The organism is Serratia sp. NA_112.1 (genome assembly GCF_052691715.1).
Window position 1 is genome coordinate 230,149 of sequence record NZ_JBQZFO010000004.1, and the last position, 57,671, is coordinate 287,819.

Sequence of the window (57,671 nt, forward strand, 5' to 3'; positions counted from 1 at the left end):
TTACTTGAACGAGCCAGTAGCAGTGTAAGAATCCGTAATCTCTTCAGAGATTACGGATTTTTTTATGCTATTGAGTCAGGCCCTTGATGCCGTTCTTAAATTCACACTTAAAGAGTTCTCTGCTCTTTCTGGCCTGCTTTCACCTGAGCTTATTGATGGGTGCCTGGTTGATACCGGGGTCGTGACGTTCCGTAAGCGCCGTCTCCCCATGGAAATGATGGTCTGGGCCGTGGCCGGTATGTCTTTGTTCCGTTCATTTTCCATGAATCAGCTTGTCTCACATCTCGATATTATGCTGCCAGGCAAGCGTCCTTTTGTCGCTCCCAGCGCCGTGGTACAGGCTCGCCAACGTCTCGGCGGGGATGTGGTCAGACTGGTTTTTGAAAAAACACCCAACTCTGGTTCGAAAAAACACCGCTATCACACTGGAACGGTCTGACGTTGATGGCCGTCGATGGGACGCTATGGAGAACGCCGGATACGCCAGAAAATGATGCTGCTTTCGGGCGTACGGCCAATGAACATACCCAGTCTGAGTGGCCGCAGGCTCATACGCTAACGATACTGGACAACGGCTTCTATGCGCTCGGGCTGCTTCATGATCGGCAGTCTTCAGGAACCGAAAAACACGGGATGATCCCACTACGTCAAGGGCATTATCCAAGAGCGGTAAAAAAGAAGCCGCAACGTTACCCGTTGCGGCGTCCTCAAAAAAAGCTTAACTGACAAGCATTAGCCGCATGCGGCGCTTTCCGGGATTACTTGGCGATTCGCTTGTACTTGATACGGTGTGGCTCAAGTGCTTCGGCGCCCAGCGTCCGCTTCTTGTACTCTTCGTATTCGGTAAAGTTACCTTCGAAGAATTCCACATTACCTTCATCCTGATAATCCAGAATGTGGGTGGCGATGCGGTCAAGGAACCAACGGTCGTGCGAGATGACCATCGCACAGCCTGGGAATTCCAACAGGGCGTTTTCCAGCGCGCGCAGGGTTTCGATATCCAGGTCGTTGGTCGGTTCATCGAGCAGCAATACGTTGCCGCCAACCTGCAACAACTTGGCCAGATGCAGACGGCCACGCTCACCACCGGACAATTCGCCGACGCGTTTACCCTGATCGACACCCTTGAAGTTGAAGCGACCGACGTAGGCACGACTTGGCATTTCGGTGTTGCCGATACGCATGATGTCCTGGCCGCCGGAAACTTCTTCCCAAACGGTTTTGGCGTTATCCATGCTGTCGCGGAACTGATCGACCGAGGCCAGTTTGACGGTGTCACCCAACACGATGCTGCCGGAATCAGGTTGTTCCTGGCCGGACATCATGCGGAACAGCGTGGATTTACCGGCGCCGTTCGGGCCGATAATGCCAACAATGGCACCTTTCGGTACTGCAAAGGTCAGATTATCAATCAGCACACGGTCGCCGTAAGACTTGCGCAGGTTGCTGACTTCAACCACTTTATCACCCAGGCGTGCGCCAGGTGGGATAAACAGTTCGTTGGTTTCGTTACGCTTTTGGTATTCGGTGCTGTTGAGTTCTTCAAAGCGAGCCAGACGGGCCTTGCCTTTGGACTGACGGCCTTTGGCGCCCTGGCGAACCCACTCCAGCTCTTTCTCGATGGATTTGCGACGTGCGGCTTCGGAAGAGGCTTCCTGCGCCAGGCGGGCGTCTTTCTGCTCCAGCCAAGAAGAGTAGTTGCCTTCCCATGGGATACCTTCGCCACGGTCCAGCTCGAGGATCCAGCCGGCCACGTTGTCGAGGAAGTAACGGTCGTGGGTAATGGCCACTACGGTACCTTCGAAGTCATGCAGGAAGCGTTCCAGCCAGGCCACGGATTCGGCATCCAGGTGGTTGGTCGGTTCGTCCAGCAGCAGCATGTCCGGTTTTTCCAGCAGCAGGCGGCACAGGGCGACACGGCGACGTTCACCACCGGAAAGGTTGGCGATTTTCGCGTCCCACTCCGGCAGGCGCAGCGCATCGGCGGCACGTTCCAGCTGGGTGTTCAGGTTGTGGCCATCGTGGGCCTGAATGATCTCTTCCAGGCGGCCTTGCTCAGCGGCCAGCTTGTCGAAATCGGCACCTTCTTCGGCGTACAGTGCGTACACTTCATCAAGGCGTTTCAGCGCACCAACCACTTCTGCCAGTGCTTCTTCGACCGACTCACGGACGGTATGTTCGAGGTTCAGCTGCGGTTCCTGTGGCAGGTAACCGATCTTAATCCCCTGTTGTGGGCGAGCTTCACCTTCGATATCGGTATCGATGCCGGCCATGATGCGCAACAGGGTGGATTTACCCGAGCCGTTCAGACCCAGAACACCAATTTTGGCGCCGGGGAAGAAGCTCAGCGAGATGTTTTTCAGGATGTGACGCTTCGGCGGAACCACTTTGCCGACGCGATGCATGGTATAGACGTATTGAGCCACGGTGCCTCTGCCTCTCTATATCAGTTTTTATAGGATATCTGGTGGCCCGAGTGTAGCCCGTTTCGAAAGCGGATCCCAGACATCACACAGCGATCGCTAAGTATAACCTTTTGTGCGCCGGTGAAGGCGCATATTGGTTGCTTAAGGGGTGACGACTATCGCGACTCGGCGGTTTTCCGCCCGGCCGCTGGAGGTGCGGTTATCGGCCACCGGATCGCGTTTACCCATGCCGCGGGTTTCGATGTTGGCACGTGGAATGCCTACGCTGGCGAGCAGATCGGCCACGGCATTAGCGCGACGCAGAGAGAGCTGATCGTTATAACTGTCTTCGCCGTAATTATCCGTATGACCATCCAGACGGAACTGAGTGATGCCGACGCTCATCAACGCGCGACCCATTTTTTGCACCGTGTCGGTACTTTCCGGGTTCAACTTGCCTATGTTATTACCAAACAGCACCTTGTCGGACAGGCCAAATTCCCAGCCGTTATCGGTCAGCTTGAACCCTTGCGACTGCAACAGGGCAATTTGCTCAGGCGTCAGGCCCTGAGGTTTGTTCTGGCAGCCGGCGAGGGCCAGCAGGGCGATAAACATCATCGCCAGCAGTGAAAAACGGCTTTTTAGTGTTTGCTGTATCATAATCAAAATCCTTAGTTTTATTTTTTAGCCGGGGCTTTATTTTTGTATTGCCAGCCGCCAGCCTCCGTTATAACGATGCTTTGCTTGGTACATCGCATCGTCAGCTTCGTGCAAGAGCCCCTGAGGCGTAACCGCATGCTCGGGGTAAAGTGCAATACCAATACTCAGAGAGGAAATCACCGTCTCATCGTTCGGTAAAATCACCGGTTGGGTCATGCAGTCGATAATGTTATCGGCAATCTGCATGACATCTTCCGTAGTGTGGACCGGTGCCAACAATACGGCGAACTCATCACCTCCCAAACGCGCGACCAGATCGCTTTCACGCAGCTGCGCGCGAATGCGCCCGGCAATGGCAGTCAGCACCACATCACCTGCGGCGTGGCCGTAACTGTCGTTAACTTCCTTGAAGCGATCACCGTCGATAAATAGCACCGCCAGTTTTTCATTGGGTTTAATGTCCCCCAGCGCACGGCTCAGACGGCCCTCAAAGAAGGCGCGATTCGGCAAGCCGGTCAGGCTGTCGTGGGTAGCCCGGTGAGTCAGTGAGTCATTTTCCTGTTTCAGGTGTGCCTGCCAGGCTTCCAGCTCGTCGAGCAGGCCATTAAAGTCGATGCTCAGCTCATGCAGTTCTGCAATCGGTGCCGACGGCACCCGCAGACCAAAGGCGCGATCGCGACTTACCGCATGCGCCACATTGGCGATGTCATCCAGAGAACGGACAATGCCGACCAGCATGCGGCGGGAAAGCACCAGCGCGCACAGCGTACTCAGTACCAGACAGGCAATCATGCCGATCATACCGCGCAACAGAAAGCGCAGCAGGCTGCCGCCGTGGCCAAGCAACCAAACTTTGCCGACCTCTTTGCCTTCATGAGTAATCGGCAGGATCACCGGCTCCGGCAGCGCCCAGTGGGCCACGGTTTTTTCCATACCGTGCAGCGGGCTATCTTTGGGATGACGCCAGGTGGCGAGCACTTTGTCGCTGTTGTTGAGAATTCTGGCTTCCGACACTTCCTCTTTGGAGGCGATCAATACCAGTGCCTCACGTGCGGCGGTGTGGTCTTCAAACACCACGGCAGCTTCGACGGTATAACTGATGGAGCGTGCAATCAGGTGCAGGTTATGGTTGGCATAAGCGCGCAGCGCAAACAGCGCGACCAGCGTCAGGAAAATCCCGGCGGTGCCGACGGCAATCAGCGCCAGCCCAAGATGCACCCGTTGCAGCACCCGGCCCAGCGTTGGGCGTGACTGACCCGATCGGTTCTTGCGCAACCACTTCATAGCGGTGGCGCCGGTTTGCGTGCCAGTTGCAGCACGTTGGGGTGAACGCGTACGCCGCTGCGTGCCAGTGCATCAAGGTTCACTTTAAAGCTGGCCTCATCCCCTTCGAACTGCAGACAAAATGCGTTGCCGGCAGAACACTCCGCATCGTTCTCGTTGATGCTGAGAATTGAATGACCGCTAATGCGCTGGATAAAATTCTGTTTCTGGTCGGCATTGATATTGCCCAAATAAATTACGTCACAGCCGGTGCTCAGCAAGGGGCTGTTGAAATCGATGCGTTCGGTTTTTATTGACCTGGGCGCGCTAAGCAGGATGGGATCGAACAGTCCGTCGGCATATTGTGTCGGTGCCGTCACGCACAGCCGGATGGGGTTGGCCCCACTTGGCCAGCGGGCATAGCTGATGATGCCGACCACCACAGTGGTGACGGCATGGGTACGATTTTTATGGGAATCGCCAGTCTCGGGGTGGGCCAAACCGGGAAATGCCAACAGGGCGAGCAGAAACAGTGTTAACAGACGGCCACTGTCCAGACGTGCGCTAAGGAAACTCGTGAATGAGCTTTTTGCGCAGGTCACTAACAACGCTGCATTTTTTGCTATCTTCATCTGCTATTCCTGCCCATGTCCGCAATATTTTTGCGGCAACATAACGATGAGAAGCCTGACCCGGTCGAAGGGATAATTGTCTTGCTGAAAACTGTCAATCGCACTGCCTAATGAACACTATCTAACCCATAATTGGCGTGGATTGTATTATAAGATATCTCTGTTGCGCGCTTTACATGCCATTTTATCGGAATTATCTCAACATTTTTTAATAGTATAAAAACGACCACCGAGGTTTGCCAGGAGTTTTCTGCAAAGTTGGCGCGTCAGGCCTGAGTTCTGGCGGTTTGCGCAACGTTTCAGCCCATCGTTTTGATGGCAGAAATGCTGCGACGGCTAATAATTTAAATGGCTTAATTTTATATTGGTAACGGGATTAATAATCGGCGATCGGATCGCCTGTTAATGCTGAGCCCTGGTTGAAATGATTAATTCGGCAAAATTGTCGCCGGCTTTAATGGATTTGTCAGCAAGGGTAAACCTTTTTTACCTGAAGCCCATCGTGACGATAAACTTCTTCTACAGTAGTGAATGGATAAGCGATCCTGCTGTCTATGATAGACGGCTGAGCGGGTTGCTCAGCGCCCCCCTTTTGCTCTGGCGTGCCGGGTAGAGGTTATCCCACGACAGAGCGCTAAATACTCGGAGAGCCGGGTTCATCGTTCCATTGGCTGCTGACGTAGCGCGGCAACGGGGTGAAGCGGCTCTGGCAACACCATCAGCATTAGAGAGGAAAGAGTCAGTATGGTCAAGGTAGACAAGTGGCGGTTTTTGGCTGTGGGTCTGTGCCTGACGGCATTTTCAAGCGCCGCATTGGCAGATTCCCTGGACGCTCAGCGTCAGCGTTACCTGCAGATCAAGCAGGCGTGGGACAGCAATCAGATGGACGTGGTGGCGCAACTGATGCCGACGCTGCGTGATTACCCGCTTTATCCTTACCTGGAATACCGTGAGCTGACGCAAGATCTCAGTCAGGCCGGGTTCTCCGAAGTAAATGACTTTATCAAGCTGCATCCGACGCTGCCGCCAGCCAAGTCGCTGGCCCCGCGCTTTGTTAATGAGCTGGCGCGACGTGAAGACTGGCGTACCCTGCTGGCCTTCAGCCCGCAGGCGCCGAAACCCATTGCTGCGCGCTGCAATTACTACTATGCCAAATGGGCCACTGGCGATCAGCAGGCGGCCTGGAGCGGCGTCGACGATATCTGGATGAGCGGTAAATCGCTGCCAGCGGCCTGTGACAAACTGTTCAGCGTCTGGCGGGGGGCCGGTAAACAAACGCCGTCGGCTATTCTGCAGCGCATGAAGCTGGCCTTGAAAGAGGGCAACAGTGGCCTGGTAAACAGTCTCTATCGCCAATTGCCGTCAGATTATCAGACTATGGGTGACGCCCTGGTACGCCTGCAAAACGATCCTACGACGGTTGAGTCCTTTGCCCGCAGCGTGGGGCCGACCGACTTTACCCGCGCAGCGACCGGTATTGCCTTCGAACGTCTGGCGCGTCAGGATGCGGAAAACGCCCAGGCGATGATTCCTACCCTCGTCCGGCTGCAGAAAATGAGCGACAGCGAGCGGCTGGGGCTGGAGGAAGCGGTGGCATGGCGCCTGATGGGCAGCGATGCGACCTTTGAACAGACACAGTGGCGTGACAAGGTGATCCTGCGTAGTCAGTCACCGGCACTGCTAGAGCGCCGCGTGCGTATGGCGCTGGGTGCCGGCGATCGCCTGGGGGTCGCAACCTGGCTGGCCCGTTTACCAACGGAGTCGCGTAATAAGGATGAATGGCGTTACTGGCGTGCGAGCATGTTACTGGACGAAGGCAAACGCAGCGAAGGGGAAGAGATCCTGCGTCGGCTGATGACCGAACGTGGCTTCTACCCGATGGTGGCGGCACAGAAACTGAATACGCCTTACCCGGTGATGGTGGCGGTAGCGGCAAAACCCCGTGCTTCGTTGGTGGACGGGCCGGAAATTGCCCGGGTGCGCGAGTTGATGTACTGGAATATGGATAACCTGGCGCGCAGCGAGTGGACTTCCTTCGTGGCCAGTCGCAGCCGCCCGGAACAGGAAGCGCTGGCGCGTTATGCCTTCGAGCAGAAATGGGCCGATCTCAGCGTGCAGGCGACTATCGTAGGCAAGATGTGGGATCACCTTGAAGAACGTTTCCCGGTGGCCTGGCCGCAAGAGTTCCGTGCCGCGACCGATGACAAGGGGATAACGCCGAGTTATGCCATGGCGATTGCTCGTCAGGAGAGCGCCTGGAACCCGAAAGCTCAGTCACCTGTAGGGGCCAGCGGCCTGATGCAGGTGATGCCACGTACCGCGCAGCATACCGTGCAGATGTACAATATTCCCGGTTACTCAAGCCCCAGCCAACTGCTTGATCCGCGCGTTAATATTATTATCGGCACCAGCTACCTGGAGCATGTTTACCAGCAATTCGGCCGCAACCGGATCCTGTCATCGGCGGCTTACAATGCTGGTCCATCTCGGGTGAATACCTGGTTGGGCAATAGTGAAGGGCGAGTTGACGCCGTGGCGTTTGTCGAAAGCATCCCGTTCTCGGAAACCCGTTCTTACGTGAAGAACGTGTTGGCTTACGACGCATTTTATCGCTATCTCATGCATCGGCCGGCTAAAGTGCTGACCGACGCCGAGTGGCAGAGGCGTTATTGATTTTGACGTCGCTATGGTATGCTGCTGTACTAGTTAAATAGTATGGTGGCTTGCCATGACGCAATTATCGCTTAACGACCCGGCTCTTTCAGAACAAGGTAATGAGGATTGGCTGCGCTTTGTTGCGCTGCTGCAGAATTCGTTTGCACAGGATCTGCATCAACCACTGATGCAGCTGCTGTTGACGCCGGACGAACGTACGGCTTTAGGCACCAGGGTACGGATTATTCAGGAATTGATGCGCGGTGAGATGAGCCAACGTGAGCTGAAGAATGAACTGGGGGCGGGGATTGCCACCATCACTCGCGGTTCAAACAGCCTGAAGGCAGCGACCCCGGCATTAAAGCAGTGGCTGGAACAGCAGTTGCTGGGCGAAGCACCGTAGCGCCGCGCCGGCAGGACTTATTTTTGCTGCGCGTTGTTGTGGTCCTGGTAGATCGGGTTGTGGAAAGGGACCAGTGCCAGCAGCAGAGCCTGATGGTAAACGCTGGTGCGGCTCAATCGCCCGTTGGTAAAGATGCCAATAGCGCCACCCTGGCGTTTCACTTCGGCATTGCCGGTGATGATGGCCATTTCACTGCCCAATTCGCGGCCGGCGCGAATTCCCTGTAAAATCGTCTCCGGCAGCATCAGGCTGGCTGAGCGCGATTCGCCGCGGGTCTGCGGGTTTTCCACGGTCATCCAGGCGAAAGTCATATTCTCTTCGATTCCTGCTTCCACGCCGACCCAAAAGTCGGCCTCCGGGCGTACCTGCCGTGCTTCCATAACACGCTGGCGTGCACCGGTGCGGGTTTCGTGATTACCTATGGGTTGCAGTGAAACGCCACTGGCGACGTCGACCGATTCAATGCGGCATTGGTCCTGGCCAAAAGTGTCCTCAAAGGCCAGTTGAATAGCCTTGATCTTTGCCGGGTTGGTAGTTGCAGCGACAACATGATACATAACGGGTTTGGCATCCTTAAGCTAAGAGCCTATTCACTACGTCAGACGCTTGCGCAAGCGGCATCTGACGACGATAAACTCAGGTTTCACGCAGTATAACGGAAAAGCAAAATGTTACAGGTATACCTCGTTCGCCATGGCGAAACGGAATGGAATGCGGCTCGCCGCATCCAGGGGCAGTCGGACAGCCCGTTAACCGCTAACGGTGAACATCAGGCTCGCCTGGTTGCCCAGCGCGTCAGCAAACAAGGCATCACGCACGTGATTACCAGCGATCTGGGGCGTACCCGCCGCACTGCGCAAATCATCGCAGAGGCTTGCGGTTGCGAGGTGATAAACGATCCACGTTTGCGTGAGTTGCATATGGGGGTGCTGGAAGAACGCTTAATCGACAGCTTGACGCCACAGGAAGAACAGTGGCGTAAACAGATGGTCGATGGTACTGCCGATGGCCGTATCCCTCAAGGTGAGTCAATGAGCGAGTTGGGCGACCGGATGCGCGAGGCACTGGAAAGTTGCCTGATGTTACCCGAGGGCAGCAAACCGCTGATTGTCAGCCATGGTATTGCTCTGGGCTGTCTGATCAGTACCGTGCTCGGGCTACCGGCTTATGCCGAGCGCCGCCTGCGTTTACGCAACTGTTCACTGTCGCGAGTCGATCATCAGCAGAGCCCATGGCTGGCTTCTGGCTGGATCGTCGAAACGGCGGGCGATGTCACACATCTGGACACGCCCGCGCTGGATGAACTGCAGCGTTAACGGCGGATCGGGATCAAATAGTCGCAGTTGATCTCGGTCGACGGTTGGGGTGGCCGGCGGTCACCCTTGGGATAAAAGCGCTCAATATCGTGCCCTTTACGGCGCGTGAGTTTGAGTGCCGGCAGGCAGGTGCCATACACGGTCAGAATAAAGTCTTGCAGGCCAGAGGCCGGGCCTTCATAGCTGAACATCGCATACTCGCCACCTTGCAACACCAGCGGCTGTCCGGCCTGAATTTTCGCTGGTACGTGATGCGGTTCCAGCGCCGTGGTATACAGCACTTCCTGCTCGTCATCCTTTTCCTGACTCGGACGTGAATGGTGCAGCCCGTACAATACCGGTGGCAGCGATTCCACTTCGCCCAAATACTGGCTCCAGAACTGTGACCGCAATTCGGTACGGCAGTGGGAGATTTGCTCCAGCGTACAGGAATAGCTTTGCGTCAGGCCAATCAGATGCTGTTCCGGCATCGTGACAAACTCGGGTTGCGGCAGAGTAAAGGCACCCAGGCGGATTGGCGGACAAATGCCAAATGAGTTCCAGTCTTCCGCACGGCGATACAGTGCTGGTGTTTGCGCAAACTGTTTTTTAAATGCGCGGGTAAATGTTTGCTGCGAGTCGAAGCGATACTGTAAGGCTATATCCAGAATAGGTCGGCTGGTTAAACGCAGCGCCACCGCAGCCTTGGATAATCTCCTTGCCCGGATATAAGCGCCGATGGCGTTACCGGTAATATCTTTAAACATCCGTTGTAAATGCCATTTAGAGTAACCTGCTTTGGCCGCCACATTGTCCAGTGACAAAGGTTGGTCCAAATGGCTTTCCAGCCAGCTAAGTAGATCACGAATAATACCGGCTTGATCCATAGATCTTCCTCGTAGAGCTTTAGGGTAGGAACCCGAACTGTTTATTTATTACGCTGGTGCTTGCGCTATCAGACCAGTCCATGAGCCATTTTGTGTAGCACTCTTTGCCTCTTGCCGCTGTTGGGCAAGGGTTGGATAGGGGCACACCTTAAACGGGCGCAAAGATATAACGACGCCGCATAATAGCAATTTTTTTCCTCCGAGACTCTCAAAGATTTTTGTCACGCTCTGTGCTAAAAAGACGGGTGCGGACCAGAAAGATCCTTTTTCTGTGACCTAAAACATAAACAATATTGATTGCCGGTACCCATTTTTAGGATTTAGCCTATTGGAGTTAAGTAAATGAAAAAAGGATGGTTGTTTTTGTTTTTTTTAGTTTGCGCAACGGTAAATAGTGCGCAGGCAGAACAAGTTGGGTCGGTTGATACGGTATTTAAACTCTTTGGTCCGGACCATAAAATTGTGGTGGAAGCGTTCGACGATCCGGATGTTAAAAATGTAACTTGTTATATCAGCCGGGCAAAAACCGGTGGCATTAAAGGCGGGCTGGGATTAGCGGAAGATACTGCGGATGCTGCCATTTCCTGCCAGCAGGTTGGGCCGATTGAGCTGAACGATAAAATCAAAAATGGTAAGGCAGAAGGGACGGTAGTGTTCCAGAAGCGAACGTCGCTGGTGTTCAAGAAACTGCAGGTGGTGCGTTTCTACGATGCTACACGCAATGCATTGATTTATCTTAGCTATTCAGACCGTGTGGTGGATGGTTCACCGAAGAATGCGCTGAGCGCCGTGCCGATCATCCCCTGGGGTGAGGCAAAATAAGATTTGGGGTTCTGCGGAACCCCAAATATTTTAACACGGGAGGAGGCTTACTCTTCCAGATCGCCGCAGAAACGGTAACCTTCACCGTGAATAGTCGCGATGATTTCCGGCGTGTCCGGCGTTGATTCGAAGTGCTTGCGGATGCGACGAATGGTCACGTCCACGGTGCGGTCATGCGGCTTCAGCTCACGGCCGGTCATCTTCTTCAGCAGTTCGCCACGGGATTGGATCTTGCCCGGGTTTTCGCAGAAGTGCAGCATGGCGCGGAATTCACTTCGAGGCAGTTTGTATTGCTCGCCCGCAGGGCTGATCAGTGAGCGGCTGTTGATGTCCAGCTCCCAACCGTTGAACTTATAGCTTTCAACCAGGCGACGTTCTTCGCCGACGCTGCCCAGGTTCATGGTGCGTGACAGCAGATTACGTGCGCGAATGGTCAATTCACGCGGGTTGAATGGCTTGGTGATGTAATCATCGGCGCCGATTTCCAAGCCGAGGATCTTGTCAACTTCGTTATCACGGCCGGTCAGGAACATCAGCGCAACGCTGGCCTGTTCGCGCAATTCACGCGCCAGCAGCAGGCCATTTTTGCCTGGCAGATTGATGTCCATGATAACCAGATTGATATCATTTTCAGACAGGATGTTGTGCATCTCTGCACCATCATTGGCTTCATGAACAACGTAGCCTTCCGCCTCGAAAATGCTCTTCAGGGTGTTACGAGTGACTAACTCGTCTTCGACAATCAGAATGTGCGGGGTCTGCATATATGCTACCTAAAATTGCCAACAAAATAGAAAATAGGAAGTACAGAAGTCTTTGTTTTCATAGCGGAGGGCAGAGATTAGCGCTCACGTTCCCTTCTACCCAATGACTAAAGTACGTAAACTCGTTCTTGATGCACTTTCCATTCCATGTCAACAAGATCGCTAGCTTGGTTGGGGCGCTGTTCCTTACAACCCCAAAGGTGCCAAAACGGTGCATATCCTAACCGTATTAACAGCAATATAACAGTGCGCACCGAATTCATCACCCAACAAAACTAAGGTTTGTTGACATATATCAAATTCAATTGTAGCACGTTAACAGTTTTGTGAAAAACACTTACAGAAATGCCAGCTTAAGTCACAGAAGCCTAAATTCTGTGTTCGATTCAGCATTGAAGCGCCTAATGAGGTAGAATTATTGGCTTATTGAAAAAAGCCTTCTTTCAACGCTTTGATTAATAAGCACAGTAAAAAATAAGTAGCAATAATATGTATTACGAGCAATTTATCAGGGCAATAACCCATTTAGCCCTGTCTACCCTCTGTTTCGGGATTATTGTTGCGCAGATGTAAATATAATCAGACTATCCCAAACAGTCAAAAATACGCGATCTCTCATTTAGTGGAGTATTGATGCAGCTTCATATTGTTTTAGTGGCTCCGGCGCGGCCGGAAAACGTCGGCGCTGCGGCGCGGGCAATGAAAACCATGGGCTTCACTTCGTTGCGCATTGTCGACAGCGAAGCGCACCTGCAGCCGGCGGCTCGCTGGGTGGCTCATGGGGCGGGGGATATCCTCGATGGCGTGCAGACTTTCGCCACTCTCGAGCAGGCGCTGGCGGACGTGGATTTCACCGTTGCTACCACTGCCCGTAGCCGCGCGCGTTTCCATTATTACTGTACGCCGCAGCAACTGTTGGGTCAGTTGAGTGAGCGTAGTCAGTGGGTGGGGCAGGCAGCCTTGGTGTTTGGCCGTGAAGATTCCGGCCTGACCAATGAAGAGCTGGAGTTGGCCGATTTGCTGACCGGTGTGCCTATGCAGGCAGATTACCCTTCGTTGAATCTCGGTCAGGCGGTGATGGTGTATTGCTATCAATTGTCGGAATTGATGAAAGTTGGCGCACCGCAGGAGCCAGTGGCTAATGAGGGCCAGCTTAAAGCACTACGTCAGCGTGCTGAGGGTTTGCTGGGGGAGTTGGGGGTGGGTGACGATCAAAAATTGCGCGATTGGCTGCACCAACGGCTTGGTACTTTGCCGCAGCGCGATACGGCAATGTTGCATACTTTACTGCATGACATCGAAAAAAAACTGACAAAGTGATACCCGCAAATATGGCTAACCTGGCAGTTTGATCCACTGCAAAAATGCCGTATTTCTGTCTTTTTATCCTGTCATTTGGCTTTTCGACTGTCGCATTGCTCAGTTGCACTACTGGGCAATAAACAAGCAAAAACAAGAAATAATTTGACTTGGGATAGCGATTGCTTTAACCAATAGAGGGGACAGAGTATTTAATGAGACAGACAGAAAAAATGCGAAATATCAGCCTGAACACAACAATTATTACCACCACCGATACCACAGGTAACGGGGCGGGCTGACGCGCACAGGAAACAAAAGAAAAAAGCCCGCACCTAACCAGTGCGGGCTTTTTTTTCGGCTTAAATTCGGGAGAGACAAGAAATGCGAGTGCTGAAATTTGGCGGAACCTCGGTAGCGAATGCAGAACGTTTTCTGCGCGTCGCCGACATCATGGAAAGTAACGCACGTCAGGGACAGGTGGCCACGGTCTTGTCCGCTCCGGCTAAAATCACCAACCACCTGGTGGCGATGATTGATAAAACGGTAGCGGGGCAGGACATTCTGCCAAATATGAGCGATGCAGAACGCATCTTTGCCGACCTGCTGAGCGGCCTGGCACAGGCGTTGCCTGGCTTTGAATACGATCGTCTCAAGACGCTGGTGGACCAGGAGTTTTCTCAACTCAAACAGGTACTGCATGGTGTTGCACTGCTGGGGCAATGCCCGGACAGCGTGAATGCGGCTATCATCTGCCGCGGAGAGAAGCTCTCTATCGCCATTATGGAAGGGGTGTTTCGCGCCAAAGGCTTCCCGGTTACGGTGATAAACCCAGTGGAGAAACTGCTGGCGCAGGGGCATTACCTGGAGTCCACGGTAGACATTGCCGAATCCACATTGCGCATCGCCGCCGCAGCTATCCCGGCGGATCACATTGTGCTGATGGCTGGATTCACCGCTGGTAACGACAAAGGGGAACTGGTGGTGCTGGGCCGAAACGGCTCCGACTACTCTGCTGCGGTACTGGCTGCCTGCTTGCGCGCCGAATGTTGTGAGATCTGGACCGACGTCGACGGCGTTTATACCTGCGATCCTCGCACCGTGCCTGACGCCAGGTTGCTGAAATCGATGTCGTATCAGGAAGCTATGGAGCTTTCCTATTTCGGCGCCAGCGTGCTTCATCCCCGTACTATCGCGCCCATTGCCCAGTTCCAAATCCCTTGCCTGATCAAAAATACCGCCAACCCGCAGGCCCCTGGCACGCTGATTGGCGGTGAAAATCTGGATACCGATACGCCGGTAAAGGGCATCACCAATCTCAATAATATGGCGATGATCAACGTTTCTGGCCCAGGGATGAAGGGCATGATCGGCATGGCGGCGCGCGTGTTTGCCGTGATGTCCCGTGCCGGTATCTCGGTGGTGTTGATCACCCAGTCCTCTTCCGAATACAGCATCAGCTTCTGCGTACCGCAGAGTGAACTGCAGCGGGCTCGTCGCGCGTTGGAAGACGAATTCTATCTTGAATTGAAAGATGGCCTGCTGGAGCCGCTGGACGTAATGGAGCAGTTGGCGATTATCTCGGTCGTCGGCGATGGTATGCGCACACTGCGCGGTATTTCGGCCAGCTTCTTCTCCGCCCTGGCGCGCGCCAACATCAACATTGTCGCTATTGCCCAGGGGTCCTCCGAACGTTCCATCTCGGTGGTGGTCAGCAACGATTCCGCCACCACCGGGGTTCGCGTCTGTCACCAGATGTTGTTTAACACCGATCAGGTGATTGAAGTGTTTGTTATCGGCGTCGGCGGCGTCGGCGGTGCGTTGATCGAACAGATCTACCGTCAGCAGCCATGGCTGAAGCAAAAGCATATCGACCTGCGGGTGTGCGGCATTGCCAATTCACGCGCTATGCTGACCAACATACACGGCATCGCGCTGGATAGCTGGCGCGATGAATTGGCCGGTGCGCAGGAGCCATTCAACCTTGGCCGTCTGATCCGCCTGGTGAAGGAGTACCACCTGCTCAATCCGGTGATTGTCGATTGCACCTCCAGTCAGGCGGTGGCCGATCAATACGCCGATTTCCTGGCCGATGGTTTCCACGTGGTGACGCCGAACAAAAAGGCCAACACTTCGTCGATGAACTACTACCAACAACTGCGCACCGCCGCGGCTGGTTCGCGTCGCAAGTTCCTGTACGACACCAACGTCGGTGCGGGGTTGCCGGTGATCGAAAACCTGCAAAACCTGCTGAACGCCGGTGACGAGTTGACGCGCTTCTCTGGCATTTTGTCCGGTTCGCTGTCGTTTATTTTCGGCAAGCTCGATGAGGGCATGTCGCTGTCGGCAGCGACCCTGGAGGCCAAAGCCAAGGGCTATACCGAGCCGGATCCACGTGATGACCTTTCCGGTATGGACGTGGCGCGCAAGCTGTTGATCCTGGCGCGTGAGGCGGGTTACAAACTGGAATTGGCCGATATCGAGGTTGAGTCGGTGCTGCCACCTTCCTTTGACGCTTCCGGTGACGTGGAAACCTTTATGGCGCGCCTGCCGGAGCTGGATAAAGAGTACGCCCGCAACGTGGCCAATGCCAGCGAGCAGGGTAAGGTGTTGCGCTATGTAGGTGTGATCGAAAATGGCCGCTGTCAGGTGCGTATAGATGCGGTAGACGGCAACGATCCGTTGTATAAAGTGAAGAACGGCGAGAACGCCTTGGCTTTCTACAGCCGCTACTATCAGCCATTGCCGCTGGTTCTGCGCGGCTACGGTGCCGGTAACGATGTGACCGCCGCAGGGGTATTTGCCGACCTGTTGCGCACACTGTCATGGAAGTTGGGAGTTTAATATGGTTAAGGTGTATGCGCCGGCCTCAATTGGTAACGTCAGCGTCGGTTTTGACGTTCTGGGAGCAGCGGTGTCGCCGATCGACGGGACCTTGCTGGGCGACTGCGTCAGTGTAGAGGCCGCCGAAACGTTCAGTTTGCAAAATGCCGGTCGCTTCGTTAGCAAGCTGCCGGACGATCCGAAAGAGAACATCGTTTATCAATGTTGGGTGCGCTTCTGCCAGGAAATCGGTCAGCAGATCCCGGTGGCGATGCGACTCGAGAAAAATATGCCGATCGGTTCTGGTCTGGGATCCAGCGCCTGTTCGGTAGTCGCCGGGTTGATGGCGATGAATGAGTTCTGCAACCGGCCGTTGGATAAAATGACGCTGCTGGGCCTGATGGGCGAATTGGAAGGTCGTATCTCCGGCAGCGTGCATTACGATAACGTGGCGCCTTGCTACCTCGGCGGCCTGCAGTTGATGCTGGAAGAAGAAGGCTTCATTAGCCAGGAAGTGCCATGCTTTAAAGACTGGCTGTGGGTGATGGCCTATCCGGGCATCAAGGTATCCACCGCCGAAGCGCGTGCGATCCTGCCCGCGCAGTATCGTCGTCAGGACTGTATCAGCCACGGTCGCTATCTGGCGGGCTTTATCCATGCCTGCCATACCCAACAACCGCGCCTGGCCGCCAAGCTGATGCAGGACGTGATTGCCGAGCCGTACCGCACCCGCCTGTTGCCGGGTTTTGCCGACGCACGCAAAGCCGCTCAGGATATCGGTGCCCTGGCTTGCGGTATTTCCGGTTCCGGCCCGACGCTGTTCGCCGTTTGTGATGACGGCGCAACGGCGCAACGTATGGCCGACTGGCTGACTAATCACTATCTGCAAAACGACGAAGGTTTTGTTCATATTTGCCGCCTGGATACCGCAGGCGCACGACTACTGGGATAACGCATGAAACTGTACAACCTTAAGGATCATAACGAGCAGGTCAGCTTCACACAGGCGATCAAACAGGGCCTGGGCAAACAGCAAGGACTGTTTTTCCCGCTGGATCTGCCGGAGTTTGAACTGACCGAAATCGACCATCTGCTGGAACAGGATTTTGCCACGCGCAGCAGCCGTATCCTGTCGGCATTTATTGGCGATGAAGTTTCTGAAGAGGCATTGCATAAGCGTGTGGCGGCGGCCTTTGAGTTTCCGGCACCGGTAGCGCAAGTGGAAGATGACATCGCCTGCCTGGAGCTGTTCCACGGCCCAACGCTGGCGTTTAAAGACTTCGGTGGCCGCTTTATGGCGCAGATGCTGGCGGAAGTGGCGGGCGATCAGCCGGTCACTATCCTGACCGCGACCTCTGGTGATACCGGTGCGGCGGTGGCCCATGCATTCTACGGTCTGAAGAATGTGCGCGTGGTGATCCTGTACCCACAGGGCAAAATCAGCCCGCTTCAGGAAAAACTGTTCTGCACCCTGGGTGGCAACATCCATACCGTGGCGATCGACGGCGATTTTGACGCCTGCCAGGCGTTAGTGAAGCAGGCATTTGACGATCAGGAATTGAAAGAAGCCCTGCACCTGAACTCGGCCAATTCGATTAACATCAGCCGCCTGCTAGCGCAGATTTGTTATTACTTCGAAGCAGTAGCGCAATTGCCGCAGGAAGCTCGTAACCAGTTGGTGATTTCAGTGCCCAGCGGCAACTTCGGCGATCTGACTGCCGGGCTGCTGGCCAAGTCACTGGGCCTGCCGGTGAAGCGTTTTATCGCCGCGACCAATGCCAACGACACCGTACCGCGCTTCCTGACTAACGGTCAGTGGCAGCCTCATGCCACGGTGGCTACGCTGTCCAATGCGATGGATGTCAGCCAGCCGAACAACTGGCCACGGGTCGAAGAGCTGTTCCGTCGCAAGATCTGGCAGTTGAAAGAGCTGGGCCATGCCACGGTCAGCGACGAAACCACCAAAGACACCATGCGTGAGCTGGCGAAGTTGGGTTATCTCTCAGAGCCGCACGCGGCGATTGCGTATCGTGCGTTGCGTGACCAGTTGCAGGAAGGGGAGTTTGGTCTGTTCCTCGGTACCGCGCATCCGGCCAAATTCAAAGAGAGCGTCGAGGAAATTCTCGGTCAGGAATTGCCACTGCCGAAGGCGCTGGCGCAGCGTGCTGATTTGCCGCTGTTGTCGCACAACCTGCCGGCCGGCTTTGGTGAACTGCGCAAGTTCCTGATGGCCTTGCCAGCCTGATCCTCATGGCCATATAAAGCGAAAAGCCGTCCTTGAGACGGCTTTAGGTTGCTGACAAAGCAGGAAAAAGCGTGGTTTTTCCTGCTTTGTGGTGATCGGCCGAAAATCAATAAATTGATTTTCCTGATTTTTATTTATCGACCTCTACTCGCTCTGGGCAGGAATGAGGTTTGTCATCAGTCTGAAGCCGTCCTTGAGACGGCTTTTTTATGGGCGAGCGATTACTGCTCGGGGCGCTTGAACACCAGCTCGTTGCCTTGGGAGTTGGCTTCGTCAAATGCGTAGCCCTCCAGCTTGAAATCAAGCAGTTGTTCGCGCTGCGTCAGGCGATTCTTGATGATAAAGCGGCTCATCAGTCCGCGCGCTTTCTTGGCGTAGAAGCTGATCACTTTGTATTTGCCGTTTTTCTCGTCGAGGAACACCGGTTTAATCAGCTCGCCGTGCAGTTTGGCTGGTTTCACCGATTTGAAGTATTCGTCGGAAGCCAGGTTGACCACCACATCGTCACCTTGTTGCTCCAGCGCTTCATTGAGTTTTTTGGTGATTTGCTCGCCCCAGAAACTGTACAAATCCTTGCCCTTGGCATTGTTCAGTTTGATGCCCATTTCCAGACGGTAAGGCATCATCAGATCAAGCGGGCGCAGCACGCCGTACAGCCCGGACAGCATACGCAGATGCTGTTGGGCGAAATCAAAGTCATCTTCGCTGAAATCCTGCGCATGCAGGCCGGTATAAACGTCGCCTTTAAACGCCAGCAGGGCCTGGCGGGCATTGTCCGGGGTGAATTTCGGTTGCCAGTCGCCAAAGCGAGCGGCGTTCAGGCCGGCCAGTTTATCGCTGATGCTCATCAGCTTGGAGATTTGTACCGGCGTCAGATCGCGGCAGATTTTGATCAGCTGCTTCGATTTATCCAGCAGTTCCGGCTGGGTGAAGCGTTCGGTTGCCAGTGGGCTTTCGTAATCAAGAGTTTTTGCAGGTGAAATAATAACGAGCATGGCCAGATCCTGTTTTTCCAAGAACCGCTACTGTAGCAAAAAGCGCGGGAAAAAGGGTCAATGGGTCTGATAGGCAGGGCGCGTGTCTGACGCGCCCGCAAAAATTAATTTTTGTCCCACACGCCCGGTTCTAGCTGGGATTTCAACTCGGGGAAGCGGTTGGCGTCAAAAGTGGGCAATTTTCCCAACGTTCGCTGACGGTGGTAATCGTTAGCCAATTTGAGTGCCACGCGTGACAGCAGCAGGATCGCCGTCAGGTTGGTGACGGCCATCAAAGCCATAGAGGTATCGGCCATTTTCCATACCACCGGCAATTCGGCCAGCGCCCCAAACATCACCATACCCAGAGCGGCGCAACGGAAAATCAGCAGACTGGCCGGGTGGTTGCGCTCCAGGAACACCAGATTGCTTTCGGCATAGGCGTAGTTGGCTATAATCGAGGTAAAGGCGAAGAAGAAAATGGCGATGGCGACAAAGGGCGAGCCCCAACTGCCGACGGAGGAGGACAGCGCACGCTGGGTCATGTCGATACCGCTGATGTTGTCTATCGGTTGCTCCAATACACCCGAAGATAGAATGATGGCAGCGGTTGCGCTGCAAATCACGATAGTGTCGACAAACACCCCGAGCATCTGTACGTAGCCCTGCGAGGCCGGATGCGGTGGGTAAGGTGAGGCGGAGGCCGCCGCATTGGGCGCAGAACCCATACCGGCTTCGTTGGAGAACAGGCCGCGCTGCACTCCCTGAGTCATCGCCTGCGAAATACCGTAGCCGACGGCACCGGCCGCCGCTTCCTGCAACCCGAAGGCGCTTTTAACCACCAGCGAGAGGATCGCCGGCATATGCTCAATATTATGGCCAATCACCCACAGGGCCAGCAGTAAATAAGCGGCTGCCATCACTGGTACCACCAGTTCGGCAACGCGAGCCACAGAACGAATGCCGCCGAAAATCACGATGCCGCTCAGGACCACCAGGCCGATACCGACATACAGCGGTTTCACGTGGAAGGCGACGGCGGAAGCCTGGGCGATGGAGTTGGCCTGTACGGCGTTGAACACCAGGCCGAAGGCGATGATCAGGAAGATTGAGAACAGTACGCCCATCCAGCGCATGCCCAGCCCTTTCTCCATATAATAGGCCGGGCCGCCGCGGTAGTTACCCTGGCCATCCTTGGTTTTGTAGAGCTGTGCCAGGCTGCTTTCGACAAAGGAGGTGGCCATGCCGATAAAGGCCACTACCCACATCCAGAAGATGGCACCGGGGCCACCGGCGGTGAGGGCAATCGCCACGCCGGTCAGGTTGCCGGTACCGACGCGAGCGGCGAGGGTGGTGCACAAGGCTTGAAAGGAGGAGATACCGGCACTGTCGCTCTTGTTGCTGTTTTTCAGCAGCGAGAACATGTGGCCGAAATGGCGAACCTGGATAAAACGCGTGCGTAGGGTGAAATAAATGCCGGTACCGAGCAGCAAATAAATCAGTACCGAACCCCACAAAATATTATTTATAAAGTTTATCAGGTCCGTCACGGATCCCTCCTTGTTGAAATTTGTTGCGCACCGCGACATATCCACCGCGGGTGAAAATATATTGGCTTAATTTTTACAAGAGCTTAGCTGAAATCAGCCCGGTTCCGAGCAATTGAGATTTTTCTCAGATTTCGAAACCTATTGCATTGATTTTTGCGAATTTAACATGATTTATTCAAGCGATAGCACGTTATTGCCTTTTCATCAGCTCGGGAATGACGAAAGATAGCAGCGTAAACGGTTGCTCGCACAAGGATAAAACCAGCACCGCCGGGGCCTGATTTTCCAGCCTTGCACCGGGCCTTGCGCATGTTATTATCAGGGCAAGGCATGGTTGAACGATGCCAAAAGTTCATGCACACACGATGAGATAATGCCAACATGACCGATAAATTAACTTCCCTGCGCCAACTGACTACCGTGGTTGCAGATACGGGCGATATCGCGGCTATGAAGCTGTATCAACCGCAAGATGCTACGACCAACCCTTCGCTGATCCTCAATGCAGCCCAAATTCCTGAATACCGCAAACTGATTGACGAAGCCATTGCCTGGGCACGCGAGCAGAGCAGCGATCGCGAACAGCAGATCGCCGATGCTGCCGACAAGCTGGCCGTTAACATTGGTCTGGAAATCCTGAAGTTGGTTCCAGGCCGCATCTCCACTGAAGTGGACGCTCGCCTGTCCTACGACACCGTCGCCAGCGTTGCCAAGGCCAAGCGTCTGATCAAACTGTACAACGATGCCGGCATCAGTAACGATCGCATCCTGATCAAACTGGCTTCTACCTGGCAGGGTATCCGCGCTGCGGAACAGCTGGAAAAAGAAGGCATCAACTGTAACCTGACGCTGCTGTTCTCCTTTGCCCAGGCTCGTGCCTGCGCCGAAGCCGGCGTTTTCCTGATTTCTCCGTTTGTTGGCCGTATCCTCGACTGGTACAAAGCCAATGGCGACAAGAAAGAGTTCGCGCCAAACGAAGATCCGGGTGTGATTTCCGTTACCGAGATCTACCAGTATTACAAACAGCACGGTTACAAAACCGTGGTGATGGGCGCCAGCTTCCGTAACGTCGGCGAAATCATCGAGCTGGCCGGTTGTGACCGCCTGACCATCGCCCCTGCACTGCTGAAAGAGCTGGCAGAGAGCGAAGGCACGCTTGAGCGTAAACTGGCTTACACCGGCGAAGTGCAAGCACGTCCTGCCGCTTTGACCGAGCCTGAGTTCTACTGGCAGCACAACCAGGATCCAATGGCAGTTGAGAAACTGACCGACGGTATCCGCAAGTTTGCCGTAGACCAGGGCAAGCTGGAAAAAATGATCGCCGATCTGCTGTAATTCCGGCAATCAGCGCAGAAAAAGGTGGCTTAGGCCGCCTTTTTTTATGCTTGCAGATCCCGCAGGCAGGCAGACACTTTATACTCCTAAAATTGAAAACAGGGCGGGAAGATAACCCGTCCGAACCCCATCAGGCTGTAGAGGTTACGCATGGACATATTACGTATTGGTTTGGTTTCTGTTTCTGACCGCGCTTCCGGCGGCGTTTATCAGGACAAGGGGATCCCGGCGCTGGAGGAATGGCTGACTGGTGCGCTGACCACTCCGTTTAAGCTGGAAACCCGCCTGATCCCTGATGAGCAGACGTTGATAGAACAAACCCTGTGTGAGCTGGTGGATGAAATGGGCTGCCATCTGGTGCTGACCACCGGGGGGACCGGCCCCGCGCGCCGCGACGTGACACCTGACGCTACGCTGGCCATTGCCGATCGCGTGATGCCCGGTTTCGGCGAGCAAATGCGTCAAATCAGCCTACACTATGTGCCAACGGCCATTCTTTCACGTCAGGTGGGGGCGATCCGCAAGCAGGCATTGATCATCAACCTGCCGGGGCAACCCAAGTCGATCAAGGAAACGCTGGAAGGGGTTAAGGACGAGCAGGGCAAGGTGGCGGTGCATGGCATCTTCGCCAGCGTGCCGTACTGCATTCAGTTGCTTGAGGGACCCTATGTGGAAACCGAGGCAGCAGTGGTAGCAGCATTTCGCCCGAAGAATGCGCGTCGCGAGATAAACCTCTAAATTTCAGCCTTTTGTGAGATAAGCGCTAGCCGATCTGGTGGGAAAATAATTTGCCGTTATAGTAAGGATTCGTTTACAAAAAGCCGATGGCTTTTATTTTTACAGTCTCCTCCGACGGTACCCTATGCCTCACGATAATAATCGCCGGTTAAACCGGCAAGACTACAAAACTCTGACGTTAGCTGCCCTGGGCGGTGCGCTGGAGTTCTATGATTTCATCATTTTTGTCTTCTTTGCGGCGGTGATGGGCGAGCTGTTCTTCCCGGCGGATATGCCGGAATGGTTACGCCAGGTGCAAACCTTCGGCATTTTTGCCGCCGGTTATCTGGCCCGCCCGCTGGGCGGCATCGTGATGGCGCACTTCGGCGATCTGGTCGGCCGAAAAAAAATGTTCAGCCTGAGTATCTTGCTGATGGCGTTGCCGACGCTGGCGATGGGCCTGTTACCGACCTATGCCAGCATAGGCATTGCCGCACCGCTGTTGCTGTTGCTGATGCGTGTGCTGCAAGGGGCGGCGATCGGCGGCGAGGTGCCGGGAGCCTGGGTGTTTGTGGCTGAACACGTGCCGCGCCGGCGCATCGGTTTTGCCTGCGGCACGCTGACTGCCGGCCTGACCGTCGGTATCCTGTTGGGCTCGCTGGTGGCGACGGTGATCAATACCACGCTCAGTCAACAGACAATTATTGAAGGTGGCTGGCGCATCCCGTTCCTGCTAGGCGGTATTTTCGGCCTGGTGGCGATGTACCTGCGCCGCTGGCTGCAGGAAACACCCATCTTCATCGAGATGCAGGCGCGTAAGGCCCTGGCAGAAGAGCTGCCGTTGAAATCGGTAGTGCTCAATCATCGCAAGGAAGTGGTGGTGTCGATGCTGCTGACCTGGCTTTTGTCCGCTGGCATTGTGGTGGTGATCCTGATGACCCCAACCTATCTGCAAAAACAGTTTGGCATCGCCCCGGCGTTATCGTTGCAGGCCAATAGCATCGCCACCATCATGCTGATTGCCGGTTGCATCATTGCCGGCTTGTCGGCGGATCGCTTTGGCGCCAGCAAAACCTTTATCGTCGGCAGCCTGCTGCTGGCAGGCTGCAGTTGGTTATTTTATCGGACTGTGGGTGAGCACCCGGAAATGTTGTTCGCCTGCTATGCGCTGGTAGGCTTCAGCGTAGGCGTAGTGGGCGCGGTACCTTACGTGATGGTGCGGGCTTTTCCGGCGGAAGTGCGATTTACCGGGATTTCGTTCTCATATAATGTCGCATACGCCATTTTTGGTGGTTTAACCCCAATATTTGTGACGTTGATCATGAAGTTAACCCCGTTAGCGCCCGCTTACTATGTGTTGGCGCTGTCGGGCATCGGGCTGCTGCTGGGAATTTACCTGCATCGCGATCTGAACAGCGAAACCAAAACACAGCGCGCCGGTTCCTACAGCTAAAAAAAAGCCCTGCAATCAACCGCAGGGCTTTTTGTTTCAGGCCAATGGCGCTTATGCCACTGCCCGAATAGATTCCACATTGTTGATATTTGGCTCGCCAATCGGCAGCACAGTGCGGCCATACTGCTCGTTGAGCACTTCTGCCATGGCCAGATAGATGGCGCTGGCACCGCAGATAATGCCTTCGTAGCCGGCAAAATTCAGCAGCGCATGGTTGCCGGTGATGTTACCGATGGCCAGCAGGGCGAACAGCAGCGTCAGGCTTCCGAACACGAACTGCAGCACGCGGTTGGCGCGCAGAGTGCCGAAGAACATGAACAGCGTGAAGACGCCCCACAGTGCCAGGTAGATCCCCAGCACGCCGGCGTCGGTCGGTTCGGCCAGACCCAGACGCGGCAGCAACAGCAACCCGACCAGGCTCAGCCAGAAGCTGCCGTAAGAGATAAAGGCCGTCATGCCGAAGGTGTTGCCTTTCTTGTATTCCAGCAGGCCGGCCATAATTTGGGCCAGTCCACCGAAGAAAATCCCCATGCTTATAATGGCGGAGTTCAATGGGAAAAAGCCCGCGTTGTGCAGGTTCAGCAAGACGGTGGTCATCCCGAAGCCCATCAGGCCGAGAGGGCCGGGATTCGCCAACTTGTTGGTGTGCATAAGTCCTCTGCAATAACAGAAAATTAACGAAAATAGTGAAGTAAATTCATATATGGTCTGAATGGACGAAAAGTTGATAACTTCCATCAGAGCGCGCGGCATAATAATGATCCCCAGAACAGGAAACAATGATCTGAGTGACGATAAAAAAGAAATTTTTTTTGTCCTGCCCCTTGATGCTCGCTTGTATGACCCCATCTTATTTGCAACCGCAGTTGCTGACCGCGGCTAAGACTAAAATGTTGGGCAGTTGAAAAACAAAATATTGCCCACATATAGGTTAGCAACCTGACCGAATATGAATTTATTAGTGGAGACGTTTAGATGGGCAAAATTATTGGTATCGACCTGGGTACTACCAACTCTTGTGTAGCAATTATGGATGGTGGTAAAGCGCGCGTGCTGGAGAACAGCGAAGGCGACCGTACTACACCTTCGATCATCGCATATACCCAGGATGGTGAAATTCTGGTTGGCCAGCCTGCTAAGCGTCAGGCTGTTACTAACCCACAAAACACCCTGTTTGCGATTAAGCGCCTGATTGGCCGTCGCTTCCAGGATGAAGAAGCGCAGCGTGATAAAGACATCATGCCGTACAAAATTGTGGCTGCTGATAACGGCGACGCATGGGTTGAAGTGAAAGACCAGCGTGTAGCACCTCCGCAGATCTCTGCTGAAGTGTTGAAGAAAATGAAGAAAACGGCTGAAGATTATCTGGGCGAACCAGTAACTGAAGCGGTTATCACCGTACCTGCATACTTCAACGATGCTCAGCGTCAGGCGACCAAAGACGCTGGCCGTATCGCAGGCCTGGAAGTTAAACGTATCATCAACGAACCGACCGCTGCGGCCCTGGCTTACGGCCTGGACAAAGAAGTCGGCAACCGTACCATCGCGGTTTATGACCTGGGTGGCGGTACTTTTGATATCTCAATCATCGAAATCGACGAAGTTGACGGCGAAAAAACCTTCGAAGTTCTGGCAACCAACGGTGATACCCACCTGGGTGGTGAAGACTTCGACAGCCGCCTGATCAACTACCTGGTGGAAGAGTTCAAGAAAGAACAAGGTTTCGATCTGCGCAACGATCCGTTGGCGATGCAGCGTCTGAAAGAAGCCGCTGAGAAAGCGAAGATTGAACTGTCTTCAGCTCAGCAGACCGACGTTAACCTGCCGTACATCACTGCAGATGCGAGCGGTCCAAAACACATGAACATCAAAGTGACCCGTGCAAAACTCGAGTCGCTGGTTGAAGATCTGGTTGCGCGTTCTATCGAGCCGCTGAAAGTGGCACTGAAAGACGCAGGCCTGTCGGTTTCCGACATTCAGGACGTGATCCTGGTTGGTGGCCAGACCCGTATGCCAATGGTTCAGAAGAAAGTTGCTGACTTCTTCGGTAAAGAACCACGTAAAGACGTTAACCCGGACGAAGCCGTTGCGGTGGGTGCTGCGGTACAGGGCGGCGTGTTGGCCGGTGATGTGAAGGACGTTCTGCTGCTGGACGTTACCCCGCTGTCGCTGGGTATCGAAACCATGGGCAGCGTGATGACTCCGCTGATCACCAAAAACACCACCATCCCGACCAAGCATAGCCAGGTGTTCTCCACCGCTGAAGACAACCAGTCTGCGGTAACCATCCACGTGCTGCAGGGTGAGCGTAAACGCGCTAACGATAACAAGTCACTGGGCCAGTTCAATCTGGACGGTATCCAGGCGGCTCCACGCGGCATGGCGCAAATCGAAGTGACCTTCGACATCGACGCCGACGGTATTTTGCACGTGTCTGCCAAAGACAAGAATACAGGCCGTGAGCAGAAAATCACCATCAAGGCTTCTTCCGGTCTGAACGAAGAAGAAATCCAGAAAATGGTGCGCGATGCTGAAGTGAACGCCGAAGCTGACCGTAAGTTCGAAGAGCTGGTGCAGACCCGTAACCAGGCCGACCACCTGATCCACGGTACCCGTAAGCAGTTGGAAGAAGCGGGCGACAAACTGCCTGCGGAAGACAAAACGGCTATCGAAGCGGCGCTGAAAGATCTGGAAGTGGCGGTCAAAGGCGAAGATAAAGCCGAGATCGAAGCGAAGACCCAGGCTCTGGTGCAGGTTTCCGGCAAGCTGCTGGAAATGGCTCAGGCGCAGCAGGCTCAGCAAGGTGCTGATGCCGGTGCTGACAACGCGGCGCAGAAAGACGACGACGTGGTTGACGCTGAGTTCGAAGAAGTTAAAGACAAAAAATAATCGCCCTTAAGCGGGCACGGAACGGCCGAGAGGCCGTTACCGGAAACCAGCACGGGCGTCGAGGCAACTCTACGCCCGTGCACGCATGTTAAGGGTTACAGAAATAATGGCCAAGAAAGACTATTACGAGATTCTCGGCGTCTCCAAGACGGCGGAAGAACGTGAGATCAAAAAGGCGTATAAACGCCTGGCGATGAAGTACCATCCTGATCGCAACCAGGATCAGGACGCCGAAGCCAGATTTAAAGAGGTCAAGGAAGCGTACGAAGTTCTGACCGACGATCAAAAGCGTGCGGCCTACGATCAATACGGCCATGCGGCGTTTGAACAAGGCGGCATGGGCGGCGGCGGTGGGTTTGGCGGCGGCGGTGCCGACTTCAGCGATATCTTTGGCGACGTATTTGGCGACATCTTCGGTGGTGGCCGTCGTCAACGCGCCAGCCGCGGTTCCGATCTGCGCTACAACATGGAGCTGTCCCTCGAGGAAGCGGTTCGTGGCGTGACCAAAGAGATCCGCATCCCGACGCTGGAAGAGTGTGGTGTTTGCCACGGCAGTGGCGCCAAGCCAGGCAGCTCGCCGGTGACCTGTCCAACCTGTCACGGTCAGGGCCAGGTGCAGATGCGCCAGGGCTTCTTTACCGTGCAGCAGGCCTGTCCGCACTGTCATGGCCGCGGTCAGATCATCAAAGACCCTTGCAACAGCTGCCACGGCCACGGCCGGGTAGAGAAAGCCAAAACGCTGTCGGTGAAAATCCCGGCTGGCGTTGATACCGGTGACCGCATCCGCCTGGCGGGTGAGGGGGAAGCGGGTGAACACGGTGCGCCGGCAGGCGATCTGTACGTTCAGGTTCAGGTGAAAGCGCATCCTATCTTCGAGCGCGAAGGTAATAACCTGTACTGTGAAGTGCCGATTAACTTTGCGATGGCGGCATTGGGCGGCGAGATTGAAGTCCCGACGCTGGATGGCCGTGTGAAGCTGAAAGTACCGGCAGAGACTCAGACCGGAAAGCTGTTCCGCATGCGCAGCAAGGGTGTTAAATCGGTTCGTGGTGGCAGCCAGGGCGACCTGCTGTGCCGTGTGGTAGTAGAAACCCCGGTTAACCTGAACGACAAACAGAAGCAATTGCTGAAGGAACTGGAGGAGAGCCTGGGTGGCCCTTCCGGTGACAAAAACAGCCCACGTTCGAAGAGCTTCTTCGACGGGGTGAAAAAGTTTTTTGACGACCTGACGCGCTAAGCTGCTGTTTCCGTTAGCTTACTGCATAACCCCGGCGTCAAAGTCGGGGTTTTTTTATGGCTGAATGTCCGCCAATACCCTTGGTTAAAGTGTGACATAAAGCCCTTATAGATCGCCTTTTTCGATGATTTAAGCATTTATAAACGTATTTTATCGAAGTGATTCGCCATCTATACTCATTCCATTACTTTGTCAGTGGGGCCGTCTGTGCCTTGCTTTGCTATGGAGAGACGTATTGTGACTAACATCATTCGTCAATTTTTACGTCAGGAAGCCGCGGGCGGTATTATCCTGATCGTAGCCGCGATTATCGCGTTGGTCATGGCCAATACCCCAGCCCAGGGGATTTATCACTCCTTCCTCAATTTGCCTGTGATGGTGAAAGTGTCCTCACTGGAGATTGCCAAGCCATTGCTGTTGTGGATTAACGACGGCCTGATGGCGATCTTTTTCCTGGTGGTCGGGTTGGAGGTCAAGCGTGAGCTGATGCAGGGTTCTTTGGCCGGGCGCGACAAGGCGGTGTTCCCGGCGATTGCTGCATTGGGCGGCATGCTGGCACCGGCATTGATTTACCTGATGTTCAACGGCGCGGACGAGGTGACTCGTCAGGGATGGGCGATCCCGGCGGCAACCGATATTGCCTTTGCCCTCGGGGTGATGGCGCTGTTGGGTAACCGTGTGCCTACCAGCCTGAAGGTGTTTCTGTTGGCGTTGGCGATCATCGATGACCTGGGTGTCATCGTCATTATCGCGCTGTTCTATACCCACGAAGTCTCGATGGCAGCATTGGGCGTGGCGGCAGCCTCTATTGCCGTGCTGGCGTTTATGAACTGGCGCGGCGTGGGCAAAACCTCACTTTATATGATTGTCGGCCTGGTATTGTGGGTGGCTATCCTCAAGTCCGGGGTACATGCGACGCTGGCCGGGGTAATTATCGGCTTTATGATCCCGCTTAATGTGAAGAAAGGGCCGTCGCCGTCCGAGACGCTGGAGCATGAGCTGCATCCGTGGGTGGCGTTCCTGATACTGCCGCTGTTTGCCTTTGCCAACGCAGGGGTTTCATTACAAGGCGTGTCGCTGAGCGGGCTGACCTCTCTGTTGCCAGTGGGCATTGCAGCAGGCCTGTTTATCGGTAAGCCGTTGGGCATCTTCACCTTTAGCCTGTTGGCAGTAAAGCTGGGCATCGCCAGGCTGCCTGAAGGAATTGGTTTCAAACAGGTGTTTGCTGTTTCCGTGCTCTGTGGTATTGGTTTCACCATGTCGATATTTATCGCTTCGCTGGCCTTTGGCGATGCGGATGTTGTTCTGAGCACCTATTCGCGTCTGGGGATCCTGATTGGATCAACCACGGCGGCGGTGGTCGGGTATGGTCTGTTGCGCATGTCGTTACCGCGAGTCAGATAACCCTTTTAGGGGATCCCCTGTTCGTGGGGACTCACTACAATAGCTGGTCGGAGTTGTGCAGGGTAAAATATGCACAACTTCGGCCGTTCTGTTTGGGACGAATGCAGCAACAGGTTGTCTGAAACAGGGAAAGGACATTAGTCGCTCGTCACGGCCGCGGGTTTGCCATGACGAAATGTTAAGGAGAGCACCTCGTGAGGATGTCGCATATCAACTTTAATCACCTTTATTACTTCTGGCAGGTCTGCAAGGAAGGTTCGGTGGTCGGTGCTGCCGAAGCCTTGTTTCTGACACCGCAGACCATCACAGGCCAGATCAAAGCGCTGGAGGAACGTTTGGACGGCAAGCTGTTCAAGCGTCAGGGGCGTGGGCTGGTGCCATCCGAATTGGGGCAACTGGTTTTTCGTTATGCCGACAAGATGTTTATGCTCAGCCAGGAAATGCTGGATATCGTTAACTATCGCAAGGAATCCAACCTGTTGTTCGACGTCGGGGTAGCGGATGCGCTGTCCAAACGTTTGGTGAGCCAGGTGTTGGAGACGGCGGTAGTGGTGGATAATGAGCAAATTCACCTGCGCTGCTTTGAGTCGACGCACGAGATGCTGTTGGAGCAGCTCAGCCAGCATAAGCTCGATATGATCCTGTCAGACTGCCCGGTAGATTCCAGCCAGCAGGAAGGGCTGTTTTCGCTCAAACTGGGTGAATGCGGCATCAGCTTCTTCTGTCGCCAACCGGCACCGGACCTGCCGTTCCCCGCCTGCCTGGAACAGCGCAAACTGCTGATCCCGGGTCGACGTTCGATGTTGGGCCGTAAGCTGTTGAACTGGTTTAATACTCAGGGCATTCAGGTGGAGATCTTGGGCGAGTTTGATGATGCGGCCCTGATGAAAACTTTTGGCATGTACCACAATGCGATCTTCGTTGCGCCGACGCTGTATGCGCAGGATACCTATAATGATGATGACGTGGTGGAGATTGGACGTATTGATAGCGTGCAGGAAGAGTACTACATCATCTTTGCCGAGCGCATGATCCAGCATCCGGCGGTACAGCGGGTATGCAACAAGGACTTCTCTGCATTGTTCGCTTACTAGACCGGGTATTGCAGACGTAAAAAAACCGGCCTGAGCCGGTTTTTTTATCAAGCTGACAACGTAATGCTTATTGCATTGCGTTGATACGCGCAGTCAGGTTTGACTTATGGCGTGCAGCTTTGTTTTTGTGGATCAGGCCTTTAGCTGCCTTGCGGTCCACGATTGGTTGCATTACGAGGAATGCATTTTTTGCAGCTTCTTTGTCGCCAGTTGCGATAGCAACTTCTACTTTCTTGATGTAGGTACGCATCATTGAGCGGCCGCTAGCGTTATGCTTACGACGCTTCTCAGACTGTACGGCGCGCTTCTTAGCTGATTTGATATTAGCCAAGGTCCAACTCCCAAATATATTCTATTGAGGACAATTCGAAGGCCGAGGAATATCCCCTTTTAGACTTCGTTTGTCAACGGATTTGTGCAAATAAGCGCCGTTTGTACTGGCGGCACTTGCTACGTTGTGATGGGGCAGGATTTTACCAGCTTCGGTCATGGGAATACAGTGTTTCGCGAGAAAATTCAGCAATGAGTTGGTGCATTGGTCGCAAGCTATTGGTCGTGGTCGATAATCAGCTTTGAGTCGCCGGATAAACTGCGGCCAGAGCGTTTCACCTGCATATTATCTCCGGTATGGTATGTCTATTACATAAAGGCACCAATCGCGGGTTAACCTTAACCGCTGTACAAGGTATAATCCGGCGATTTCCACTGTTTTGAGCCAGCTATGGAGCTAATTCGCGGCATTCACAATATCCGGGCACGTCACCATGGTTGCGTGCTCACCATCGGCAACTTTGACGGCGTACACCGCGGTCACCAGGCGTTGCTGGAGCAGCTGAAACAAGAGGGGCAACGCCTCGGGCTGCCAGTGATGGTCATGATCTTTGAGCCGCAACCGCTGGAAATGTTTGCAGCGGACAAGGCACCGGCCCGTCTTACGCGTTTGCGTGACAAGGCCAAATACTTGGCGCAGGCGGGCGTTGACTACCTGTTGTGCGTCAAGTTCGACCCGCGTTTCGCTGCCAATACGGCACAGGCATTCGTTGCCGAACTGCTGGTGGAGAAACTGGGTGTGAAATTCCTGATGGTCGGGGATGATTTTCGCTTTGGCGCGACCCGCCAGGGCGATTTTCCGCTATTGCAAAAAGCCGGGAAAGAATACGGTTTTGAAGTGATTAGCACGCCGACCTTCCGCGAGGGCGATCAACGCATCAGCAGCACGGCGATCCGCAATGCGCTGCGCGATGACGACCTGGCATTGGCTGAAACGCTGCTGGGCCATCCGTACAGTATTTCTGGTCGGGTGGTACACGGCGATGAACTGGGCCGTACCATTGGCTTCCCTACCGCCAACCTGCCGCTGAAACGCCTGGTTGCCCCGGTGAAGGGAGTCTATGCGGTAGAAGTTTATGGCCTGGGAGCCCAGCCGCTCCCCGGCGTGGCCAATATTGGTACACGCCCAACCGTTGCCGGCGTGCGACAGCAGCTGGAAGTCCATCTACTGGATGTCACAATGGATCTTTACGGGCACCATATAGACGTGGTGCTCCGCGCGAAATTGCGCAATGAACAGCGTTTTGCTTCGCTCGATGCGCTGAAGCAGCAAATCGCCAATGATGTGGTGACGGCCCGAAAATTCTTCGGGTTAAAAACACTGGTTTAATCGTTTACCCTAAACAATTCGAGTTGTATCGCGGCGGCAACCGCGCGAACCCCGATGAGCTTGCATAGGCAAGTGATTCGGGTAAGAAAGGGCGGCCAACGAAGATGCAGCTTGAAGTGTGACGGGTAAATAGCCGAAAACGGAAACGAGAATCTCATGAGTGACTACAAGAATACCCTGAACTTGCCGGAAACAGGGTTCCCGATGCGCGGCGATCTGGCCAAGCGTGAACCTGGCATGCTGCAACGTTGGTATGAACAGGATCTGTACGGGATGATTCGTACTGCCAAAAAGGGCAAGAAATCCTTCATTCTGCATGACGGCCCTCCGTATGCGAACGGCAGCATTCACATTGGTCACTCGGTTAACAAGATTCTCAAAGACATTATTATCAAGTCGAAAGGGATGTCCGGTTTCGACTCGCCTTACATTCCGGGTTGGGACTGCCACGGCCTGCCGATCGAACTGAAGGTTGAGCAACTGTACGGTAAGCCGGGTGAAAAACTCACCGCGGCAGAATTCCGTATCAAGTGCCGTGAGTATGCCGCTGAGCAGGTTGAAGGCCAAAAGAAAGACTTCATCCGCCTGGGCGTGCTGGGTGACTGGGATCGCCCGTACCTGACCATGGACTTCAAAACCGAAGCCAACATCATCCGTGCGCTGGGCAAAATCATCAGCAACGGCCACCTGCTGAAAGGCGCCAAGCCGGTGCATTGGTGTACCGATTGCCGTTCTTCCCTGGCGGAAGCGGAAGTGGAGTATTACGACAAAACTTCGCCGTCTATCGATGTGGCTTTCCACGCGGTAGACGCGGCTGCCGTGGCGGCCAAGTTTGATATCAACAGCTTCGACGGCCCGGTTTCTCTGGTTATCTGGACTACCACTCCGTGGACGCTGCCGGCTAACCGCGCCATCTCACTGCACCCGGAATTTGCCTACCAGCTGGTACAGGTAGAAGGCCAGTGCCTGATCCTAGCGGCTGAACTGGTGGAAAGCGTAATGAAACGCGCCGGTATTACCCATTGGGAAGTGCTGGGCAGTTGCAAAGGTGTCGATCTGGAGCTGATGCGTTTCGAACACCCGTTCATGGGCTTTGACGTGCCAGCGATCATGGGTGAACACGTAACGCTGGATGCCGGTACCGGTGCGGTACACACCGCCGGTGGCCATGGCCCGGATGACTTTGTCATCAGCCAGAAATACGGTCTGGAAATCGCCAATCCGGTAGGGCCGAACGGCTGCTATCTGACCGGCACCTATCCACTGCTGGATGGCAAGTTTGTGTTCAAGGCCAACGATTTGATCGTTGATCTGCTGCGTGAGAAAGGCGCATTGCTGCATGTGGAAAAACTGGTTCACAGTTACCCGTGCTGCTGGCGCCACAAAACGCCGATCATCTTCCGTGCGACCCCTCAATGGTTCATCAGCATGGATCAGAAAGGCCTGCGCAAGCAGTCGCTGGAAGAGATCAAAGGCGTGCAATGGATCCCGGAATGGGGCCAGGCGCGTATCGAAACCATGGTTGCCAACCGCCCGGACTGGTGTATTTCGCGTCAGCGTACCTGGGGCGTGCCGATGTCACTGTTTGTGCATAAGGACACCGAGCAACTGCACCCACGCAGTGTTGAGCTGATGGAAGAAGTGGCCAAGCGCGTTGAGCAGGATGGTATTCAGGCTTGGTGGGATCTGGACGCGGCCGACATTCTCGGTGCGGATGCTGCCGATTACGTTAAAGTGCCAGACACGCTGGACGTCTGGTTCGACTCTGGTTCGACCCACTCTTCCGTGGTCGATGTTCGTCCCGAGTTCAATGGCCACGGCGCCGATATGTATCTGGAAGGCTCCGACCAACACCGCGGCTGGTTTATGTCATCATTGATGATCTCCACTGCGATGAAGGGTAAAGCGCCGTATAAAGAAGTTCTGACCCACGGCTTCACCGTGGACGGTCAGGGTCGCAAAATGTCCAAGTCGATCGGCAATACCATCAGTCCACAAGACGTGATGAACAAGCTGGGGGGCGACATTCTGCGCCTGTGGGTCGCTTCTACTGACTACACCGGTGAAATTGCTGTGTCGGACGAGATCCTGAAACGCTCTGCCGATTCTTATCGCCGCATCCGTAACACCGCGCGTTTCCTGCTGGCCAACCTGAACGGGTTTGAGCCGAGCACCGATTGCGTGGCACCGGAAGAGATGGTCGTCCTGGATCGCTGGGCAGTGGGTCGTGCACTGGCGGCGCAGCAGGATATCGAACAGGCTTACGCCAATTACGATTTCCATGAAGTGGTACAGCGTCTGATGCAGTTCTGTTCGGTGGAGATGGGCTCCTTCTATCTGGATATCATCAAAGACCGTCAGTACACCGCGAAGAGCGACAGCGTTGCCCGTCGTAGCTGCCAAACTGCCTTGTTCCATATCGCAGAAGCGCTGGTTCGCTGGATGGCACCGATTATGTCATTCACTGCCGATGAAATCTGGGCCTTCCTGCCGGGCAAACGCGCGCAGTACGTATTCACTGAAGAGTGGTACGACGGCCTGTTCGGTCTGGCCGAAGGCGAAGGCATGAACGATAGCTTCTGGGCCGAGCTGCTTAAAGTTCGCGGCGAAGTGAACAAAGTGCTGGAACAGGCTCGTGCTGACAAACGCCTCGGCGGTTCTCTGGAAGCCGCGGTGACGCTGTATGCTGATAGCGAACTGGCTGAACGCCTCAACAGCTTGCAGGATGAGCTGCGCTTTGTGCTGCTGACCTCCGGCGCGCGCGTTGCGCCTCTGGCCGATGCGCCGGCAGATGCACAAGCTGCAGAGCTGGTGAAAGGCCTGAAAATTACCTTCAGCACTGCTGAAGGTGAGAAGTGCCCGCGTTGCTGGCATTACACTACCGATATCGGCCTGGTGGCGGAACACGCAGATCTCTGCGGCCGCTGTGTTGTCAACGTAGCCGGCGACGGCGAAAAGCGTAAGTTTGCCTAATGAGTAAACCTATTTGTTCGACCGGCTTGCGCTGGCTGTGGCTGGTAGTGGTAGTGCTGGTGCTGGATTTTGCCAGCAAGCAGTGGATCCTCGGTAACTTCGCGCTGGGTCAGTCCCAGCCGCTGATCCCGTCGTTCAATCTGTTTTATGCGCGCAACTACGGCGCCGCGTTCAGCTTCCTCGCCGATCACGGCGGCTGGCAGCGCTGGTTCTTCGCCGGTATTGCCGTCGCCATCGTAGCGGTGCTGCTGGTGATGATGTACCGCAGTTCGGCGCAGCAAAAGCTGAACAATATTGCTTATGCATTTATCATCGGTGGAGCGCTCGGCAATCTGTTCGACCGCTTGTGGCACGGCTTCGTGGTCGATTTTATCGACTTCTATGTGGGCGACTGGCATTACCCGACCTTCAACCTGGCGGATAGCTTTATCTGCGTGGGTGCGGCGATGATCGTGCTGGAAGGCTTCTTGTCGCCGGCGAACAAAAGTGCAAAGAGCAAAGGTGAGTAATATGACGGCTCAGGTTAAGGGCGACAGCGAAGTATTGGTTCACTTCACGCTGAAACTGGAAGACGGAACGACGGCAGAATCCACTCGTGGCAACGGTAAACCGGCGCTGTTTCGTCTGGGCGACGGCAGCCTGTCCGAGCCGCTGGAAGCGCAGTTACTCGGTCTGAAGGCGGGCGACAAGTGTGCCTTTACCCTGCAACCGGAAGCGGCGTTCGGCGAAGAGAATCCGGACCTGGTCCAGTTCTTCTCACGCCGTGATTTCACGGAAACCGGCGTACCGGATGCGGGCACCATCATGTTGTTTACCGCTGTCGACGGCAGCGAAATGCCGGGCGTGGTGTGTGAGGTGGCGGAAGATTCGATTACCGTTGATTTCAACCATCCGCTAGCGGGCCATCCGGTCACCTTCGATATTGAAGTGCTGGAGATCGACCCGCAGCAGGAGGAGACGCATGCAAATATTGCTGGCTAACCCACGCGGCTTTTGCGCCGGGGTTGATCGTGCGATCAGTATCGTTGAACGCGCGTTGGAAATTTACGGTGCGCCTATCTATGTGCGTCACGAAGTGGTGCATAACCGCTACGTGGTGGACAGCCTGCGTGAGCGTGGGGCGGTGTTTATTGAAGAAATCACTGAAGTGCCGGACGGGTCGATTCTGATCTTCTCGGCGCACGGGGTTTCCCAGGCGGTAAGGGCAGAGGCCAAGGCGCGTGATTTAACCATGCTGTTTGACGCCACCTGCCCGTTGGTGACCAAGGTGCATATGGAAGTGGCGCGAGCCAGCCGCCGTGGCACCGAGGCTATCCTGATCGGTCACGCCGGTCACCCGGAAGTAGAAGGTACCATGGGCCAGTACAGCAACCCGAAGGGCGGCATGTACCTGGTGGAGTCACCGGACGACGTGTGGAAGCTGCAGGTGAAGGATGAAAGCAACCTGTGCTTTATGACGCAAACCACGCTGTCGGTGGACGACACTTCTGATGTGATTGATGCCCTGCGCCAGCGTTTCCCCAGCATTATCGGGCCGCGCAAGGACGACATCTGCTACGCCACCACCAACCGTCAGGAAGCGGTACGCAACCTGGCCGGGGATGCGGACGTGGTACTGGTGGTGGGGTCGAAAAACTCCTCCAACTCCAACCGTCTGGCAGAATTGGCGCAGCGTGTTGGCAAGCCGGCATACCTGATCGATTCCGCCGCTGACATTCAGGAAGTCTGGCTGAAGGACGCTCATAATATTGGTGTTACCGCAGGGGCTTCGGCACCTGATGTTCTGGTTCAGGATGTGATCAACCGCCTGAAAGCGCTGGGGGGGGGCAACGTGCAGGAGGTCAGTGGTCGTGAAGAGAACATCGTGTTTGAAGTGCCGAAAGAGCTGCGGGTTGATATCAAACAGGTCGATTAATCAGCATCGGGCATAAATAAGATAACGGGGAGCTTCGGCTCTCCGTTTTGCTTTTAGGTAACGGTTCCCGGCAATGAAATTATTAAAATGAGTTTTATGCGTGACAGGTTCAAATTTACTGTTTATTAAATCCAGATTTGTTCTGATAATTTGAATTGATGGTAGAGGGAATGATTATATGGGCAGTGATAAAGTTATTAAGGTTAATATCATTAGGCTGCAATCTAAATAAACTCTGGTGCTGGTCAGCAACGGGCTGAAAGGTTAAATAACTAAATTAATTTGTGTTGCAGATATTTCTTATTTTATTAAGTTCTTAATTGGTCTTCGGCGTTTTTCTCTTTTCTCTGTAAATGGGTTTTCATATGTTCAAGTAAACGACGAACCTTTAATGGTTGGCTGTCCCTGCGCGGCATAATTGCATAGCAACTAATATCCGGTAGCCGCCACTCTGGCAGTACCTCAATCAGCTCACCTCGGTTCAATTCCTTTTCAACATTGACGAAGAAATTACGGATGATGCCTTTACCTGCCAGTGCCAATTCTTTCATCGCCATGCCGTTATTGGTAAATAAACGTCCGGTCATACGCAACCGATGCTCGTCGCCATCAGGGTGGAGCAGACGAACAAATTGTGGGTTCCCCAAAGGGGTAAAAGTGACCCATTGATGGTGGGTCAACGCCTGTGGAGTTTCTGGCACGCCGTGGTTGGCAAGATAGGCTGGCGAGGCGCATAGTACTTCGCGAAAGCGCGCCAGGCGAGTAGAGACATAGCTAGAGTCAGCCATCACGCCGCCGCGGATCGCCAGATCAATACGCTGGTTTATCAGGTCGATCTTCTCATCATGAATTTCCAGCCTCAGCGTGATGCGCGGGTGCTCGTCGAGGAAACTTTGCAATGCCGGCACCAGATAATGAGTGGCAAACTCCGTAGAGGTGGCGACGCGCAGTTCCCCGGCCAGTTCACCGCGTAGCGCGGCAATACGTTGTTGCCCGCGTTCTGCCGCATGGATCATCAACACACAATCCTCATAAAAACACAGCCCGGCCTCGGTCAGGCTCAGTGAACGAGTCGAACGCAGAAGTAATTGAATGCCCAACTCGTTTTCCAGCAGACGGATATGTTGGCTAACGGCAGAGGTCGTAATGCCCAATTCTTTGGCTGCCGTGCTGAATGCACCGCAATCGACAACTTTAGAAAAAATAGCCATGCGTTTTAGAATATTACTCATAGTTTGTTAAGTTCAACTTAACCAAGATTGTTAATTATAAGGGCTAATAATATAGCATTATCTCTTCTATATTGCCTGAAGCAGATAAATCGTAAGGTAAGTCCGACTTCCCGTTCGGCCTCTCTTTTTTGATAAGTCTTATTGCGTTTGCAAATAAGTTGCTTGCGCCACATCTGAACAGGAGTTAATTGTGGATAGTGCTCGTATTGAACAAATATCGTTAAAAATCCTTCATGAACTATTGCAATATCGGCGTCGATTTCCGGGGGCGGAGAGTTCAAACGCAGAAGAGGAACAGGAGGTTTCTCTGGTGCAATTACCGCGTATTCGGGCATTTATTGAAAATGAGCGGCGTATTGAATTTGTCCTGCCTGCTTTTCCGACAAAATCACCCAATACTAATAAGGTGATTGGTTCACTGCCCGATATGGCTGAAAGACTGTCATTGATATTTCTTAATTCTCTCTGTCAGCGTATTCAGCTTTATTACCCGCCGGGTGCTCATATCATCATCTGCTCCGATGGCCACGTTTTCGGTGATTTGATCCGTGTCAGCGACGATGCGATCAACCGTTATCAACATGAAATTGAAAACCTGCTGCACGAAGTGGGGGCGACTCATCTGAGCGTTTTCAATCTGGGTGACGTGGAAGGGCTGGCCGGATATACCAGCAACTATGATCTGCTGCGCCAGTTGCTGGTTGACGGCTATGCTGAGCCGGAGGAAACGATCAAACACCGGTTGATGCAGGACGAGCAGGGGTTGCAGCTGTATCGCGCGATCACCCGATTCCTGTATGAAGACAGCCAACTGCCGGGCTACAGCGGCTCTAATACCGCGCTGCAAAAAGACGCCAAACAGCGCGCCTGTGGTGTGATCCAGCGCAGCTGGGCCTGGGGCAATTTGCTGGCCCAGCATTTCCCGTTGGCAATACGTTTGTCGATTCACCCGCAGCCCACCGACAGCCTGAAAATGGGGATTCACATGATGCCGACCAAAGACGACTGGCTGACCCCCTGGCATGGCGTGGCCGCCAATGTAAACGGACAGTTTGTGCTGATGAAGCGCAAAGACGCGCAGCAGCTGGCGGGCGAACTGGTGGCGATCCGCGGAACACCCAGCCATTACCTGGTCGAACAGCCACAGATGGCGTAATGCATCACCTTGCGCCCAGCACTTTAACGGGCGTCTTTTAACGGCGCGGTAGCCGTGTGAGCAGCAAATTCGATTCAAGGAGAGTGACCTATGGAAAATCAAACGCTGAACTGTCGCATTGAACTCAATACCCCTTTTGGTGCAGTGCTGACCCCGCAGTATCCTGGCCAATCTATCAGCGAACTGCCGGTGGCCGCGCTTCGTTCACTGGCCCAGCAGCATCACCTGCTGGTGCTGCGCGGCTTCAACTCTGGTTTTACCGATCCGCAACTGCTGACCCGCTATGCCGACGGCTGGGGTGAGATCATGATGTGGCCGTTCGGCGCAGTGCTGGACGTGAAAGAACATCCGGATGCCAAAGATCATATTTTCGACAGCAGCTATGTGCCGTTGCACTGGGACGGCATGTACAAGCCGACCATCCCGGAATTCCAGTTGTTCCATTGTGTGGCAGCACCGTCACAGGATGAGGGGGGCCGCACCACCTTTGTCGACACCACGCGCCTGCTGGCGAATGCCAGTGAACCGCTGTTGGCGCAGTGGCGGGAAGTGTCGATCTCTTATCGCATTAAGCAAGTGGTGCATTACGGTGGTGAAGTTTGTTCGCCTCTGGTAGTGGATCATCCGAACGGCAACGGGCAGATCATGCGCTACAACGAGCCGCCGACCGAAGGCAAAAAATTTCTTAACCAGCACGCGCTGGAATATCACGGGGTACCACAGGAGCAGCAAGAGGCATTCCATCAGACCCTGCAACAGCATCTCTACGATCCTCGTCATTATTACGCCCATCAGTGGCAGCAGGGTGACGTGGTGATAGCGGATAACTTCTCGTTGTTGCACGGGCGCGAAGGCTTTACCGCACGTTCTGCTCGCCATTTACAGCGGGTGCATATTCAGAGCAACCCGGAGTGCGCCAATAAGGCGCTGAAGCCGGCTAACGCAGAGGTTTAAACCCTATGGCAAGTATTCTGATGACCGCCGTGGCCACGCCCGGCCACGTTTATCCGATGCTGAGCATTGCCCGACACCTGATTGCACAAGGGCACCAGGTACGGGTGATGACCGGTGCGCTGTTTCGTCAACGCGCAGAGGCAGTCGGCGCGCAGTTTATCGCCTTTGATGAGCGAGTAGATTTCGACTACCGCTATCTTGAGCAGCACTTTCCCGAACGGGCAGCACTGCCGCCGGGCAATGCCCAGATGGCACTGGCGCTGAAAGACTTCTTTGCTGCCCCGATCCCGTTGTTAGACCAGCAGTTGCGAAGCATGATGGCTGACGATCGCCCTGACCTGTTGATGGTGGAAAACTGCTTTTATGGGGTGCTGCCGTTGTTGCAGAGGACGGAGCGTCCGCCGGTGATCGGCATCGGGGTGACGCCATTGTCGTATTCCTCTAGGGATTCGATCTTCTATGGGCCGCGTATCCCTCCGGCGTTGTTGCCACGAGAGCTGCGGCGCGAACAGTTGGTGGACGAAGACACCCGTGCATTAATTGATGAGGTGCAAGAGAGCTTTGATATTGCCATGGCGCACTCTGGTGGCCAGCCGCTGCAGCAGCCTTTTACCGATGCATTGATTGGCGGCTGCGATCGCTTTTTGCAACTGGCCACCCCGGCGCTGGAGTATCAGCGCGAAGATCTGCCGGGCAGCGTGCGCTTTATCGGGCCGCTGTGTAGCGCGGCGGTGGCGGTTGAAACCAGCGATGAGTGGGATGAGGCCGACCGGCGGCCGTTGGTGGTTGTTTCGCAGGGGACGCTGGCGAATGTCGATCTGCACCAGCTGATTGTTCCGACCCTGAAGGCACTGGCTGAATTGCCGGTTCGGGTTTTAGCGACCACGGGGGGGCGCCCGATTGACAGATTGTTGGCGCTGTTGCCCGCTAATGCCAAAGTGCGGGAGTCCATCTCTTTCGAACACTGGCTGCCGAAGGCGGCGTTGTTGATCACCAATGGCGGCTATGGCTCAATCAACTATGCCCTGGATCAGGGGGTACCCTTGATTGTCGCTGGAACCGGCGAGGATAAGCTCGAAGCTGCTGCAAGAGTGGTGGCAGCGGGTTGCGGCATTAGCCTGCATACCAGTACCCCGGATGAGGGGCAGTTGCGTCAGGCGGTGCAGCAAATTCTGGCGCAGCCGTCTTATCGGCAGCGTGCTGCGGTGGTGCAGGCCGATTACGCCCGTTATGATGCACTGACGGCAATTGCCGACGAGGTCGCTGCATTAACCCATTGAAGATATGTGAAATGGCCGCCGTGGGGCGGCCGCTTTCGCTATAAAGAGAATTGAATAAAAAACCGGTCAATCATGGCACGATCGTCAGCGGTCAGCGGCAGCCGGGGTGACGGCAATAGTCGGTGGCAATGATATTACGCCGTTGCAGAATCGTCTTCTCAACCTGAATAATGTATTCGCAGTGGCTTGCTCCGCCGACGGGGTTTCCGTAGTCAACTTCATGATCGATTCCTCAGACTGATTGACCGGGTGTTAGGTCCCCCAGCCGATAGCAATCCAGTTGTCATTCATTCAGGTAATACAAATTTAAAGATCTTGTATGCAAGGTTGATGAGGGCAAAAGAACCCAAGATCTGTGAGGACGATTGGAGTTACGACAAGGCGAGATTTTTAAATAATATGAGCGAACATTTCCGGCTGTTTATGCCAATGATTCTTTTTGGCCGCGTTGAGCAAAATGACACGCATGCATTGGCGCGCATTTTCCACCTGCCTGAAACGAATAGCCTCCAGCAGCTGTTGGTGTTCTTCAACGGCCTTTTGGGCCAGGTGTACGTCTTCTTCCTGCGTTTCCTGAAAAGAGAGGGCCATTGCGGCGGACAGCGCACTGCCTAATGAATGTAAAAAGGGGTTATGGCTGGCGCCCAGTAAAGCGAGATGAAACGCCATATCGCCCTGTTCGAACAGCTCACGGCTGGCTTGTTGCTGCCCTTGTGCCATCAGCTTGCAGGCATCTTCGAGCGCGGCTAAATCATGACCGGTGGCATTAACCGCCGCCAGCGCGGCGATATTGGGTTCAAAGATCAAACGAGTGACCATTAGCTGTTCAGTCAACAACGGATCGAGGCTGTCTTCTGCCAGCCAGGCCAGAACATCGGTATCCAAAAAGCTCCACAGCTGGCGTGAGTTGACCGTACTGCGCTTCTTGGCATGGATGGAAATCAGCCCTTTTGCGGCCAGCACCTGCAAGGCATTGCGTACCGAGGTGCGTGAAACTTCGTACTGCTGTGCCAGCTCATTTTCCCCCGGCAACGACAGCCCGGGCGGCAAATCCCCCCTGATGATGCGGCGTGCCAAATCTTGCGTCAGGGTTTCCGATAGAGTCGTGGGTGCGATTTTCATCCGTGGCTCTCAGGCAATAAAGCGGCAGTTACAGCATATATTAAGCTAAGCGGCTGATTGGCGGGACCCATGTCGGTTTTAGTGAATGAAATGAGGGTTTTTCCTGCGGTTTTTAGCCATTGAAATTGCATGATTATGTACAATCGGCAACAGATATTTTTTAGATCAATTGTTAACCCATTGACAGCATTGCTGATGAAATGCGGGAGATATCATAATTTTCTAATTATGAAATGAATCCTCTGGCGGTGATAAGGTGGGGCAGTTACCCTGAACCGATAGCCTAATGGGATAGGCGTCAAATCAACAAGAGAGCAAGTATGACTGATTCATTAATCCGCATAGCGGTTGCGGGTTCCGGTGGCCGTATGGGCCGTCAATTGATCCAGGCGGTACAGCAGGCACCGGGTGTGGCGCTGGGGGCGGCGATTTCGCGACCGGGTTCAAGCCTGATCGGTACAGACGCCGGTGAACTGGCGGGTGTTGGCGCACTGGGCGTTGCCGTTAGCGACAGTCTGGAAAAGGTGGTCGACGATTTCGATATTCTGATCGATTTCACCCGCCCGGAAAGCACTCAGGCGTATCTGGCTTTTTGCGTCGAGCATAAAAAAGCCATGGTGATTGGCACTACCGGCTTTGATGACGCCGGTAAAGACGCCATTAAAGCCGCCGGGCAGCAGATAGGTATCGTCTTTGCCGCCAACTTCAGCGTCGGTGTCAATCTGGTGCTGAAGCTGTTGGAAAAAGCCGCTCAGGTGATGGGCGACTACACCGATATCGAGATCATTGAAGCACATCACCGCCATAAGGTGGATGCCCCTTCGGGCACGGCGTTGGCCATGGGCGAGGCGATTGCCGGCGCACTGGGGCGCGATCTTAAAGAATGTGCGGTGTATGCGCGTGAAGGCTATACCGGCGAACGCGATCCGAAGAGCATTGGCTTTGCCACTGTTCGTGCCGGCGATATCGTGGGTGAGCATACCGCCATGTTTGCCGATATTGGCGAGCGGGTTGAGATCACCCATAAAGCCTCCAGCCGGATGACTTTTGCCAGTGGGGCGGTGCGAGCGGCATCATGGTTGCATAATCGTGATAAAGGGCTGTTTGATATGCGAGATGTGCTCAATCTTGACCAGCTATAATTGATTTTTACACCATCGTGATGTGGTTTTTTTATCATAATGCTATGATTAATGGACAATAATTTTATTGTCCTTTTTTTTAACATATAAAATATGATTTATGTGTTTATTTTTCTTTATGATTTCTGTTTTTGTATGTTTTACTGTGTTTTTTAACCGGAATCACCCGGTGGTGATGTTTTTTTTCATGGATTTGGTCTTTGTTATTGGACTTTTTGGTCATTCATCCCCGCAACCGTTTACCAGCCAGAGTTTATCGATGTTTTTATGGCTGCCAACCCTATTAAACCTCGAGAAGTGCAAAAATAAGAGAAAAAATGGCGCTTTGGGTAGACAAGCGGAGCTCTCATCATTAGAATGCGCCCAATTTGCCAAAAATTGACCTTGAAGGCGGTTTTTGCATTGATTTAGATCGCGATATCTGAATTAATATGCAAATATTGTGATTGATTATTCCTTGGAGGGTGTTTTGATTAAGTCAGCGCTATTGGTTCTCGAAGACGGAACCCAATTCCACGGTCGGGCCATCGGGGCAGAGGGTACGGCAGTAGGAGAAGTGGTCTTCAATACGTCGATGACCGGTTATCAAGAAATCCTCACTGATCCTTCCTACTCCCGCCAGATTGTTACTCTTACTTATCCTCATATCGGCAATGTCGGCACCAATGTTGCTGACGAAGAATCCTCCGCAGTACACGCCCAAGGCCTCGTCATTCGCGACCTCCCACTGATAGCCAGCAATTACCGCAACGAAGAAGGCCTGTCTGACTACCTGAAGCGCCATAACATTGTGGCGATCGCCGATATTGATACCCGCAAGCTGACCCGTCTGCTGCGTGAGAAGGGTGCACAGAACGGCTGCATCATTGCTGCCGATACCCCGGATGCTGCCCTGGCCTTGGCTAAGGCCAAAGGTTTCCCGGGCCTGAAAGGCATGGATCTGGCGAAAGAAGTGACCACCCAGGAAGCTTACAGCTGGCAGCAAGGCAGTTGGACGCTGGAAGGCGAATTGCCGGAAGCCAAAGCGGCCTCTGAGCTGCCGTTCCACGTGGTAGCTTACGACTTCGGTGCCAAGCGCAACATCCTGCGCATGCTGGTGGATCGCGGCTGCCGTCTGACGGTAGTGCCGGCGCAGACTCCGGCAGATGAAGTGTTGAAAATGAATCCGGACGGTATTTTCCTGTCCAACGGCCCGGGTGACCCGGAGCCCTGTGATTACGCCATCACCGCCATCAAACAGTTCCTGGAAACCGACATTCCGGTGTTTGGCATTTGCCTCGGGCACCAGTTGCTGGCACTGGCCAGTGGCGCGAAAACCGTGAAGATGAAGCTTGGCCACCACGGCGGCAACCACCCTGTGAAAGATCTGGATAAAGACTGCGTCATGATCACCGCGCAGAACCATGGTTTTGCCGTGGACGAAAATAACCTGCCGGCGGAGCTGCGCATAACGCACAAATCCTTGTTTGACCACACGGTGCAGGGCATTCACCGCACCGACAAAGCGGCGTTCAGCTTCCAGGGCCACCCTGAAGCCAGCCCGGGCCCGCACGATGCCGCGCCGCTGTTCGATCACTTTATCGAACTGATCGAGACTTACCGTTCTAACGCCAAATAATCAGGAGCAGTAAAAATGCCAAAACGTACAGACATAAAAAGCATCCTGATCCTCGGCGCTGGCCCGATTGTTATCGGCCAGGCGTGTGAGTTCGACTACTCGGGTGCCCAGGCGTGTAAAGCGCTGCGCGAAGAGGGGTACCGGGTCATTCTGGTGAACTCCAACCCGGCCACCATCATGACCGACCCGGAAATGGCTGATGCGACCTACATCGAGCCGATTCACTGGGAAGTGGTGCGTAAAATCATCGAAAAAGAGCGCCCGGATGCGGTATTGCCGACTATGGGGGGCCAGACCGCGCTGAACTGTGCGCTGGAGTTGGAACGTCAGGGCGTGCTGGCCGAGTTCGGCGTGACCATGATTGGCGCCACGGCCGATGCTATCGATAAAGCCGAAGACCGCCGCCGTTTCGACGTGGCGATGAAGAAAATCGGCCTGGATACTGCGCGTTCCGGCATCGCACATAATATGGAAGAAGCGCTGGCGGTTGCCGCTGACGTTGGCTTCCCGTGCATCATCCGCCCTTCCTTTACCATGGGCGGCACCGGTGGCGGCATTGCTTACAACCGCGAAGAGTTCGAAGAGATCTGCGAGCGCGGCCTAGATCTGTCGCCAACCAAAGAGCTGCTGATCGACGAGTCGCTGATCGGCTGGAAAGAGTACGAGATGGAGGTGGTGCGCGATAAGAACGATAACTGCATCATCGTCTGCTCTATCGAAAATTTCGACGCCATGGGCATCCATACCGGTGATTCCATCACCGTAGCCCCGGCGCAAACCCTGACCGACAAAGAATATCAAATCATGCGTAACGCCTCGATGGCGGTACTGCGTGAAATCGGTGTGGAAACCGGCGGCTCCAACGTGCAGTTCTCGGTTAACCCGAAAACCGGCCGCCTGATCGTTATCGAAATGAACCCACGCGTGTCCCGTTCGTCTGCATTGGCATCGAAAGCTACCGGTTTCCCGATAGCCAAAATCGCCGCCAAACTGGCGGTGGGTTATACCCTCGACGAACTGATGAACGACATCACCGGTGGCCGCACGCCGGCGTCGTTTGAACCGTCCATCGACTACGTCGTGACCAAGATCCCTCGTTTCAACTTCGAGAAATTTGCCGGTGCCAACGACCGTCTGACGACTCAAATGAAATCCGTCGGCGAAGTGATGGCGATTGGTCGCACCCAGCAAGAGTCGCTGCAAAAAGCGCTGCGCGGTCTGGAAGTGGGTGCCACCGGTTTTGACCCTAAAGTGAATCTGGACGACCCGGAAGCGCTGACCAAAATACGCCGTGAACTGAAAGATGCCGGCTCTGACCGCATCTGGTACATCGCGGACGCGTTCCGCGCCGGCCTGTCGGTGGACGGCATCTTCAACCTGACCAACGTCGATCGCTGGTTCCTGGTGCAGATTGAAGAGCTGGTGCGCCTGGAAGAGCAGGTGGCCGAATCCGGCATCAACGGCTTGACCCAGGAATTCCTGCGTACCCTGAAGCGTAAAGGCTTCGCCGATGCGCGTCTGGCCACGTTGGCCGGCGTTGCCGAGAGCGAAATCCGCAAACTGCGCCACGGTTATGGACTACATCCGGTTTACAAGCGTGTGGATACCTGTGCGGCGGAATTCGCCACCGACACCGCTTACATGTACTCCACCTATGAAGAAGAGTGCGAGTCCAATCCGACCAACGACCGTCCGAAAATCATGGTACTGGGCGGCGGTCCGAACCGCATCGGCCAGGGCATCGAATTCGACTACTGCTGCGTGCACGCCTCGCTGGCGCTGCGTGAAGACGGTTACGAGACCATTATGGTCAACTGCAACCCGGAAACCGTCTCCACCGACTACGACACTTCCGACCGTTTGTACTTCGAGCCGGTCACGTTGGAAGACGTGTTGGAAATCGTGCGTATCGAGAAGCCGAAAGGCGTGATCGTACAGTACGGCGGTCAGACTCCGCTGAAGCTGGCGCGCGAGCTGGAAGCCGCAGGGGTGCCGATTATCGGCACCAGCCCGGACGCGATTGACCGCGCCGAAGACCGTGAACGTTTCCAACAGGCAGTACAGCGTCTTGGGCTGAAACAGCCGGCGAACGCCACCGTCGCCACCATCGAGCAGGCGGTAGAAAAGGCAGCCGGTATCGGTTACCCGCTGGTAGTTCGTCCTTCCTACGTACTGGGGGGCCGCGCGATGGAAATCGTCTATGACGATATCGACCTGCGCCGTTACTTCCAGAACGCGGTTAGCGTTTCTAACGATGCGCCAGTGCTGCTGGACCGCTTCCTGGATGACGCGGTAGAAGTCGACGTCGACGCGATTTGCGACGGCGAACGGGTGCTGATTGGCGGCATCATGGAACACATCGAACAGGCGGGCGTGCACTCCGGTGACTCAGCTTGCTCACTGCCGGCCTACACCCTGAGCAAAGAGATTCAGGACGTGATGCGTCAGCAGGTTGAGAAACTGGCGTTCGAGCTGCAGGTTCGTGGTCTGATGAACGTGCAGTTTGCGGTGAAGAACAACGAAGTCTACCTGATTGAAGTCAACCCACGTGCCGCGCGTACTGTGCCATTCGTCTCCAAGGCGACCGGCGTGCCGCTGGCCAAGGTGGCGGCACGCGTGATGGCAGGCAAAACGCTGGCCGAGCAGGGTGTAACGGAAGAAGTTATCCCGCCTTACTACTCGGTAAAAGAAGTGGTGTTGCCGTTCAACAAGTTCCCGGGCGTCGACCCGATTTTAGGGCCGGAAATGCGCTCTACCGGGGAAGTGATGGGCGTTGGCCGCACCTTCGCGGAAGCCTTCTCCAAGGCGATGCTCGGCAGCCAGTCAGGCATGAAGAAACAGGGCCGTGCACTGCTGTCGGTACGCGAAGGCGATAAAGCCAGGGTGGTGGATCTGGCAGCAAGCCTGCTGAAGCAGGGCTTTGAACTGGATGCCACCCACGGTACCGCCGTGGTACTGGGCGAAGCGGGGATTAACCCGCGCCTGGTCAACAAGGTGCATGAAGGTCGTCCGCACATTCAGGACCGTATCAAGAATGGCGAGTACACCTACATCGTTAACACCACGGCAGGTCGTCAGGCGATTGAGGACTCCAAGCTGATTCGCCGCAGTGCGCTGCAGTACAAGGTGCACTACGACACTACCCTGAACGGCGGCTTCGCCACAGCGATGGCGCTGAAGGCCGACCCGACCGAACAGGTCACTTCGGTGCAGGAGATGCACGCACGCATCGTTAAGTAATCTCTCTGTGTCGTAATATCAGGGCGCTACATTGAATGCAGCGCCCTTTTTTATCTCCTTCAGCCAATTTGTTGTCTCGCGTTAAAAATTTCTGCTATCAATCATTCAGCAAACTGTCACTCTGTGTGATTAGTATAGGCTTGATATATTGGCAAAGAACGAAGGAACGAAGGAACGACGACAACCATGATCCTGATAATTTATGCCCATCCTTATCCCCGGCATTCTCATGCCAACCACCGTCTGTTACAGGCGGTCAAGGATCTTCCCGAGGTGGAAGTCCGTTCGCTGTATGAGCTTTATCCCGATTTCAATATCGATATCAACGCCGAACAGCGTGCGCTGGAGCGTGCCGACCTGGTGGTGCTGCAGCATCCGATGCAGTGGTACGGCCAGCCACCGTTGCTGAAATTGTGGATCGACAAGGTGCTGGAGCACGGCTGGGCTTACGGCCATGAAGGTGAAGCGCTGGTGGGCAAAGATGTCTTGTGGGCGGTGACCAGCGGGGGTGACGAGCACCATTTCGAACTGGGGGATTACCCCAACTTTGCCGCTCTGGGGCAACCGCTGCAGGCCACGGCGCTGTATTGCGGAATGAACTGGCAGCCCTATTTTGCCGTGCATAACACCTTTACCTACAATGAACCGGCGCTGATTGCCGCCGGCGAGGCCTACCGGCGGCGACTGGTAGACTACCTGATGGAACACAGTGACCCGGCGGAGCAGGGAGTCGAGCATGGATAATCACCATATGATGATTGAGGGGCTGATCTATCTGGGATCGGCCGCGCTGTTCGTGCCGATAGCGGTACGGCTTGGGTTAGGGTCAGTACTGGGTTACCTGATCGCCGGCTGTATTATCGGCCCCTGGGGGTTGAAACTGGTCTCCGATGCTGAGTCGATCCTCACCTTTGCCGAGATTGGCGTGGTGCTGATGCTGTTTATCATCGGACTGGAACTGGATCCGAAACGGCTGTGGACGCTGCGCGCCTCGGTGTTTGGCGGCGGCATTATTCAGATGGCGGCATGCGGATTGGCCCTGAGCGCCTTTTGCTATTTCCTCGGATTGAACTGGAAGGTGGCGCTGCTGATTGGCCTGACGCTGGCGCTGTCCTCCACTGCAATTGCCATGCAGGCGATGGGTGAACGTAACCTTACGCCGTCACCGATCGGTCGCAGCACATTTGCCGTCCTGTTATTCCAGGATATTGCGGCGATCCCGCTGGTAGCGATGATCCCATTGATGGCCAGCAGCGGTGCCGTCACCACCTTGGCGACCTTCACCTTGTCGGCGGCAAAGGTGGTGGGTGCATTGGTCACGGTGGTGTTGCTCGGCCGCTATGTGACCCGGCCGCTGCTGCACTTTGTCGCTCGCTCCGGCATGCGTGAAGTTTTTAGTGCCGTGGCGCTGTTCCTGGTGTTCGGTTTTGGCATCCTGCTGGAAATGGCCGGGCTGTCGATGGCGATGGGCGCTTTTCTTGCCGGGGTAATGTTGGCGAGTTCCGAATACCGGCATGCGTTGGAAAGTGATATTCAGCCGTTCAAGGGACTGCTGCTTGGGCTGTTTTTTATCGGTGTTGGCATGTCGATCGACTTCGGTACCTTGTTCCACCATCCGTTGTTGATTGCCTCGCTGCTGTTGGGCTTTATGCTGATCAAGGCGGCGCTGTTGTGGTTGATTGCTCCCCGGCTCGGCGTACCAAAGCGTCAGCGCGGCATGTTTGCCATTTTGTTAGGCCAGGGCAGTGAGTTTGCCTTTGTGATCTTCGGGGCCGCGCAGCTGGCCGGGGTATTGCCGCCGGAGTGGGCAAAATCCTTGACGCTGGCGGTAGCCTTGTCGATGGCTGTGACGCCGTTGTTGCTGGTGGTGGCTGCCAGAATTGAGAAAAACGCGCCGAAAGATGAACGACCTGCGGATGAAATTGATGATGAGAATGCCAGCGTCATCATTGCCGGCTTTGGTCGCTTTGGTCAAATTGCCGGTCGCTTGCTGTTGGCTAACGGTGTCCATACCGTGGTGTTGGATCACGACCCGGATCATATTGAAACGCTGCGCAAATTCGATGCCAAGGTGTTTTATGGTGATGCCACCCGCGCCGATCTGCTTGAGGCCGCAGGCGCCCAGCATGCCAAGGTACTGATCAACGCCATCGACGATGTCGAGGCCAGTCTGCAATTGACTGAAATGGCCAAGCGGCAATTCCCGCACCTGAAGGTGGTGGCGCGAGCTCGTGATGTCGATCACTGGTATCAGTTGCGTCAATTAGGGGTGGAAAAACCGGAGCGTGAAACCTTTGAAAGTTCGTTACGGGTTGGCCGTGAAACGCTGGAATTGCTGGGGCTGGATGCCTATGAGGCGCGTGAGAAAGCCGATACCTTCCGGCGCTACAACCTGAAAATGCTCGAGGAGACGGTGGATAATTACCAGGATACCGAATTCCGTATTGCCAGTTTGCAGCGCACCAAAGAGATGCTCAGTACGGCTATAGAGCAGGATCAGAATCGGTTGGCCCGGGTTCAGCAGAGCGGTTGGCGTGGCAGTATTGACGGCAAGGCTCCAGAGGATGAAGTGGTAGAAGCCAAGGGATAAACCCAGGGGCGCAGCGAGATGCTGCGCCCCGCAAGGCAGAGTCAGCTCAGTGCGACTTTGATGCCTAGGGCAATCAACATCCCACCCAAAAATTTATCCACTATCTTCTGGGTCTTTTCCAGCCCACGACGCACCGGGCCACTTTGGATCAGGAACACCAGCGCTGGCCACCACAGGACAGACAGACCAAGGATAATCCCCGCGTACCACAGCTTTTCACCCAATCCAGAATCGATCTGCAATACCTGAGTGAATACCGCCAGGAAGAACAGCGTGGCCTTCGGATTGAGCAGATTACACAGATAGCCCTGCACAAAGGCACTTTTCAGGCTCACCTGCTGCTGCGGTAAATTGCTGACGTTCATTTTGCCGCCACCGCGTGACAACAGCGCCTGAATGCCAATCCAGACCAGATAGACCGCACCGGCGTATTTCAGCACGTTGAACAGCCATGGTGTGGTGGTGATCACCACCGCCAGCCCGGCAACGCAATAGGACATATGGGTCGCGACGCCGCAGATCACGCCGAAAGCGGTCATCATGGCAGCCAACCGCGGATAGCGGGCGGCATTCTTGATTACCATGAAAAAATCCGGGCCGGGCGACAGCATCCCCAGGGTGGCGATACCGGCAACGAACAGCGAAGTTTCAAGCATGATTTGACTCTCTGCACAAAAGGCCTAATTGCGCTGATAATAACGCCGCTTCTCCTGATGCGCATCAACCAAATGAGGTAATGTTTGGCAATAAGATGAACTTTATTTTGATGAGTCAGAGGCCCCCATGCAGCAGTCGACCACCACCGACCTGCCGCCGCCGCAGCGGCAACAACAACAACAGCAACAGCGTGAAATCACCCGCCTGTGTATTCAATGCGCCTTGCTGTTGTTACAGCATGGGGCGGAAAGCATGGTGGTGGAACAGTTGTCGACCCGGCTGGGGTTGGCGCTGGGCATGGACAGCGTGGAAAGTTCGATATCGGCCAACGCGGTGGTGTTGACCACCCTCAGTCACGGTGAATGCCTGACCACGACGCGCAAGAACGTCGACCGCGGCATCAATATGCAGATGGTGACCGAGGTGCAGCATATCGTTATTTTGGCGGAACACCGGCTGGCGGACGCACACGACGTGGCCCGTCGCCTGCAGAAAATCCGTCCGTTACGCTATCCGCGCTGGCTGGTGGTGTTGATGGTGGCACTGTCTTGCGGTTGCTTCAGCATGCTCAACGGTGGCGATCAAAAAGCCTTTGCCGTGACCTTTATCGCCAGCGGCCTGGCCATGTCGGTGCGCCAAATGCTGACCGCCCGTCACATGAATCCGCTGATCAATTTTTGCCTGACGGCGTTTGTCGCGACCTCGGTTTCCGGTCTGTTGCTACGGCTGCCGGTGTTCAGCCAAACCTCTACGGTGGCGATGGCTGCCAGCGTGTTGCTGCTGGTGCCGGGGTTCCCGCTGATTAACGCGGTTGCGGACATGTTCAAAGGCCACATCAATACCGGACTGGCGCGTTGGGCGATGGCCAGCCTGTTGACGTTGGCGACCTGCATTGGCGTGGTGATGGCAATGTCGCTGTGGGATCTGCGGGGGTGGTCATGAATCTGCTTTGGGTTTTGCTGCAGGACATGCTGCTGGCGGCGGTACCGGCACTGGGTTTTGCCATGGTATTCAACGTCCCGGTGCGCGCGCTGCGCTATTGTGCGCTGCTTGGCGCAGTAGGTCACGGTTCACGCATGCTGCTGATGCACGCAGGAATGAACATCGAATGGGCCACGTTTTTGGCGGCGATTTTAATCGGCATGATCGGCATTTACTGGTCACGCTGGCTGCTGGCACACCCGAAGGTGTTTACCGTGGCGGCGGTGATCCCGATGTTCCCGGGGATCTCGGCCTATACCGCGATGATCTCGGTGGTGGAAATTTCGCATCTGGGTTATAGCGAGGCGCTGATGGCCACCCTGATGAGCAACTTCCTCAAGGCCTGTTTTATCGTCGGCGCATTATCGATCGGGCTGTCGTTACCTGGGCTGTGGCTGTACCGAAAACGCCCTGGCGTTTAAGCGTGACCCGTCGATTGAATTGAACATTAGATATACTGATAAGAGCTATCTTATATATTCATATTGCTTGATTAGCCTATCGACGGCAGTTAGGGCTTTACGTATAGTGTCAGCAATTTTGCTGCCTACACAGGGTTTAACAATGATTATCAGCCTGATCGCTGCCTTGGCGGCGGATCGCGTTATTGGCATGGAAAACGCTATGCCGTGGCACCTGCCGGCGGACCTAGCGTGGTTTAAACGTAACTCGCTGAATAAACCGGTGATTATGGGCCGTAAAACTTTCGAGTCGATTGGTCGTCCATTGCCGGGCCGCCATAACATCGTTTTAAGCAGCCGCGCCGGCACCGATGCCGGGGTGACCTGGGTAATGTCTATCGACGAAGCGCTGGCCGCTGCCGGGGATGTGGAAGAAGTGATGGTGATCGGCGGTGGGCGTATCTACAGCCAATTCCTGGCGCGCGCTAATCGCATGTATCTGACGCATATCGATGCCGAAGTCGGTGGCGACGCCCATTTCCCTGACTATGAGCCGGATGAATGGGAAACTTCGTTTAGCGAATTCCACGATGCTGACGAAGTGAATTCTCACAGCTATTGCTTCGAGATTTTAGAGCACCGCTGATTACCGGGTGTTAGTTGTATCTTACTGAGGGCGCAAGAGATTGCGCCCTTTGTCGTTTCTGCGGCAAACCTCCGCTGACTTCTTCTTGTAACATTTTTGTCACACTTCCTGATTAGTATGAAGCCCAACTCTGAGCGCCTGGCAACTCTGGTGAATCTTGACTGCGGCGCCATTTAAAAAAGGAAGCAAAGCAATGACGAGCAAAATTGAGCAATTAGATGCCGACCGCCTGACCGATCCCACCCGTCGTAAACTGCTGCTGGGCAGTGCCGGAGCCGTAGGCCTGGCCGGTTTCCTCGGCGGCGGCATCTGGACGGTTTCCGCCGAAGCACTGGCCGAGGATTTACCGCCGAACAAGCTGCTGGGTTTCAAAGGCATTGCGGCCTCAACGGCCGATGAGGTGGTGATTGCACCGGGTTACCGTGCCGAGGTGCTGATCTCCTGGGGCGAGCCGCTGGTGGAGGGCGCAGCCGCTTTTGACCCGCAGGGTAACAACAGTGCCGCCGACCAGGAAAAGCAGTTCGGCGACAACAACGATGGCATGAGCTTCTTCCCGATTGATGATAATCACGGCGTGATGGCCATCAACAATGAATATGTTAACGAGCAGTATCTGTTTGCCCATGGCGGCAGCAAAGCCACCAGTCTGGAAGATGTGCGTAAATCTCAGGCTGCGCACGGTGTTTCTATCGTGGCAGTAAAGCGCGCCGGTGACAGCCAGCGATGGGAAGTAGAGCGCCCGTCGCGCTATAACCGCCGTATTACGGCCAACACCGAGATGCAGTTCAGTGGCCCAGCCGCCGGTCATGCCTTGCTGCAAACGGCAGCTGACCCGACCGGGCGCAAGGTACTGGGCACCTTCGGCAACTGTGCCAACGGTAAAACGCCCTGGGGCACTTACCTGACCTGTGAAGAGAACTTCGATACCTATTTTGGCACCCATCAGGCCGACTATAAGACCACGGCGGAGCAAAAGCGCTATACGCTAAAAGTTAGCGAACCGGAGCGCAACTGGCCGGATTACGACGAGCGTTTTGACGTGGCGAAGAACCCGAATGAATTTAACCGCCACGGTTGGATTGTCGAAATTGACCCAATGAATCCGACTTCGACGCCAATCAAACACACGGCGCTGGGCCGTTTCAAACACGAAAATGCCGCGGTAAGCGTTGCCAAGGATGGTCGCCTGGTGGTTTACATGGGCGACGATGAGCGCGGTGAGCACATTTATAAATACGTTTCCAAAGGCGTGGTCGATGTGGCTAACCCGGCCAATAACCGTAGTCTGCTGGACGAAGGCACGCTGTATGTGGCGCAGTTTGATGGTGATGCTGCCGGCACGCCGTTGAAAGGTACCGGGCGCTGGATTGCCCTGGAGTTCGGCAAAAATGGCCTGACGCCGGAAAACGGTTTCCGTGATGAGGCCGAAGTGCTGATCTTCGCCCGCAAGGCTGCGGCACAGGTGGGTGCCACCAAAATGGACCGTCCGGAATGGATTGCAGTCAACCCGCATGATGGTCGTGCCTACTGCACACTGACCAACAACAGCAAGCGCGGTGAAGAAGGCATGCCATTGAACGCGGCTAACCCACGTCCGAACAATGTCTATGGTCAGATTATCCGTTGGGATGAGGGTGGCGATGCTACGGCGGCGTCATTCACCTGGGATATTTATGCGCTGTGCGGCAACCCGATTGCGCACCCGGAAGGGGTGAACCGCGGTACGCCAAATATCACGGCAGACAATACCTTTAACAGTCCGGACGGGTTGGGTTTTGATAAGGCCGGTCGCCTGTGGATCCTCACTGACGGTAAATACAGTAACAAGGGCGACTATGCCGGGCAGGGGAACAACCAGATGCTTGTGGGCGATCCCCTCAGTGGCGAGATCCGCCGCTTTATGGTTGGGCCAAAGTCGTGCGAGCTGACCGGGATTACCTTCACGCCGGATTATAAGACGATGTTCGTCAACGTTCAGCATCCGGGGGAGGAAGGAGATTCGCATTTCCCGAATAATAGTCCTCGTCCGCGTTCGTCAGTATTGATGATTACGCGTGAAGACGGTGGGGTGATCGGGGCTTAACCAGAAAACAGCGGGGCGGCATTGACCGCCCCGGCTTGATTATAACGCAGCCTGCTGGTGCACGCCGTCCAGCAGATTTCGGCGATTGGCCGGTTGGGTAAAGTACTGTCGGTCTTCCCAGCGTAGCATGGTCAGGTCGCCCCCCCAGCAACAACCGGTATCGAGGCCAATAACACCTGCCGGTGTGCCTCTGCCTTCCAGTGATGCCCAGTGACCAAAGATAATGGTGTAATCGGCATCGACCAATCGTGGCAATTCAAACCAGGGTTTGAGCGGCGCAGGTGCGGTGCCTGGCGCATCTTTGCAGATCATGTCGAGCTGGCCATTCGGGAAGCAGTAACGCATGCGCGTCAGGGCATTGGTGCTGAAACGCAAGCGCGCCAGCCCACTCAGTTCCGGGCTCCAGTTGTTCGGCATATCGCCGTACATGGCATCGAGGAATAGTGGGTAGCTGTCGCTGCTCAGTACCGCTTCCACTTCGCGCGCGCACATTTTCGCGGTGTCGATGTCCCACTGCGGGGTGATGCCGGCGTGGGCCATCACCAGTTTTTGCTCATCATCCACCTGCAGCACCGGTTGGCGGCGCAACCAGTTGAGCAACTCGTCGGCGTCCGGCGCTTCCAGCAGCGGCGTGATGCGATCTTTGGGTTTGTTGCGGCTGATGCCGGCGTAAACTGCCAGCAGGTGCAGGTCGTGGTTGCCCAATACCATGCGTACCGCAGGGCCGAGTGAACGCACGTATCGCAAGACATCCAGTGAACCGGGGCCGCGGGCGACCAAATCGCCGGTCAGCCACAGCTGGTCATTCTGTGGATTGAAAGCCACCTGGGCCAACAGCGATTTCAGTTCATCAAAACAGCCATGAACATCACCGATAAGATATGTCGACATAATTAGTGAATCAGCGTTGGGATAGCTAAGCGGAACACCGGAATAGCGGTCTGGAACGGCTGGCCCTGATGATCAACCATTTCGTAATGGCCTTCCATGGTACCCAACGGCGTTTCAAGGATCGCGCCGCTGGTGTATTGGAATTCTCCGCCGGGCGGGATGAGCGGCTGTTCGCCAACGACGCCTTCGCCCTGAACTTCGGTCTGGCGGCCATTGCTGTTGGTGATCAGCCAGTAGCGGCCCAGCAGTTGCACATTGAAACGCCCCAGGTTGCGGATGGTGATGGTATAAGCGAAGACGTAACGTTCTTCCTCAGGTATCGAC

At 54.8% G+C, this 57,671-nt stretch carries 50 protein-coding genes, 1 pseudogene and 1 other annotated feature (1 of these 52 running past the window's edge); of the genes and pseudogenes, 34 read left to right on the forward strand and 17 right to left on the reverse strand.

Annotated features, from left to right (window positions below):
• Window positions 1–64 precede the first annotated feature (64 nt).
• Window positions 65–654 (forward strand): annotated as a pseudogene (locus ACUTQ5_RS11230) (transposase domain-containing protein); the annotation flags it as partial.
• Window positions 655–758: 104 nt separating this feature from the next.
• Here ACUTQ5_RS11230 and ettA read toward each other — a convergent pair.
• From ettA to ACUTQ5_RS11250, 4 genes are all read right to left on the reverse strand, one after another.
• A complete protein-coding gene (gene ettA / locus ACUTQ5_RS11235) occupies window positions 759–2,426 on the reverse strand; it encodes an energy-dependent translational throttle protein EttA (RefSeq protein ID WP_445651309.1) in 1,668 nt (555 codons plus the stop codon).
• Between the two features lie 141 nt (window positions 2,427–2,567).
• A complete protein-coding gene (locus tag ACUTQ5_RS11240) occupies window positions 2,568–3,065 on the reverse strand; it encodes an OmpA family protein (protein WP_445651310.1) in 498 nt (165 codons plus the stop codon).
• Window positions 3,066–3,101: 36 nt separating this feature from the next.
• Window positions 3,102–4,349 (reverse strand): diguanylate cyclase domain-containing protein, encoded by a 1,248-nt coding sequence (locus ACUTQ5_RS11245; RefSeq protein ID WP_445651311.1) that lies wholly within the window; start codon window positions 4,347–4,349, stop codon window positions 3,102–3,104.
• Window positions 4,346–4,960 (reverse strand): YfiR family protein, encoded by a 615-nt coding sequence (locus ACUTQ5_RS11250; RefSeq protein WP_445651312.1) that lies wholly within the window; start codon window positions 4,958–4,960, stop codon window positions 4,346–4,348. The genes ACUTQ5_RS11245 and ACUTQ5_RS11250 overlap by 4 nt, the downstream gene beginning before the upstream one ends.
• Before the next feature lie 744 nt (window positions 4,961–5,704).
• Here ACUTQ5_RS11250 and sltY point away from each other — a divergent pair.
• Window positions 5,705–7,633 carry a murein transglycosylase gene (sltY, locus tag ACUTQ5_RS11255; protein WP_445651313.1) on the forward strand — a complete coding sequence of 643 codons (1,929 nt, stop codon included), beginning with the start codon at window positions 5,705–5,707 and terminating at the stop codon, window positions 7,631–7,633.
• 55 nt (window positions 7,634–7,688) lie between these two features.
• Entirely contained in the window at window positions 7,689–8,018 is a 330-nt protein-coding gene (gene trpR / locus ACUTQ5_RS11260) for a trp operon repressor (protein ID WP_153858096.1), read from the forward strand.
• Window positions 8,019–8,035: 17 nt separating this feature from the next.
• Here the strand turns inward: trpR and yjjX are convergent, their stop codons facing one another.
• Window positions 8,036–8,575, reverse strand: coding sequence for an inosine/xanthosine triphosphatase (gene yjjX / locus ACUTQ5_RS11265; protein WP_445651314.1), 540 nt, complete (start codon window positions 8,573–8,575; stop codon window positions 8,036–8,038).
• A 111-nt stretch (window positions 8,576–8,686) separates the two neighbouring features.
• On the opposite strand from yjjX, the gene gpmB reads away from it, so the two are divergent.
• Complete coding sequence (gpmB, locus tag ACUTQ5_RS11270) at window positions 8,687–9,334, forward strand: 2,3-diphosphoglycerate-dependent phosphoglycerate mutase GpmB (protein WP_012005131.1); 648 nt, start codon at window positions 8,687–8,689, stop codon at window positions 9,332–9,334.
• On the opposite strand, the gene robA is transcribed toward gpmB, so the two are convergent.
• Window positions 9,331–10,200, reverse strand: coding sequence for an MDR efflux pump AcrAB transcriptional activator RobA (gene robA, locus ACUTQ5_RS11275; RefSeq protein WP_445651315.1), 870 nt, complete (start codon window positions 10,198–10,200; stop codon window positions 9,331–9,333). The genes gpmB and robA overlap by 4 nt on opposite strands.
• A 342-nt stretch (window positions 10,201–10,542) precedes the next feature.
• Between robA and creA the strand changes: the two genes are divergently transcribed.
• Window positions 10,543–11,022: a protein CreA gene (creA, locus tag ACUTQ5_RS11280; protein WP_445651316.1), complete on the forward strand. Its 480-nt coding sequence runs from the start codon at window positions 10,543–10,545 to the stop codon at window positions 11,020–11,022.
• Window positions 11,023–11,069: 47 nt separating this feature from the next.
• Here creA and arcA read toward each other — a convergent pair whose 3' ends face one another.
• Window positions 11,070–11,786 (reverse strand): two-component system response regulator ArcA, encoded by a 717-nt coding sequence (gene arcA / locus ACUTQ5_RS11285; protein WP_004949989.1) that lies wholly within the window; start codon window positions 11,784–11,786, stop codon window positions 11,070–11,072.
• Window positions 11,787–12,419: 633 nt separating this feature from the next.
• Here arcA and ACUTQ5_RS11290 point away from each other — a divergent pair.
• The 5 genes from ACUTQ5_RS11290 to thrC all read left to right on the forward strand — a co-directional run bounded on the left by ACUTQ5_RS11290 (window position 12,420) and on the right by thrC (window position 18,153).
• Window positions 12,420–13,106: a tRNA/rRNA methyltransferase gene (locus tag ACUTQ5_RS11290; protein WP_445651317.1), complete on the forward strand. Its 687-nt coding sequence runs from the start codon at window positions 12,420–12,422 to the stop codon at window positions 13,104–13,106.
• 212 nt (window positions 13,107–13,318) lie between these two features.
• Window positions 13,319–13,387 (forward strand): thr operon leader peptide, encoded by a 69-nt coding sequence (thrL, locus tag ACUTQ5_RS11295; RefSeq protein WP_071998276.1) that lies wholly within the window; start codon window positions 13,319–13,321, stop codon window positions 13,385–13,387.
• Window positions 13,326–13,444 (forward strand) — a sequence feature (Thr leader region). (Overlaps the previous gene by 62 nt.)
• Before the next feature lie 25 nt (window positions 13,445–13,469).
• A complete protein-coding gene (gene thrA, locus ACUTQ5_RS11300) occupies window positions 13,470–15,929 on the forward strand; it encodes a bifunctional aspartate kinase/homoserine dehydrogenase I (protein WP_445651318.1) in 2,460 nt (819 codons plus the stop codon).
• Window position 15,930: 1 nt separating this feature from the next.
• Window positions 15,931–16,860 carry a homoserine kinase gene (thrB, locus tag ACUTQ5_RS11305; RefSeq protein ID WP_445651319.1) on the forward strand — a complete coding sequence of 310 codons (930 nt, stop codon included), beginning with the start codon at window positions 15,931–15,933 and terminating at the stop codon, window positions 16,858–16,860.
• Between the two features lie 3 nt (window positions 16,861–16,863).
• Window positions 16,864–18,153 (forward strand): threonine synthase, encoded by a 1,290-nt coding sequence (gene thrC / locus ACUTQ5_RS11310; RefSeq protein ID WP_445651320.1) that lies wholly within the window; start codon window positions 16,864–16,866, stop codon window positions 18,151–18,153.
• A gap of 221 nt (window positions 18,154–18,374) precedes the next feature.
• On the opposite strand, the gene yaaA is transcribed toward thrC, so the two are convergent.
• Window positions 18,375–19,148 (reverse strand): peroxide stress protein YaaA, encoded by a 774-nt coding sequence (yaaA, locus tag ACUTQ5_RS11315; RefSeq protein WP_445651321.1) that lies wholly within the window; start codon window positions 19,146–19,148, stop codon window positions 18,375–18,377.
• Between the two features lie 104 nt (window positions 19,149–19,252).
• Window positions 19,253–20,677 carry an alanine/glycine:cation symporter family protein gene (locus ACUTQ5_RS11320; protein ID WP_445651322.1) on the reverse strand — a complete coding sequence of 475 codons (1,425 nt, stop codon included), beginning with the start codon at window positions 20,675–20,677 and terminating at the stop codon, window positions 19,253–19,255.
• Window positions 20,678–21,058: 381 nt separating this feature from the next.
• Between ACUTQ5_RS11320 and tal the strand changes: the two genes are divergently transcribed.
• The 3 genes from tal to ACUTQ5_RS11335 all read left to right on the forward strand — a co-directional run bounded on the left by tal (window position 21,059) and on the right by ACUTQ5_RS11335 (window position 24,182).
• Window positions 21,059–22,012 (forward strand): transaldolase, encoded by a 954-nt coding sequence (tal, locus tag ACUTQ5_RS11325; RefSeq protein WP_445651323.1) that lies wholly within the window; start codon window positions 21,059–21,061, stop codon window positions 22,010–22,012.
• Window positions 22,013–22,162: 150 nt separating this feature from the next.
• Window positions 22,163–22,750, forward strand: coding sequence for a molybdopterin adenylyltransferase (gene mog, locus ACUTQ5_RS11330; RefSeq protein WP_445651324.1), 588 nt, complete (start codon window positions 22,163–22,165; stop codon window positions 22,748–22,750).
• A gap of 124 nt (window positions 22,751–22,874) precedes the next feature.
• Window positions 22,875–24,182: an MFS transporter gene (locus tag ACUTQ5_RS11335; protein ID WP_445651325.1), complete on the forward strand. Its 1,308-nt coding sequence runs from the start codon at window positions 22,875–22,877 to the stop codon at window positions 24,180–24,182.
• Window positions 24,183–24,233: 51 nt separating this feature from the next.
• Here the strand turns inward: ACUTQ5_RS11335 and satP are convergent, their stop codons facing one another.
• Window positions 24,234–24,833 carry an acetate uptake transporter gene (gene satP, locus ACUTQ5_RS11340; protein ID WP_445651326.1) on the reverse strand — a complete coding sequence of 200 codons (600 nt, stop codon included), beginning with the start codon at window positions 24,831–24,833 and terminating at the stop codon, window positions 24,234–24,236.
• Between the two features lie 324 nt (window positions 24,834–25,157).
• Here satP and dnaK point away from each other — a divergent pair, with 324 nt between their 5' ends.
• The 4 genes from dnaK to nhaR all read left to right on the forward strand — a co-directional run bounded on the left by dnaK (window position 25,158) and on the right by nhaR (window position 30,806).
• Window positions 25,158–27,071 (forward strand): molecular chaperone DnaK, encoded by a 1,914-nt coding sequence (gene dnaK, locus ACUTQ5_RS11345; RefSeq protein WP_445651327.1) that lies wholly within the window; start codon window positions 25,158–25,160, stop codon window positions 27,069–27,071.
• A gap of 106 nt (window positions 27,072–27,177) precedes the next feature.
• Window positions 27,178–28,308, forward strand: a complete 1,131-nt coding sequence (dnaJ, locus tag ACUTQ5_RS11350; protein ID WP_445651328.1) for a molecular chaperone DnaJ — start codon at window positions 27,178–27,180, stop codon at window positions 28,306–28,308.
• 237 nt (window positions 28,309–28,545) lie between these two features.
• Window positions 28,546–29,712, forward strand: coding sequence for a Na+/H+ antiporter NhaA (nhaA, locus tag ACUTQ5_RS11355; protein ID WP_445651329.1), 1,167 nt, complete (start codon window positions 28,546–28,548; stop codon window positions 29,710–29,712).
• A gap of 194 nt (window positions 29,713–29,906) precedes the next feature.
• Complete coding sequence (gene nhaR / locus ACUTQ5_RS11360) at window positions 29,907–30,806, forward strand: transcriptional activator NhaR (protein WP_004950031.1); 900 nt, start codon at window positions 29,907–29,909, stop codon at window positions 30,804–30,806.
• Window positions 30,807–30,873: 67 nt separating this feature from the next.
• Here nhaR and rpsT read toward each other — a convergent pair whose 3' ends face one another.
• On the reverse strand, window positions 30,874–31,137 hold the full coding sequence (rpsT, locus tag ACUTQ5_RS11365; protein ID WP_037420676.1) for a 30S ribosomal protein S20: 264 nt from the start codon (window positions 31,135–31,137) through the stop codon (window positions 30,874–30,876).
• 390 nt (window positions 31,138–31,527) lie between these two features.
• On the opposite strand from rpsT, the gene ribF reads away from it, so the two are divergent.
• From ribF to ispH, 5 genes are all read left to right on the forward strand, one after another.
• Window positions 31,528–32,466, forward strand: coding sequence for a bifunctional riboflavin kinase/FAD synthetase (gene ribF / locus ACUTQ5_RS11370; protein WP_445651330.1), 939 nt, complete (start codon window positions 31,528–31,530; stop codon window positions 32,464–32,466).
• Window positions 32,467–32,622: 156 nt separating this feature from the next.
• Window positions 32,623–35,439, forward strand: coding sequence for an isoleucine--tRNA ligase (gene ileS / locus ACUTQ5_RS11375; RefSeq protein WP_445651331.1), 2,817 nt, complete (start codon window positions 32,623–32,625; stop codon window positions 35,437–35,439).
• The gene (gene lspA, locus ACUTQ5_RS11380; protein WP_445651332.1) at window positions 35,439–35,948 is read left to right on the forward strand and encodes a signal peptidase II; all 510 of its coding nucleotides are present in this window, start codon (window positions 35,439–35,441) and stop codon (window positions 35,946–35,948) included. Before ileS ends, lspA begins: the two co-directional genes overlap by 1 nt.
• Window position 35,949: 1 nt before the next feature.
• Window positions 35,950–36,420: an FKBP-type peptidyl-prolyl cis-trans isomerase gene (gene fkpB, locus ACUTQ5_RS11385; protein ID WP_445651333.1), complete on the forward strand. Its 471-nt coding sequence runs from the start codon at window positions 35,950–35,952 to the stop codon at window positions 36,418–36,420.
• Complete coding sequence (gene ispH / locus ACUTQ5_RS11390; RefSeq protein ID WP_445651334.1) at window positions 36,401–37,354, forward strand: 4-hydroxy-3-methylbut-2-enyl diphosphate reductase; 954 nt, start codon at window positions 36,401–36,403, stop codon at window positions 37,352–37,354. The genes fkpB and ispH overlap by 20 nt, the downstream gene beginning before the upstream one ends.
• A 308-nt stretch (window positions 37,355–37,662) precedes the next feature.
• Here the strand turns inward: ispH and ACUTQ5_RS11395 are convergent, their stop codons facing one another.
• Window positions 37,663–38,586 (reverse strand): LysR family transcriptional regulator, encoded by a 924-nt coding sequence (locus ACUTQ5_RS11395; RefSeq protein ID WP_445651335.1) that lies wholly within the window; start codon window positions 38,584–38,586, stop codon window positions 37,663–37,665.
• A gap of 190 nt (window positions 38,587–38,776) precedes the next feature.
• Between ACUTQ5_RS11395 and pvcA the strand changes: the two genes are divergently transcribed.
• From pvcA to ACUTQ5_RS11410, 3 genes are all read left to right on the forward strand, one after another.
• Entirely contained in the window at window positions 38,777–39,742 is a 966-nt protein-coding gene (pvcA, locus tag ACUTQ5_RS11400; RefSeq protein WP_445651336.1) for an L-tyrosine isonitrile synthase, read from the forward strand.
• Window positions 39,743–39,832: 90 nt separating this feature from the next.
• Window positions 39,833–40,696, forward strand: coding sequence for a TauD/TfdA dioxygenase family protein (locus ACUTQ5_RS11405; RefSeq protein WP_445651337.1), 864 nt, complete (start codon window positions 39,833–39,835; stop codon window positions 40,694–40,696).
• A gap of 20 nt (window positions 40,697–40,716) precedes the next feature.
• On the forward strand, window positions 40,717–41,976 hold the full coding sequence (locus ACUTQ5_RS11410) for a glycosyltransferase (protein ID WP_445651470.1): 1,260 nt from the start codon (window positions 40,717–40,719) through the stop codon (window positions 41,974–41,976).
• An 84-nt stretch (window positions 41,977–42,060) separates the two neighbouring features.
• Here ACUTQ5_RS11410 and ACUTQ5_RS11415 read toward each other — a convergent pair whose 3' ends face one another.
• On the reverse strand, window positions 42,061–42,198 hold the full coding sequence (locus ACUTQ5_RS11415) for a hypothetical protein (RefSeq protein ID WP_445651338.1): 138 nt from the start codon (window positions 42,196–42,198) through the stop codon (window positions 42,061–42,063).
• A gap of 168 nt (window positions 42,199–42,366) precedes the next feature.
• Complete coding sequence (locus ACUTQ5_RS11420) at window positions 42,367–43,098, reverse strand: FadR/GntR family transcriptional regulator (protein WP_445651339.1); 732 nt, start codon at window positions 43,096–43,098, stop codon at window positions 42,367–42,369.
• Between the two features lie 320 nt (window positions 43,099–43,418).
• On the opposite strand from ACUTQ5_RS11420, the gene dapB reads away from it, so the two are divergent.
• The 5 genes from dapB (at window position 43,419) to kefC (ending at window position 51,688) form a co-directional block, all read left to right on the forward strand.
• Window positions 43,419–44,240: a 4-hydroxy-tetrahydrodipicolinate reductase gene (dapB, locus tag ACUTQ5_RS11425; protein ID WP_445651340.1), complete on the forward strand. Its 822-nt coding sequence runs from the start codon at window positions 43,419–43,421 to the stop codon at window positions 44,238–44,240.
• Between the two features lie 469 nt (window positions 44,241–44,709).
• Complete coding sequence (gene carA / locus ACUTQ5_RS11430; protein ID WP_445651341.1) at window positions 44,710–45,858, forward strand: glutamine-hydrolyzing carbamoyl-phosphate synthase small subunit; 1,149 nt, start codon at window positions 44,710–44,712, stop codon at window positions 45,856–45,858.
• 15 nt (window positions 45,859–45,873) lie between these two features.
• Window positions 45,874–49,098 carry a carbamoyl-phosphate synthase large subunit gene (gene carB / locus ACUTQ5_RS11435; RefSeq protein ID WP_445651342.1) on the forward strand — a complete coding sequence of 1,075 codons (3,225 nt, stop codon included), beginning with the start codon at window positions 45,874–45,876 and terminating at the stop codon, window positions 49,096–49,098.
• Between the two features lie 186 nt (window positions 49,099–49,284).
• Complete coding sequence (kefF, locus tag ACUTQ5_RS11440; RefSeq protein ID WP_445651343.1) at window positions 49,285–49,842, forward strand: glutathione-regulated potassium-efflux system oxidoreductase KefF; 558 nt, start codon at window positions 49,285–49,287, stop codon at window positions 49,840–49,842.
• A complete protein-coding gene (kefC, locus tag ACUTQ5_RS11445; RefSeq protein ID WP_445651344.1) occupies window positions 49,835–51,688 on the forward strand; it encodes a glutathione-regulated potassium-efflux system protein KefC in 1,854 nt (617 codons plus the stop codon). The genes kefF and kefC overlap by 8 nt, the downstream gene beginning before the upstream one ends.
• Window positions 51,689–51,729: 41 nt before the next feature.
• Here kefC and ACUTQ5_RS11450 read toward each other — a convergent pair whose 3' ends face one another.
• Window positions 51,730–52,344: a LysE family translocator gene (locus ACUTQ5_RS11450; protein WP_445651345.1), complete on the reverse strand. Its 615-nt coding sequence runs from the start codon at window positions 52,342–52,344 to the stop codon at window positions 51,730–51,732.
• Window positions 52,345–52,471: 127 nt separating this feature from the next.
• Between ACUTQ5_RS11450 and ACUTQ5_RS11455 the strand changes: the two genes are divergently transcribed.
• From ACUTQ5_RS11455 to ACUTQ5_RS11470, 4 genes are all read left to right on the forward strand, one after another.
• Window positions 52,472–53,287, forward strand: coding sequence for a threonine/serine exporter family protein (locus ACUTQ5_RS11455; protein ID WP_445651346.1), 816 nt, complete (start codon window positions 52,472–52,474; stop codon window positions 53,285–53,287).
• The gene (locus ACUTQ5_RS11460) at window positions 53,284–53,748 is read left to right on the forward strand and encodes a threonine/serine exporter (protein ID WP_445651347.1); all 465 of its coding nucleotides are present in this window, start codon (window positions 53,284–53,286) and stop codon (window positions 53,746–53,748) included. Before ACUTQ5_RS11455 ends, ACUTQ5_RS11460 begins: the two co-directional genes overlap by 4 nt.
• Before the next feature lie 142 nt (window positions 53,749–53,890).
• The gene (gene folA, locus ACUTQ5_RS11465; RefSeq protein ID WP_445651348.1) at window positions 53,891–54,373 is read left to right on the forward strand and encodes a type 3 dihydrofolate reductase; all 483 of its coding nucleotides are present in this window, start codon (window positions 53,891–53,893) and stop codon (window positions 54,371–54,373) included.
• Between the two features lie 193 nt (window positions 54,374–54,566).
• A complete protein-coding gene (locus ACUTQ5_RS11470) occupies window positions 54,567–56,456 on the forward strand; it encodes a PhoX family protein (RefSeq protein ID WP_445651349.1) in 1,890 nt (629 codons plus the stop codon).
• A 39-nt stretch (window positions 56,457–56,495) separates the two neighbouring features.
• Here the strand turns inward: ACUTQ5_RS11470 and apaH are convergent, their stop codons facing one another.
• Complete coding sequence (gene apaH / locus ACUTQ5_RS11475) at window positions 56,496–57,347, reverse strand: bis(5'-nucleosyl)-tetraphosphatase (symmetrical) ApaH (RefSeq protein ID WP_445651350.1); 852 nt, start codon at window positions 57,345–57,347, stop codon at window positions 56,496–56,498.
• Between the two features lie 2 nt (window positions 57,348–57,349).
• Window positions 57,350–57,671, reverse strand: the 3' portion of a protein-coding gene (gene apaG, locus ACUTQ5_RS11480) for a Co2+/Mg2+ efflux protein ApaG (RefSeq protein WP_012005174.1). Its footprint extends 56 nt past the window's final position; only the last 322 of its 378 coding nucleotides appear in the window; its start codon lies off the right edge, out of view; the stop codon is at window positions 57,350–57,352.

Coding starts and splice junctions, on each gene's coding strand:
- ACUTQ5_RS11240 (WP_445651310.1), bottom strand. CDS start 3,065: ATGATACAGCAAACACTAAAAAGCCGTTTTTCACTGCTGGCGATGATG.
- ACUTQ5_RS11245 (WP_445651311.1), bottom strand. CDS start 4,349: ATGAAGTGGTTGCGCAAGAACCGATCGGGTCAGTCACGCCCAACGCTG.
- ACUTQ5_RS11250 (WP_445651312.1), bottom strand. CDS start 4,960: ATGAAGATAGCAAAAAATGCAGCGTTGTTAGTGACCTGCGCAAAAAGC.
- sltY (WP_445651313.1), top strand. CDS start 5,705: ATGGTCAAGGTAGACAAGTGGCGGTTTTTGGCTGTGGGTCTGTGCCTG.
- trpR (WP_153858096.1), top strand. CDS start 7,689: ATGACGCAATTATCGCTTAACGACCCGGCTCTTTCAGAACAAGGTAAT.
- yjjX (WP_445651314.1), bottom strand. CDS start 8,575: ATGTATCATGTTGTCGCTGCAACTACCAACCCGGCAAAGATCAAGGCT.
- gpmB (WP_012005131.1), top strand. CDS start 8,687: ATGTTACAGGTATACCTCGTTCGCCATGGCGAAACGGAATGGAATGCG.
- robA (WP_445651315.1), bottom strand. CDS start 10,200: ATGGATCAAGCCGGTATTATTCGTGATCTACTTAGCTGGCTGGAAAGC.
- creA (WP_445651316.1), top strand. CDS start 10,543: ATGAAAAAAGGATGGTTGTTTTTGTTTTTTTTAGTTTGCGCAACGGTA.
- arcA (WP_004949989.1), bottom strand. CDS start 11,786: ATGCAGACCCCGCACATTCTGATTGTCGAAGACGAGTTAGTCACTCGT.
- ACUTQ5_RS11290 (WP_445651317.1), top strand. CDS start 12,420: ATGCAGCTTCATATTGTTTTAGTGGCTCCGGCGCGGCCGGAAAACGTC.
- thrA (WP_445651318.1), top strand. CDS start 13,470: ATGCGAGTGCTGAAATTTGGCGGAACCTCGGTAGCGAATGCAGAACGT.
- thrB (WP_445651319.1), top strand. CDS start 15,931: ATGGTTAAGGTGTATGCGCCGGCCTCAATTGGTAACGTCAGCGTCGGT.
- thrC (WP_445651320.1), top strand. CDS start 16,864: ATGAAACTGTACAACCTTAAGGATCATAACGAGCAGGTCAGCTTCACA.
- yaaA (WP_445651321.1), bottom strand. CDS start 19,148: ATGCTCGTTATTATTTCACCTGCAAAAACTCTTGATTACGAAAGCCCA.
- tal (WP_445651323.1), top strand. CDS start 21,059: ATGACCGATAAATTAACTTCCCTGCGCCAACTGACTACCGTGGTTGCA.
- mog (WP_445651324.1), top strand. CDS start 22,163: ATGGACATATTACGTATTGGTTTGGTTTCTGTTTCTGACCGCGCTTCC.
- ACUTQ5_RS11335 (WP_445651325.1), top strand. CDS start 22,875: ATGCCTCACGATAATAATCGCCGGTTAAACCGGCAAGACTACAAAACT.
- satP (WP_445651326.1), bottom strand. CDS start 24,833: ATGCACACCAACAAGTTGGCGAATCCCGGCCCTCTCGGCCTGATGGGC.
- dnaK (WP_445651327.1), top strand. CDS start 25,158: ATGGGCAAAATTATTGGTATCGACCTGGGTACTACCAACTCTTGTGTA.
- dnaJ (WP_445651328.1), top strand. CDS start 27,178: ATGGCCAAGAAAGACTATTACGAGATTCTCGGCGTCTCCAAGACGGCG.
- ribF (WP_445651330.1), top strand. CDS start 31,528: ATGGAGCTAATTCGCGGCATTCACAATATCCGGGCACGTCACCATGGT.
- ileS (WP_445651331.1), top strand. CDS start 32,623: ATGAGTGACTACAAGAATACCCTGAACTTGCCGGAAACAGGGTTCCCG.
- lspA (WP_445651332.1), top strand. CDS start 35,439: ATGAGTAAACCTATTTGTTCGACCGGCTTGCGCTGGCTGTGGCTGGTA.
- fkpB (WP_445651333.1), top strand. CDS start 35,950: ATGACGGCTCAGGTTAAGGGCGACAGCGAAGTATTGGTTCACTTCACG.
- ispH (WP_445651334.1), top strand. CDS start 36,401: ATGCAAATATTGCTGGCTAACCCACGCGGCTTTTGCGCCGGGGTTGAT.
- ACUTQ5_RS11395 (WP_445651335.1), bottom strand. CDS start 38,586: ATGAGTAATATTCTAAAACGCATGGCTATTTTTTCTAAAGTTGTCGAT.
- ACUTQ5_RS11405 (WP_445651337.1), top strand. CDS start 39,833: ATGGAAAATCAAACGCTGAACTGTCGCATTGAACTCAATACCCCTTTT.
- ACUTQ5_RS11410 (WP_445651470.1), top strand. CDS start 40,717: ATGACCGCCGTGGCCACGCCCGGCCACGTTTATCCGATGCTGAGCATT.
- ACUTQ5_RS11415 (WP_445651338.1), bottom strand. CDS start 42,198: ATGAAGTTGACTACGGAAACCCCGTCGGCGGAGCAAGCCACTGCGAAT.
- ACUTQ5_RS11420 (WP_445651339.1), bottom strand. CDS start 43,098: ATGAAAATCGCACCCACGACTCTATCGGAAACCCTGACGCAAGATTTG.
- dapB (WP_445651340.1), top strand. CDS start 43,419: ATGACTGATTCATTAATCCGCATAGCGGTTGCGGGTTCCGGTGGCCGT.
- carB (WP_445651342.1), top strand. CDS start 45,874: ATGCCAAAACGTACAGACATAAAAAGCATCCTGATCCTCGGCGCTGGC.
- kefF (WP_445651343.1), top strand. CDS start 49,285: ATGATCCTGATAATTTATGCCCATCCTTATCCCCGGCATTCTCATGCC.
- kefC (WP_445651344.1), top strand. CDS start 49,835: ATGGATAATCACCATATGATGATTGAGGGGCTGATCTATCTGGGATCG.
- ACUTQ5_RS11450 (WP_445651345.1), bottom strand. CDS start 52,344: ATGCTTGAAACTTCGCTGTTCGTTGCCGGTATCGCCACCCTGGGGATG.
- ACUTQ5_RS11455 (WP_445651346.1), top strand. CDS start 52,472: ATGCAGCAGTCGACCACCACCGACCTGCCGCCGCCGCAGCGGCAACAA.
- ACUTQ5_RS11460 (WP_445651347.1), top strand. CDS start 53,284: ATGAATCTGCTTTGGGTTTTGCTGCAGGACATGCTGCTGGCGGCGGTA.
- folA (WP_445651348.1), top strand. CDS start 53,891: ATGATTATCAGCCTGATCGCTGCCTTGGCGGCGGATCGCGTTATTGGC.
- ACUTQ5_RS11470 (WP_445651349.1), top strand. CDS start 54,567: ATGACGAGCAAAATTGAGCAATTAGATGCCGACCGCCTGACCGATCCC.
- apaH (WP_445651350.1), bottom strand. CDS start 57,347: ATGTCGACATATCTTATCGGTGATGTTCATGGCTGTTTTGATGAACTG.